Source organism: Bradyrhizobium sp. Mp27, from assembly GCF_029953005.1.
GTDB classification, from domain to species: Bacteria; Pseudomonadota; Alphaproteobacteria; order Rhizobiales; family Xanthobacteraceae; genus Bradyrhizobium; species Bradyrhizobium barranii.
The window spans coordinates 1-55,429 of sequence record NZ_JASAUS010000045.1 but is presented as its reverse complement, the minus strand read 5'-3'; the positions used below and the strand labels follow the sequence as shown (position 1 = coordinate 55,429).

Here is a 55,429-nt window from a genome sequence, read left to right as displayed (position 1 = left end):
AGGTGCTGCCGTCATCGGCATTGTAGATCTGGCCCGACCATTTGTTCGGCCCTGAGGGCTCCATGCCGCTGAACAGCGGTAGGCCGATCATCGCGCGTTTGGCGAGCGCGGGATTGGGATTCTTGCTGTCGGTCGCAGGCTGGCCGGTCGCGGTGTCATAGGGCTCGCGCAGCCAGACGATATGGCCGCAGATGCCGCCGCCGCATTTGCTGATCTTGACGCGCGCATCGCCGGCCTGGGTCAGCCAGGTCCCATCGGCGCTCTGCGCGTGGGCGGCAGTCGCGCCAAACAGCGCAGTCAGGATGACGGAAAGGATGGCGAATCTGCCGAACATAGAGAGCCCCCGAAAATTGAGGCGCCTCCATAGCAGTCCGGCAGGATAGTGCAACGCTGGATGGAATCACATTCCCGCGTTTATCTGCCCGCTTATTTGCCTGCGCTCATTTGCCCCAGCGGGCGAAGGCGACAGAGGCTGCGGTCGAAAGTCCGAACACGACCATGGCGCCGCCGACCAGTGCGAACAAGGTCCAGGCCGGCGCATGCGCCGTCATGAGACCGACGCCGCCGATCGCGACGATCAGGAGCCGCGCCGTGGAGGCCAGCACCGGACCACCGACGCGCGCCGCGCCTTGCGAGGAAAAATACAGCGACACGCCCATGCCGAAGAACACGAAGGCCGGCCCCGCCCAGTGGAAATAGCTGTGCGCCGCCGCGCTGACGCCGGGATCCCCGGTGAAAAGCGATACCCACAATGCCGGATCAAGCGCGATGACGAGGCCGATCAGGCCGACGGTCAATCCCGAGGCCGCGGCTGCGGTCCAGGCGACACGCCGCGCGCGTTTCACATGTCCGGCGCCCATCGCCATGCCGACCATCGGCACCGAGGCGATGCCGAAGGCGAAGGTGATCGGGATCAGCAGGAATTCCAGCCGCGAGCCGATGCCGTAGCCGGCCAGCATCTCGGTGCCGAAGGTCGCGAGGATTTTCGTGAAGATCAGAATCGTGAGCACGGTCTGGAGCGGCGACAGGCAGGCGACCGCGCCGACCTTGAGGATGTCCAGGAACATCGCGCGTTCGAAATGGAAGGCGCGGACCTTCAGCGGCAGCCGGCTGCGGCCGGACAGCAGATACCAGAGAAAGAAGATCGCCGCGCAGGTGAAAGCGATCAACTGGCCGGCGGCGACACCGGGCATGCCGAATTGCTTCACGCCGAACAGGCCGAGCCCCAGCGTGCCGCCGAGCGCGATCTGGAGCGCGCTCGCCCCGATAAGAATCATCGAAGGCAGGCGCATGTCGCCGGTGCCGCGGATCACCGAGGCCAGCGTGTTGACGAGCCAGATCGCGATCGCGCCGGAGAACAGCATTTGCGAATAGCTGCTGGCTTCCTCGAGCACGCGCTCGCGTCCGCCGAGCAGCGTGAAGAAGCTGCGGCCGAAGGCGAGCATCATCACCGTGAAGAACAGTCCGCCGCAGAGGCCGATGATGGCGGCGTGCAGCGCCAGCGTCGCGGCGCGGTCACGATCGCCTGCGCCGAGCGCGCGGCTGATCGCGGACGAAACGCCGCCGCCCATCGCGCCCGCGCTCATCATCTGCGTCAGCATCGCGAACGGAAACACCAGCGCGATCGCCGCCAGCGGAATGGTGCCGAGCCGGCCGATATAGGAGGTCTCGGCAATCGCAACCAGCGTGCTGCCGACCATCGCGATCATGTTGGGGATCGCGAGCCGCAGCAGCGTCGGCAGGATCGGCGCCGTCAGCAGGCTCGCAATGGGGGAGGCGACCGGTGCACGTGGCGGCGCGGCGTCTGCGGAGGCGTCGATCGTCATGTTCACCGGGCGGAATATTGGATGACTATCGACATCTTATCGGGCGCAGCATCTTGGCGCCAGTCCTCCCCTCACGCAGGGCTCACCAGGGCAGGCCGCATAGGTCGATGGTGCCCAGCGTCGGCGCGCGGACGATGTTGAAGACGTACGGCGCCATGTAGTCGAAGCGGATCCGACCCTCCGGCTGCTCGCAATAGACCTCGCCCTTGAAGGGCAGCCAGCTGCGGGCTTCGTAGAACGCAAAATTGTTCGATTCGGAGAACAGCAGCCCGAAACGGACCGCCTCGTTGGCGCGCATGGTGTGGATGGCTGCGTCGATCGCCATGGTCGCGTAGCCGCGGCCGCGCCGGTCCTCGCGGGTGCAGACCCCGCCGATGCCGCCGATGTGAACCTTCTGTCCATTCCAGGTGACGGTACGGAAGTAGATGCCGACGTGGCAGACGAGGCCGTCCTCGGGCGTCTCGATCAGCACGCGAAGGTCGGCATTGGCCCATTTAACGTGGCTCCACGACGGCTTCTCGGCGGCGTCGCGTCCCCAGACCGCACTGAGCAGCGGCTCCGCGATCCGCCACGAGGCGTCGCCGTTCAAAATGTCGATCTCGATGCTCATTGCCTTCTCTTTCGCATCTCCGCGCCGTGGTGCGTTCGTTCTGCCATAAGCGCCTCAAAGGCAATGATATTTTACGGCCTGTCGAAGCCCGCCCCACGATGCGTCGATTTTATGCAATCCGGCCAATCGGCCGCATCACGCAATTTCGCAAATTGGCGGTATTTAACGGCGGTGGAACCTTCTATAAGAGTCCCCGTTAAGCCAGTTCCCCATCAGTCGCGGACAACAACCCATGACCTTTACGCTGCCCCCACTCCCTTACGCCTATGACGCCCTCGGCCAGTTCATGTCGAAGGAGACGCTGGAATTCCACCACGACAAGCATCATCAGGCCTACGTCACCAACGGCAACAACGCGCTTAAGGGCACCGAATGGGAAGGCAAGTCCCTTGAGGAGATCGTCAAGGGCTCGTTCGGCAAGAACCCGGCCGTGTTCAACAATGCCGGCCAGCACTACAACCACATCCACTTCTGGAGCTGGATGAAGCCCAATGGCGGCGGCACCAAGCTGCCGGGCAAGCTCGAGAAGAAAATCAACGAGGACCTCGGCGGCTTCGAGAAGTTCAAGACCGACTTCCAGGCGGCCGGCGTCGGCCAGTTCGGCTCCGGCTGGGCCTGGCTCCAGGTCAAGAACGGCAAGCTCGAGATCTCCAAGACCCCGAACGGCGAGAATCCGCTGGTGCACGGCGCCACTCCGATCCTCGGCGTGGACGTCTGGGAGCACTCCTACTACATCGACTATCGCAACCGCCGTCCGGACTATCTGAAGGCGTTCGTCGAGAACCTCGTGAACTGGGAATACGTCGAGTCCCTGTACGACAAGGCCTGAGCCATCACACTTTCCGGGCGCGGCGTCGCCGCTCCAGGATGACGAACTCGAAAAGGCGGTCGCATGTGCGGCCGCCTTTTTGCTGTGCGGAATTCAGCTGCTGCTTCGCATGGCCCTGCGCGAGGTGCGCATCGCTTCCGGTCATCGTACTGTTTGCATCGCATGAGCGGCGCCCTTAATCAGGATGGGCATCACCCTCGAGCCCACCGAGCCCGTTGTCAGAGCCTTCCCCGAACAATCCGGCGCGTGCCGAGGACGCGGAGTCCGAGCCGCGGCCGGGGCGCGTGCGCAAGCCGATCGGCTGGTCGACCATCATCATCGCGGTGCTGGTGGCGGTGAGCGCGGGCCTGGTCTGGCGGCGTGATGGCACAGACGGTGTCCTGGAGATTCTCACGCACGACCTCTCGCTGTTCGGCGGCATCCTGCCGCGCGTGCTGGCGGGCTGCCTGCTCGGGGCCTTCATCTCCGAGATCCTGCCGCACGAAAAAGTCTCGCGCTCGCTCGGGCCGAAATCCGGCCTGATGGGCCTTTTGATCGGCACCGCCTTCGGCGCGATCCTGCCGGGCGGACCCTTCACCGCCTATCCGGTGGCGAGCGCGCTGCTCGCTGTCGGCGCCGATTTCGGCGCCACCATCGCCATGGTCGTGAGCTGGACCCTGATCGGCTACGGCCGCGCCGTGGCCTGGGAAATCCCGATCATGGGCACCGACTTCACGCTGTGGCGGATCGTCATTTCGCTGCCGCTGCCGGTGCTCGCCGGCGCGCTCGGCCGCTTCGTCTATGTCCGGATCTATCCGCAGCCGGCCGCGAAGGACGACGAGACTTGAGCGCGGCGCTTCTGATCGACATCCTGTTGTGGAGCTCTGTGTTCGGCGTCGGCCTGATCGCCTTTCGCCGCGGCCCACCGGTATTCAAGGCCTCGCTCCGCGAAGGCTCCATGGACTTCATCAACATCGTGCCGCGCATTGCGCTCGGAGTGATCGGCTCTGGCTACATCGCCGCCATTATCCCGCAGGAGGTGATCACCGGCTGGCTCGGGCCGGACAGCGGCTGGCTCGGGGTTGCGACCGCCGTGGTCGCCGGCGCCGCCACGCCCGGCGGACCCGTGATCGGCTTCTCCATCGGCACGGTGGCGCTGAAGTCGGGCGGTGGGGTGCCGCAGGTGGTTGCCTACGTCGTCGCCTGGGCCCTGTTCGCCTTCCAGCGGGTGATTCTGTGGGAAATCCCGTTCATGCCGGCCCGGTTCGTCTGGTTCCGCTGCGCCGTCTCGGTGCCATTCCCCTTCGTGGCGGCTGCCATCGCGATGGTGATCGGCAGGCCCTGAGCCGGCCGTGGACAGGGGTAATGTTATAATATAACGTCGCTGGCATGGTTCCCGCCGCGTCCCACGCCCATCACCACGACCACGTTCATGGCGATTCCCATGACCATTCTCATGGCGACGGGCATTCGCATGGGCACGACCATACCCACGCCCATGTCCATGATGCGGCCTCGCCCCATCCGGCTCAGGACGCGCCCTGGTCGATCCTGCGCATGACCTTGGCCGGCCGCCTCGCGGCCGCGTTTGCCGTCTGTGCCGTGCTCTGGGGCGTGGTCTTCCTGGCGATGAGGTGAGCATGGCGGCGGCACTGCACTTTCACAATGTCACGCTCGGCTATGACCGTCACCCGGCTGTGCATCATCTCAACGGCGAGGTCGCGCGAGGTGCGCTGGTCGCCGTGATCGGCCCGAACGGCGCTGGCAAGTCGACGCTGTTGCGCGGCATCGTCGGCATCCTCCGGCCGCTCGACGGCAGCATCCATCTCGGCGGGCTCGATAGCCGCGATATCGCCTATCTGCCGCAGAGCGCGGAGATCGACCGCAGCTTCCCGATCTCGGTGTTCGACTTCGTCGGCACCGGGCTGTGGCGCGACGCGGGCCTGTTCGGCGGCATCGGCAAGGCTGCGCGCGAGAAGATCCTGCGCGCGATCGCCTCTGTCGGCCTCAACGGCTTCGAGAACCGCCCCATCGGCACGCTCTCGGGCGGGCAGATGCAGCGCATCCTGTTCGCGCGCGTGCTGCTCCAGGACGCGCGCCTGATCGTGCTCGACGAGCCCTTCAACGCCATCGACAGCAAGACCACGGCCGATCTGCTCGCGCTGGTGAAGCACTGGCACGGTGAAGGCCGCACCGTGCTCGCCGCGCTGCACGACATGGAAATGGTGCGCAACCATTTCACCGAAACGCTGGTGCTGGCGCGCGGCCCCGTGGCCTGGGGACCGACGGCGGAGGTGCTGACGCCGGAAAACCTGCTGGTCGCGATGCGGATGTGCGAGGCTTTTGACGATAGTGCCACGGCTTGCGCCGAGGACGGACACTCGCGGGCGGCGTGATCGCAGATGATCTATGACGCGCTGATCGGCCCGTTCACCGAATTCGAGTTCATGCGGCGCGCGCTTGCCGCCGTGATCGCGCTGTCGCTGGCGGGCGCACCGATCGGCGTGTTCCTGATGCTGCGGCGCATGAGCCTCGTCGGCGATGCCATGGCGCATGCGATCCTGCCCGGCGCGGCCGTTGGCTTCCTGCTCTCCGGCCTCAATCTGTTCGCGATGACGGCCGGCGGCCTGGTTGCAGGCTTTGCCGTCGCAATCCTCGCCGGTGTGGTCGCGCGCTCGACCGGGCTCAAGGAGGACGCCTCGCTTGCGACCTTCTATCTGGCCTCGCTGGCGCTGGGCGTCACCATCGTCTCGATCAAGGGCACCAATATCGACCTCCTGCACGTGCTGTTCGGCAACATCCTCGCGATGGACGACCAGACGCTGCTGGTGGTGGCCTTCAACGCCACGGTGACGCTGCTGGTGCTCGCGGTGATCTATCGCCCGCTGGTGATCGAGAGCGTCGATCCCCTGTTCTTGCGCACCGTCAGCCGTGCCGGCGGCCCCGCGCATCTCGCCTTCCTCGCGCTCGTCGTGATCAACCTCGTCAACGGCTTTCAGGCGCTCGGCACGCTGCTCGCGGTGGGCCTGATGATCCTGCCGGCCGGCATTGCCCGGTTCTGGTCGCGCGATCTCACTGTCATGATCTGCATCGCCGTCGTCGCTGCCGCCGTCGCGGGCTATGCGGGCCTCGTGCTGTCGTTCCAGACCCGCGTGCCGTCGGGCCCTGCGATCATTCTGGTGGCGACGGTGCTTTACATCGTCTCGGTGCTGTTCGGCCGCGTCGGTGGCGTTGTCAGGCAGATGTTTCCCGGCCGGCATCTGGAGGCGTGACGATGCGGCGCCTCCTGCTTTGTGTGCTCCTGCTGATCGCCTCGCCGCTGCATGCGGCCGAGCGGCTCAACGTCGTCGCGAGCTTCTCGATCCTCGGCGATTTCGTCCGGAATGTTGGCGGCGATCGGGTCGACGTCACGACGTTGGTCGGCCCCGACAGCGACGTCCACGTCTACACGCCCGCGCCAAGCGATGCGAAGCGGATTGCGGACGCAAAGCTCGTCATCGTCAACGGGCTCGGCCTCGAAGGCTGGCTGCCCCGTCTGGTGCAGTCCGCAGGAAGCAAGGCGCAGGTGGTCACCGTGAGTGCCGGCATCGCACCGCTAAAGCTCGGCTCGGCCGCGGATCCGCATGCCTGGCAGTCCGTTCCCAACGCCAGGATCTATGTGAGCGACATCGCCAATGCGCTGGCCGCGGCCGACCCTGACGACGCCGAGTTCTTCCGCGCCCGGGCAAAGGCCTATCTGGACAAGCTCGAAGCGCTCGACCGCGAGGTGCGGGAGGCCGTGGCGAAAATCCCGCCGGAGCGGCGCAAGGTGATCTCCACTCACGACGCCTTCGGCTATTTCGCCGCCGAATATGGTGTCCAGTTCGTGGCCCCCTTGGGGGTCTCCACGGAGACCGAGCCCAGCGCGCGGGACATCGCCGCCATCATCGGCCAGATCAAGGCCCAAAAGATCCCGGCCGTGTTCCTGGAAAACATCAGTGATGACCGCCTGATCCGGCGGATCGCGGCCGAGACCGGGGCGAAGGTCGGCGGGACCCTGATTTCGGACGGTTTGACCGGCGAAAAGGGGCTTGCACCCACTTACATTGATATGGTCAGGCACAATATAAAGGCCCTGACCAGCGCGCTTGACCACTAGGGCAGGGGGCCACCCCGCCGTGCGTCGCGCGGAAAAGCCCGACCCGGAGTTGTCATGTCTGAAGCGTCCCAAAAAATTCCCGTGACCGTGCTGACCGGCTATCTCGGCGCCGGCAAGACCACACTGCTGAACCGCATCCTGTCGGAAAACCACGGCAAGAAATACGCCGTCATCGTCAACGAATTCGGCGAGATCGGCATCGACAACGACCTCATCATCGGCGCCGATGAGGAAGTGTTCGAGATGAACAACGGCTGCATCTGCTGCACCGTGCGCGGCGACCTCGTGCGCATCATGGACGGCCTGATGAAGCGCAAGGGCAAGTTCGACGCCATCATCGTCGAGACCACCGGCCTTGCCGATCCCGCGCCTGTCGCCCAGACCTTCTTCGTCGACGAGGACGTGCAGAAGAACGCGCGGCTCGACGCCGTCGTCACGGTCGCCGACGCCAAATGGCTGTCCGACCGGCTTAAGGATGCGCCCGAGGCCAAGAACCAGATCGCGTTCGCCGACGTCATCGTGCTGAACAAGACCGATCTCGTCACCAAGCCGGAGCTTGCCGAGGTCGAGGCCCGCATCCGCGCCATCAACCCCTATGCCAAGCTGCATCGCACCGAGCGCTGCTCGGTCGCCCTGGCGGATGTGCTCGACCGCGGCGCCTTCGACCTCGACCGCATCCTCGACATCGAGCCGGATTTCCTGGAGGCCGACGATCATGACCACGATCATGATCATCACCATCACGGCCACGACCACCACCACCATGATCACGGCCACGGCCTGAAGCACTATCACGACGAGGACATGCAGTCGCTGTCGCTCAAGACCGACAAGCCGCTCGATCCGAACGTGTTCATGCCCTGGCTCCAGAACCTGGTGCAGGTCGAGGGCGGCAAGATCCTGCGCTCCAAGGGCATCCTCGCCTTCCATGACGATGATGACCGCTATGTCTTCCAGGGCGTCCACATGATGCTGGAGGGCAACCACCAGCGGAAGTGGAAGGACGGCGAGCCGCGCGAGAGCCGCCTCGTCTTCATCGGCCGCGAATTGCCGGAAAAGGCCATTCGCGAGGGTTTTGAGAGCTGCATCGTCTCGTGATGAAAGAGTTTACGCCGGCCCCCGATTCCGCCTCGATCGTCTCCGTCACCGATCGCGTCAAGCCGGTTGCGCTCGGCATGGGCGTGACCTCGGTGTATTTCCTTGGGCCCCGCGCCGCCTTCGTCGGCGGCGAGGAGAATGTCGCGTTCGTCGACGCCAAGGGCGAGATCACGACGGTCTCCGCGCATAGCGGCGGCATTCTGTCGACCGCCTCCGACGGCAAGCGCCTCATCATGGGCGGCGACGACGGCAAGGTCGTTTCGCTCGACGCCAAGGGTGAGGTGACGCTGCTCGCCACCGACCCCAAGCGGCGCTGGATCGACGCGGTGGCGTTGCATCCCGACGGTGCCTATGCCTGGTCGGCCGGCAAGACGGCCACCGTCAAGAGCGGCAAGACCGAGGAGAAGTCGCTCGAGGTGCCCTCGACCGTCGGCGGTCTCGCCTTCGCGCCGAAGGGCCTGCGGCTCGCGATCGCGCATTACAACGGCGCGACGCTGTGGTTTCCGAACATGGAAGGATCGGCCGAATTCCTGCCATGGGCCGGCTCGCATCTCGGCGTCACCTTCAGCCCGGACAACAAGTTCCTGGTGACCACGATGCACGAGGCGGCGCTGCACGGCTGGCGGCTTGCCGACAACAGGCACATGCGCATGACCGGCTATCCCGGCCGCGTCCGTTCGATGTCCTGGAGCGCGGGCGGCAAGGCGCTCGCGACCTCGGGCGCTGACACCATCATCCTGTGGCCGTTCGCCAGCAAGGACGGCCCGATGGGCAAGGAGCCCGCGATGCTCGCGCCGCTGCAGGCGCGCGTGTCGGTTGTCGCCTGCCATCCGAAGAACGACATCCTCGCCGCCGGCTACAGCGACGGCACCGTGCTGATGGTGCGGCTCGATGACGGCGCCGAGATTCTCGTTCGCCGCAATGGCTCGCCTCCGGTCGCAGCGATTGCCTGGAACGCCAAGGGCACGCTGCTGGCCTTCGCCGACGAAAATGGGGACGGCGGTCTGCTGGAGCTTTAATCTGTCATCGTTCTGACCGTATAGGGGACCATGCGGTTTTTGACGACCTTCCAGATTGCTGACTTCGCGGACACGCTGGTCAGCCTGTTCACGGCCTTCGTGCTGGGCACGCTGATCGGCGCCGAGCGGCAGTATCGCCAGCGCACCGCGGGCCTGCGCACCAACGTGCTGGTCGCGGTCGGTGCCGCCGCCTTCGTCGATCTCGCCATGCATCTGACCGGCGCCGACGGCGCGGTCCGCGTGATCTCCTATGTCGTCTCGGGCATCGGCTTCCTCGGCGCCGGCGTCATCATGAAGCAGGGCATGGACGTCCGCGGGCTCAACACCGCGGCGACGCTGTGGGCCTCGGCCGCGGTCGGCTCCTGTGCCGGCGCCGACATGGTCGCGCAGGCGGCCGCGCTGACCGTGTTCGTGATCGCCGGCAACACCATGCTGCGCCCGCTGGTCAACGCCATCAACCGCATTCCGCTGAACGAGAAGGCCTCGGAGGCGACCTACTATTTCAAGCTCGCCGTTGCGGCCGACGCCCTGCCCGACATGCGCGACCGGCTCGCTGAAAAGCTGGAGGCCGCGAAATATCCGGTGGCCGATATCGACGTGGTTGAGATCGGGGACGATATTCTCGAGGTCGTCGCAAAGCTGGTTGCGACCGCAGTCGATCCGAACGAGCTGAACGCGGTGGCGACCGATCTCCAGCACCTGCCGGGCGTGCGCCACGCCACCTGGGAAGTCAGCACCTCAGACTGAGCTCGGCGTTTTGGCGCGCGAAGGCACGGTTCCCGCCTCGTCCGCCACGGAACCGCAGTCGAGCAAGTTCGTTGATCCCGCGGATAAAGGCGGTGATCGACATGCCCGGCCCAAATGACAAGCGCAGACTAAAACGCGACCTGATGATCGCCTGCTCGCTGTTCGCAGCAGGCGTCGTGGTGTCAGGTCTATCGCTGGCGCAGATCCGGGCCGAGAGCCGGATGCAGACGGCGCAGGCGACGCAACCGCTCCAGGGCACGCCGTCCAACGATCAGGACAAGACGCCCGCGCAGGCCAAGCCCGGTGGCGACCGGCCGACCACGCCGGCCCCCGAGCCCGCGCGCCCCGACCCGCAGACGCAGGGTGCGGCGACCAAGCCGGCACTTCCGGCGGCGCCCGCGGAGAAGATCGCGCCGCCGATCAAGGAGAAGTAGCCCGGCGGCCGGCGTATTGTGACGCGCATTTGATCTCGCCTCGGCAGCCGGCCCGTTCCATAATCTGTCGCGCCAACGACAGATGGGGCCTCCCATGAAGATCGAAGACGTCCGCCGCACCGCTTATTCGATGCCGCTCACCAACCCGTCATTCCCGCCGGGGCCATATCGCTTCTTCGACCGCGAATATTTCGTCATCACCTACAGGACCGATCCCGAAGCCCTCGCGGCCATCGTGCCCGAGCCGCTTGAGGTGGCGGAGCCGGTTGTGAAATACGAATTCATCCGCATGCCAGACTCGACCGGATTCGGCGACTACACCGAAACCGGGCAGGTGATCCCGGTCCGCCTCAAGGGCGAGGAGGGGGCCTACACCCACGCGATGTATCTGGACGACGAGGGACCGATCGCGGGCGGTCGTGAACTGTGGGGCTTTCCGAAGAAGCTGGCGCGGCCGAAGATCGAGGTCGAGAGCGACGTGCTGGTCGGCTCGCTGCATTACGGCTCGGTGCTCTGCGCCTCCGCGACGATGGGCTACAAGCACCGCAAGGTCGACCTCGACGTGGTGCTGCAGTCGATGAAGGCGCCGAACTTCATCCTGAAGATCATCCCGCATGTCGACGGTTCCCCTCGGATCTGCGAGCTGGTGCGCTTCCATCTCGAGGACATCACGCTGAAGGAAGCCTGGACCGGCCCCGCCGCGCTCGGCCTGTTCCCGCACGCACTCTGCGACGTCGCCCGCCTGCCGGTGCGCGAGGTGGTCTCGGCGCTGCATTTCAAAGCGGACCTGACGCTCGGGCTCGGCAGCGTGGCGTTCGATTACTTGGCGAAATAGGTCGGCAAAAAGAAAAGAAATGCCCGGCACAAGGCCGGGCATCGCGATCAACCGGAAGCGCTGAGAGGTCAACGCACCAGGACATTCCGGAACTGCCAGGGATCGCTCGTGTCGATGTCTTCCGGGAACAGTCCCGGACGATCCGTCAGCGGCGTCCAGTCGGTGTAGAAACCCTTCACCGGGCCGAGATACGGCAGCTGGATTTCCAGCAGACGATCGAAATCCATCTCGTCGGCTTCGACGATGCCTTCGTTCGGGTTTTCCAGCGCCCACACCATGCCGCCGAGCACGGCGGAGGTCACCTGCAGGCCGGTGGCGTTCTGGTAGGGCGCGAGTTGGCGGGTCTCTTCGATCGAGAGCTGCGAGCCGTACCAATAGGCATTGTTGTCATGGCCGAACAGCAGCACGCCGAGCTCGTCGATGCCGTCGACGATCTCGTTCTCATCGAGGATGTGGTGCTTTTCCTGCATCTTCGCGGCGCGGCCGAACATTTCGTGCAGCGACAGCACGGCATCGTCGGCCGGATGGTAGGCGTAGTGGCAGGTCGGCCGGTAGACCGCCGTGCCCGATGCGTCGCGCACCGTGAAGTAATCGGAGATCGAGATCGACTCGTTGTGGGTGACGAGGAAGCCATACTGCGCGCCGCGGGTCGGGCACCAGGTGCGCACGCGCGTGTTGGCGCCGGGCTGCATCAGATAGATGGCCGCGCCGCAGCCGGCTTCGTGGGTGCGCGCATTCTCGGGCATCCATTTTTCATGGGTGCCCCAGCCGAGTTCGGACGGCTGCACGCCTTCCGACAGGAAACCTTCCACCGACCAGGTGTTGACGAAGACGTCGGGCTCTTTCGGCGACTTGGAGCGCTGGGTGTCGCGTTCGGCGATGTGGATGCCCTTGATACCGGCCTGCCGCATCAAGTCGGCCCACTCGGCCCTGGTCTTCGGCTTGGGGGCATTGAGCTTCAGATCGGCAGCGACGTTGAGCAGCGCCTGCTTGACGAAAAAGGAGACCATGCCGGGATTGGCGCCACAGCAGGAGACGGCCGTCGTCGAGCCCGCCGGGCGCGCCTCCTTGGCGGCCAGCGTCACTTCGCGAAGCGCGTAGTTGGAACGCGCTTCCGGGCCCTTCGAGGAATCGAAATAGAAGCCGAGCCAGGGCTCGTTGACGGTGTCGATATAGAGCGCGCCGAGCTCATTGCAGAGCTCCATGATGTCGGTGGAGCCGGTATCGACCGAGAGATTGACGCAAAAACCCTGGCCACCGCCTTCGGTGAGCAGTGGGGTCAGCAACTCGCGATAATTGTCTCGGGTCACGGCCTTCTGGATGAAGCGGACGTTCTGCTTCTCGCAATGCGCCTTGCGGCCCTCGTCCTTGGGATCGATCACGGTGACGCGCGACCTGTCGTAGTCGAGATGCCGCTCGATCATCGGCAGCGTGCCTTTGCCGATGGAGCCGAAGCCGACCATGACGATGGGACCAGTGATCTTCGCGTAGATCTGCGAGGGGTGGCTCATGGGATGGTTTCTCCGGAACGTGCTGGCAGACAAAGGGTGGGTGGATCAGGCGCTGCGGCGCTTGGCGGTGACTTCGATCTCGACCTTCATCTCGGGCTTGGCGAGGGCGCTGACGACCAGCAGTGTCGCAGCCGGCCTGATGTCGCCGAGAACCTCGCCGCAGACGGCGAAGTGGGCATCGATGTAGCTGGCGTCGGTGACGTAGTAGGTCGCACGGACGATATCGGCCATCTCGAATCCGCCCTCCTTCAGGGCGGCTTCGATGGTCTTGAAGCAGTTGCGTGACTGGCTCGTGACATCTGATGGCATCGTCATCGTCGTGTAGTCATAGCCGGTGGTTCCGGCGACAAAGGCGAACTCGCCGTCGATCACGGCGCGGCTGTAGCCGACGGTCTTCTCGAGGGGAGAGCCGGTGGAGATCAGGCGACGGGACATGGTCGTGGGCCTCGACTGAAGGGGGTGTTTGGCGGGTTAAAGGGCGTTTCTCAGGCCTGCGCAACCCCAAAGGAACGGGCACGCGCGGGCATCGCCGCGGAACGCGGCTTAAGTCGTCGCCATCATGGCAATCCCTTAGGCCGCGTGCGCCTGGAGGGCGCGAACTACCCTTCGTTTGGGCAGGGCCGCGCCGGTCGGGACGATCATCCCCTCAACGCCATCCAGCGCACCGGCCTGGAATTCGATCGCCAGCAGACGATCGCGCTCGAACGGGCCGGGCAGCATCAATGCGCCGGTCTTTTCGGGCGAGAAGCCGAAGCGGGCGTAATAGGGGGCATCGCCGAGCAGGATCACGGCGGCATGCCCGCGCGCCCGGGCGGCGGCCAGCGCTTGATGCATCAGCGCGGCGCCGATCCCGAGCTCGCGGAAGGCAGGGTCCACCGCCAGCGGTCCGAGGACCAAAGCGGGCCTGCCTCCGGCGCTCACGTGCCACAGCCGCACGGTTCCCACGAGTGTCCCCTCGCGCACAGCCGACCGGGCAAGGCCTGCGGCAGGTGCACGTCCGTCGCGCAGGCGCTGGCAGGTGCGGTCATGGCGGTTCTCGCCAAAGCAGGCATCCAGCAGCGCTTCACGGGCGGCGACGTCGGCAGCACGTTCCGCACGGATCGCGAACGGAGCGGCATTCGAAGTGAGGGCGACTTGTGGCTTCCGAAAAGCAGTCATGGCGCGTCAGTCCCCGCTTGAACCCGCGTGCGAGAAGCACGCCGGCTCAAGACGTCGTCAGAATGGCAATGTCAGGAAGGGAGCCGGCGGACCGGCTCCCGGGTTCGTCAGGCCTCGGAACAGTGAGGCTGCTTAGATGTGGTAGGTCTTCAGCGGCGGGATGCCGTTGAACGCCACCGCCGAGTAGGTCGACGTATACGCCCCGGTGCCTTCGATCAGCAGCTTGTCGCCGATCTCGAGCGTGACGGGAAGCGGATACGGGGTCTTCTCGTACAGCACGTCGGCGCTGTCGCAGGTCGGGCCCGCGAGCACGCACGGCGTCATGTCCGCGCCGTCATGCGGGGTGCGGATGGCGTAACGGATCGACTCGTCCATCGTCTCGGCGAGACCGCCGAACTTGCCGATGTCGAGATAGACCCAGCGCACCTCGTCATCGTCGCTCTTCTTCGAGATGAGCACGACCTCGGATTCGATGATGCCGGCGTTGCCCACCATGCCGCGGCCCGGCTCGATGATGGTCTCCGGAATCTGGTTGCCGAAGTGCTTGCGCAGCGCGCGGAAGATCGAGCGGCCGTAGGTCACGACCGGCGGCACGTCCTTCAGGTACTTGGTCGGGAAGCCGCCGCCCATGTTGACCATGGTCAGGTTGATGCCGCGCTCGGCGCAGTCGCGGAACACCTGCGAGGCCATCGCCAGCGCACGGTCCCACGCCTTCACCTTGCGCTGCTGCGAGCCGACATGGAAGGAGATGCCGCACGGCTCCAGGCCCAGGCGCTTGGCGACGTCGAGCACCTCGACGGCCATCTCCGGGTCGCAGCCGAACTTGCGCGACAGCGGCCACTCGGCGCCGGCGCAGTCATAGAGGATGCGGCAGAACACCTTCGCGCCGGGAGCGGCGCGGGCGACTTTCTCGACCTCGGCGGCACAATCCACGGCGAAAAGCCGGATGCCGAGCGCGAAGGCGCGCGCGATGTCGCGCTCCTTCTTGATCGTGTTGCCGAAGGAGATGCGGTCGGGCGTCGCACCCGCGGCCAGCGCCATCTCGATCTCGGCGACCGTCGCGGTGTCGAAGCAGGAGCCCATGGACGCGAGCAGCGCCAGCACTTCCGGCGCCGGGTTCGCCTTGACGGCGTAGAACACGCGGCTGTCGGGCAGCGCCTTGGCGAAGGTCTGGTAATTGTCGCGCACGACTTCGAGGTCGACCACGAGGCAAGGCTCGGTGTCCCGGCCCTCGCTGCGGCGGTTGCGCAGGAATTCCTGAATACGTTCGGTCATAGCACTCTCCCAAACGGCCCAGCGACGGGGATCCGTTCAAAAAATGTCGTCGGATAAGAGCACTCCGGCCAGATCACGCGATGGAGGCGTGACGAGCCAAAGACTCACATCAGACTGTGCTGCCGTGGATTGGTTGGGAGTTTTCCCGCCCGCACACCTGGCAATGAAGGACAAGCCTTTTCAGTAGCCCGCGCCGGCGTTGGAATGCCGGTAGAGACCAAAAAAGCCCGATCCGTCGTTGCTTTAAGTCGCGTCCCCCGTTGAGAGCGGGGTGCGCCGGTTCGCCTCCGGCTGCCAGTCACGGTTGCAAAAAGTGAAGTCACCTTCGACATGGCATCTCTTTGAGAGAGATGCTGGACGCTCCGGGTTTGCTTCCTCGTCCGACCTTTCGGTCTCGCGACTTCCGCACTTCCGAAGAGCCCCTCGGCTTCTTCACCCCTTGGCGGCTGTCCGGCCTCTTGTCCGGATACCTACCGACTGACACACGACCACAGGCACGTGCGAAATTGGGCAAGAGCGCACATAAGCGTTTTGAGTCAGCTTCGCAAGAATTTTTTTAGGCTGAGGACAGAATTGCCTAACATCTGCTTGCGCAGTGTTGCGCGAGCGGCGCGGAAGATGAACGCGCGTTAAGTTTTTTCAGCCGTGCGCGCGTCTTGCGCGCGCAAGGAAGCGTCAGCGGCGCTTCGTGAACGGCTCGACGCGCTGAGCCGCGCGGATGAAGGCGGTCATCACGAGCACGCCGAGCGCGAACAGCACAGCCTGCAGGATGTGCGTGCCCTGATCGCCGAGCCCGAACAGGATCGCGAGCGCCCAGCCGCCGGCGAACGCGGCGCCGAACACCTCGGCGCCGATCAGGATGGCCGCGCTGATGACAGTGATGACGCTCGGCCAGACGATCTGACGGGAAGAGGAGACAGGCGCGTTCATGAGCTCTGGGGTCCGTGGCTTCGAGGGCCGCAATCTCCCCGAAAAGGCGGCCGGGAGCAAGGGCAAATGGCCCAAAAAAGCCCCATCGCGTGCTATAGCTGACCCCAACAATCGAGCCACAAAAACCGGGACTTGCGATGTCAGACCCCCGCCAAACCACGGACCCCGAGACCAACCCGCTGCTGAAGGCCTGGGTGACGCCGTTTGCGACCCCGCCCTTCGACGAGCTCAAGCCCGAGCACTTTCTGCCGGCCTTCGAGCAGGCCTTCGCCGATCACTCCGCGGAGATCGCGGCGATCACCAACGATCCGGCGGCCGCCGACTTCGCCAACACCATCACGGCGCAGGAGCGCTCCGGCAAGCTCCTCACCAAGGTCGCGGCGGTCTTCTACGACCTCGTCTCGGCGCATTCCAACCCGGCCATCCTGGAGATCGACAAGGAGGTCTCCTTGCGGATGGCGCGGCACTGGAATCCGATCATGATGAACGCCGTGCTGTTTGGTCGCATCGCCCATCTGCACGAGAACCGCGCCGGTCTTGGTCTTTCGCCCGAGCAGCTCCGCCTGCTGGAGCGCACCTACACCCGCTTCCACCGTTCCGGCGCCGGCCTCTCCGAAGAGGCCAAGGCGCGGATGGCGGAGATCAACGAGAAGCTCGCCCAACTCGGCACCAGCTTCAGCCACCACCTGCTCGGCGACGAGCAGGAGTGGTTCATGGAGCTGGGGGAGGCCGACCGCCAGGGCCTGCCGGAGAGCTTCGTCGCCGCCGCCAAGGCTGCGGCGGAAGAGCGCGGCATGGACGGCAAGGCCATCGTCACGCTGTCGCGCTCCTCGACCGAGCCGTTCCTGAAGAGCTCGGACCGCCGTGACCTGCGCGAGAAGGTCTACAAGGCTTTCACGGCGCGCGGCGACAACGGCAATGCCAACGACAACAACGGCACCATCGTCGAGATCCTGAAGCTGCGCGAGGAGAGCGCCAAGCTTCTGGGCTATCCGACCTTCGCCGCCTACCGGCTCGAGGATTCCATGGCCAAGACGCCGGATGCGGTGCGCGGCCTGCTGGAGCGGGTCTGGAAGCCGGCGCGGGCGCGCGCGCTCGCCGACCGCGACGAGATGCAGGCGCTGATCACGGAAGAGGGCGGCAATTTCAAGCTCGCGCCCTGGGACTGGCGCTTCTATGCCGAAAAACTCCGCCTCCAGCGCGCCAATTTCGACGACGCCGCGATCAAGCCGTATCTCACGCTCGATCACATGATCGCCGCCGCCTTCGACTGCGCCACCCGCCTGTTCGGCATCACCTTCGAGGAGCGCAAGGACGTGCCGGCCTGGCACCCGGATGTCCGGGTCTGGGAGGTGAAGGGGCCGGACGGCAAGCACAAGGCGCTGTTCTATGGCGACTACTATGCCCGGCCGTCGAAGCGCTCCGGCGCCTGGATGACCTCGCTGCGCGACCAGCAGAAGCTCGACGGCGAGATCGCGCCGCTCGTCATCAATGTCTGCAACTTCGCCAAGGGCGCGAACGGCGAGCCCTCGCTGCTCTCGCCCGACGATGCCCGGACCCTGTTCCACGAGTTCGGCCACGGCCTGCACGGCATGCTCTCCAATGTGACCTATCCGTCACTCTCGGGTACCGCGGTGTTCACCGACTTCGTCGAGCTGCCCTCCCAGCTCTATGAGCACTGGCAGGAGCGGCCGGAGGTGCTGCAGCAGTTCGCCCGCCACTACCAGACCGGCGAGCCGCTGCCGGACGATCTGCTCCAGCGCTTCCTCGCCGCGCGAAAGTTCAACCAGGGCTTTGCCACGGTCGAGTTCGTCTCCTCGGCGCTGGTCGATCTCGAATTCCACACCCAGCCGGCTTCCGCCGCGCAGGATGTCCGCGCCTTCGAGAAGAAGGAGCTGGAGAAGATCGGAATGCCCGAAGAGATCTCGCTGCGCCACCGGCCCACGCAGTTTGGCCACATCTTCTCCGGCGACCATTATGCCTCCGGTTACTACAGCTACATGTGGTCGGAGGTGATGGACGCCGACGCCTTCGGCGCCTTCGAGGAGGCCGGCGACATCTTCGATCCTGCGGTGGCAAAACGCCTGCACGATGACATCTACTCCTCGGGCGGATCGGTCGATCCGGAAGCCGCCTATGAGGCCTTCCGCGGCCGTCCGCCGGAGCCCGACGCGCTGCTGCGCCGCCGCGGCCTGCTCGACGACGCCGAGGCGGCCTGATGGGCATGCGTGCCCTGTTCGGCCTGTTGCTCGCCGCTGCGATGACGCTCGCAGCGGGCGCGGCGCAGGCGCACCCGCATGTCTGGATCACCGCGACCAGCGAGCTGCTCTACGCCGCCGACGGCTCGATCACCGGCGTCCGCCACGCCTGGACCTTTGACGACATGTTCTCGGCCTATGCGGTGCAGGGGCTCGAGAGCAAGACGAAGGGCGCCTACACCCGTGAAGAGCTGGGGCCGCTGGCACAGACCAATGTCGAGTCGCTGAAGGAATACGCCTACTTCACCTTCGCGCGAGCCGACGGCAAGAAGGAGCGTTTTAACGAGCCGGTCGACTACTTCCTCGACTACAAGGATACCGTGCTGACCCTGCACTTCACGCTGCCGCTGAAGAACCCGGTCAAGCCCAAGCAACTGGTGCTCGAAGTGTTCGACCGTTCCTATTTCATCGACTTCCAGATGGCCAAGGACAATCCGGTCAAGCTGGTCGGCGCGCCCGCCGGCTGCCAGATGAAGCTCGATCGGCCCAGCGACGGCTCCGCCACCGCGCAGAAGCTCAACGAGCAGACCTTCCTGAATGGTGAGAACTCGAATTTCGGCATGATGTTCGCCAACAAGATCACGGTGGATTGCCCTTGATCGGTCGTCTTCGTTCCCCGCTTGTGCGCGGGCTTCTGGCCTGCGCGGCCGTGCTCCTTGTTGTGAGCGTGGCGGACGCCGCGCTTCACGATCTCCTCGCGCAAAATCCGTTCGGCGCACCGCGCACGGCGCAGGCGACCGAGCCGGAGGCCAGCGGCGTCATCGGCTGGCTGTTGGCAAAGCAGTCGGAGTTCTATCGCCAGATGTCGGCGACCATCCGCGCCGCCAAGTCCGACGGCTCGGCGGTGTGGACGCTGCTCTTCATCTCCTTTGCCTATGGCATTTTCCACGCCGCTGGCCCCGGCCACGGCAAGGCGGTGATCGCCTCCTATCTCGTCGCCAACCGCGAGACCGTGCGGCGCGGCATCGCGCTGTCGTTTGCCTCGGCGCTGATGCAGTCGCTGGTGGCGATCCTGATCGTCGGCATCTCGGCCTGGGTGCTGAACGCCACCGCCAAGACCATGTGCAAGGCGGAAGGCGCAATCGAGATCGCGAGCTACGGCCTGATCGCGCTGTTCGGCCTGCGGCTGGTCTGGGTCAAGGGCCGCACCTTTATCCGCGCGCTGCAGGCGGTCCAGCCGGTGCCGGCCATTGCCGGCGTGCCGCATGACCATCATGATCACGGCCATCACCATCATCATCATGATGCCCATGATCACCACGACCACGATCACGGTCATGATCACCATCATCACGACCATGGTCACGCCCACGCCCATCACCACCATGCGCACGACCACGTCCATGACGAGCATTGCGGCCATTCCCACGGTCCGACGCCGAGCGAGCTCGCCGGTCCCGGCGGCTGGCGGCGCGGGTTCGCTGCGATCCTGACCGTCGGCATCCGGCCCTGCTCGGGCGCGATCCTGGTACTGGTGTTCGCGCTCGCGCAGGGCCTGTTCTGGGCCGGCATCGCCGCGACCTTGCTGATGGGGCTCGGCACCGCCATTACGGTCGCGGCCATCGCCGTCGTCGCCGTCTCCGCCAAGGACATCGCCGCCCGCCTCAGCGCCGGGCGCGACGGCGGCGGTGCGCTGTTCATGCGCGGCATCGAATTCGGCGCCGCCGCTCTCGTGCTGCTGTTCGGCGCGGGCCTGCTGTTCGGCTACATCGCCGCTGAGCGAACGACGTGTTTTTGAGCGGGGATCCTTCGTAGCCCGGATGGAGCGAAGCGTAATCCGGGGCCGCTGTGACCGCGTGGATGGAATCCCGGATTACGCTTCGCTCCATCCGGGCTACGGCCCGCCTTTGCGAACTCGCTCCGGTCGGCTATTCAGTCTGTCAAACCAATAAGAACGGTCGGGGGGATTCAATGTCGCGCGAAAATTTCTGGTTCTTTCATCCGTTTCGGGTGCGCTATTCGGAGATCGATGGCCAGGGCGTTGTCTTCAACGCGCATTATCTCACCTATTTCGACACCACCATCACCGAATATTTCCGCGCGCTGGGCTTTGACCAATATGCGGACGCGCAGGCGAGCGGCATCGATTTCCACGTCGTCAAATCGCTGATCGAATACAAGGCACCTGTCCGCTTCGACTGGGAGCTCGACGTCGGCGCGCGCGTCGCGCGGATCGGCAATTCGAGCCTCGTCTTCGAGCTCGCCATCTTCCTGAAGGATGGCACCGATGCGCTGGTGACCGGCGAGATCGTGTGGGTCTACACCCATCAGGAAACCCATCGTCCGGTCACGATCCCGGCATCGATGCGGGCGATGATCGCGACGCGGGAGCGTCATCTGTCGGAGTGAGGCCGCCTCAAACCGGCAAGAACCCCTTCAGCGCCGGCATGAAGAAGATCCCGAGATTGATCGCAAAGCCGATGCTCCAGAGGATCGAGCGCAGTGTCGGGCGGTTGCCGAGATAGGTCAGCACGTAGGCGATCCGCACGATCAGGAACAGCACGGCGAGCTCGTCAATCAGCCGCTGCGGCGAATCCCGGAATTCGGCAAGCAGCACCGCGAAGGCGAAGAACGGAAAGGTCTCGATGCCGTTCTGGTGGGCACCGAGCGCGCGCTGCGCCAGCGCATCCTCGAAGAAAGCGGGGTCGCGCGGCCGGGAATTGTCGAAGGTGCGAAACCGCGTCCATTTGATCGAGACGATCGTCGCCAGATAAAGCAGCAGCGCTCCCAATACGCAGAATTCCGCGAGTGTCATCAGCCCCTCCCCGCTTGGGCGCGACCCTAGCGAAATCGACCTCATCTTGACAAGTTCGGAGCAACGCGCGACGCAACTGATCATGACGACAATTGACCCCATCGCAGCGCAAAAGCCCGCCGTCCGGTCCGGCCTGCGGCGCGTCGGCGTGCTTCTGGTCAATCTTGGCACGCCCGATACGGCCGATGCGCCCGGCGTGCGGGTCTATCTCAAGGAGTTCCTCTCGGACGCCCGCGTCATCGAGGACCAGGGGCTGGTCTGGCAGTTCGTGCTCAACGGCATCATCCTGCGCAGCCGTCCCCGCACCAAGGCGCTGGACTATCAGAAGATCTGGAACAAGGAGCGGAACGAGTCGCCGCTGAAGACCATCACGCGCTCGCAAGCCGACAAGCTTGCGGCTGCACTGTCTGACAGCGACCACGTCGTCGTGGACTGGGCGATGCGCTACGGCAATCCCTCGATCAAGTCGGGCATCGATGCGCTGATCGCTAAGGGGTGCGACCGTATACTCGCCGTGCCGCTCTATCCGCAATATTCCGCCTCGACCTCGGCGACGGTCTGCGACGAAGTGTTCCGCGTGCTCGCGCGCTTGCGTAACCAGCCGACGCTGCGGGTGACGCCGCCTTATTACGAGGACGAGGCCTATATCGAGGCGCTCGCGATCTCGATCGAGGCGCATCTGGCGACGCTGCCGTTCACGCCGGAGCTGATCGTGGCGTCCTTCCACGGCATGCCGAAATCCTATGTCGACAAGGGCGATCCCTATCAGTCCCACTGCGTCGCCACGACGGAGGCGCTGCGCCGCCGGCTCGGCATGGACGAGACGAAACTGCTGCTGACCTTCCAGTCGCGCTTCGGCAATGACGAGTGGCTCCAGCCCTACACCGACAAGACCATGGAGCGGCTGGCCAAGGAAGGCGTGCGCCGCATCGCGGTGGTGACGCCCGGCTTCGCCGCCGATTGCCTGGAGACGCTGGAGGAGATCGCGCAGGAGAATGCCGAGATCTTCAAGCATAATGGCGGCGAGCAGTTTTCCGCGATCCCCTGTCTTAACGACAGTGATCCCGGCATGGACGTGATCCGCACCCTGGTGCTGCGCGAGCTTCAGGGCTGGATCTGATGGCGTGTCCCATGAACCGCCGCGAGACCTTGGCGCTTCTTGGGACGATCGCCGCGCTGCCGGCCTCGGTGCTGGCGCAACAGCCGAACGCGCCGCGGCGGCTCGGCGTGCTCTCGGTCACGGCCGCGGATGACGCGATCGGGCAGGCCCGCAGCACGATCCTGGTCGAGACGCTCGCCGCCCATGGCTGGAAGGAGCACGACAACCTCAGGATCGATTGGCGCAGCGGCGCCGGTGACCGGGCACGCATCGCGCGCCTCGCCGACGAACTCGTGGCGCTCAAGCCGGACATCCTGCTCGCGGTCGGCACGCCCTCGGTCGAGGAGCTGCGTCAGCGCACCACGGCGATTCCGATCGTGTTCGCCGTCGTCACCGATCCCGTCAGCCAGGGCTTTGTCAAAAACCTCGCCCATCCCGGCGGCAACATCACCGGCTTCACCGATTACGACGGCCCGCTCGCCGGCAAATGGCTGGAGATGCTGACGCAGGTCTCGCCAAAAGTGTCCCGCGTCTTCGTCGTCTACAATCCTTCCACCGCGCCGTTCGCGCCCCTGATGCTGCGCACGATCGAGGACGCCGCACGGACGCTTCATGTGACGGTCGAGGCCGCACCAGTTCACGACTCTGGCTCGATCGCCGCGCTGGCTTCGCGGAAGGACGGCGGCCTGCTGGTGCTGCCTGACTTCTTCACCATGGCCAATCGCGCCCAGCTCCTGGCTGCAATCGGTGAAGCCCGCGTGCCGGCGGTGTTCTGGAGCCGCACCTTCGTCGACGAGGGCGGGCTGATGTCCTACAGCACCGACAGCGCCGAGCAGCTCCGCCGCGCCGCCAACTACATCGATCGCATCCTGAAGGGCGCGCAGGCAGCCGACCTGCCGGTCCAGAATCCCACCAAGTTCGAGCTGGCGATCAACCTCAAGACCGCCAAGGCGCTTGGCGTCACGCTTCCTCCGGGCCTGCTCGCAACCGCGAACGACGTCATCGAATGAAGTTGTCCGTGGCGGACGAGATGTCCGGATTTGTTAACTTTCGCTGCTAGGTCTGCGCCTGCGCGCTTTCAAGAGCCTTTCGGAAATACATATCGTGACCGTTCCGTCGCGGCGCGTCTTGTGCAGAATCGCGCCAATGCCGACGTGAATGGTGACCGCTGAACCGGTAAGGTCGCGTTCCCGACCAATGACAGCGCGGGAAAGGGCTTTCCCGCCTTGGAGGATATATGAGCGGTTTCGATGTTTTCGCGATTGTTCTGGTTTTGCTCGTCATCGTCACGCTCGTCGCCGGCGTCAAGACGGTGCCGCAGGGCTATGACTGGACCATCGAGCGGTTCGGCAAATACACCCAGACGCTGAGCCCCGGGCTCAATCTGATCGTGCCCTATTTCGATCGCGTTGGACGCAAGATCAACATGATGGAGCAGGTGATCGACATTCCCGAGCAGGAGGTCATCACCAAGGACAACGCCACCGTGACGGTCGACGGCGTCGCCTTCTTCCAGGTGTTCGATGCCGCCAAGGCGAGCTACGAGGTCTCCAACCTGACGCAGGCCATCACGGTCCTGACCATGACCAACATCCGCTCGGTGATGGGCGCGATGGATCTCGACCAGGTGCTGTCGCATCGCGACGAGATCAACGAGCGCCTGCTCCGCGTCGTCGACGCCGCGGTCTCGCCCTGGGGGCTGAAGGTCAACCGCATCGAGATCAAGGACATCGTGCCGCCCGCCGACCTCGTCGAAGCCATGGGCCGGCAGATGAAGGCCGAGCGCGTCAAGCGCGCCGACATTCTGGCCGCCGAAGGCCAGCGCCAGTCCGAGATCCTGCGCGCCGAGGGCGCCAAGCAGGGGCAGATCCTCCAGGCCGAAGGCCGCAAGGAAGCTGCGTTCCGCGACGCCGAGGCTCGCGAACGTTCCGCGGAGGCCGAGGCCAAGGCGACGCAGATGGTCAGTGAGGCCATCTCCAAGGGAGACGTCGCCGCGCTGAACTATTTCATCGCCGACAAGTATATCAAGGCGTTCGGGCAACTGGCCGACTCGCCGAACCAGAAGGTCATCATGCTTCCGGTCGAGGCGATGAGCATGCTGGGCTCGCTCGCCGGCATCGGCGAGATCGCCAAGGCAACGTTCGGCGAAAGCGCGGCGTCCGCGGCCGCTGCCGCCCGCCGCGGCGGCTCGGTGCCGACGACCGGCCCCACGCCGCCGGCGGTGCCGCCACGGCAAGGGTAATCAAAGCGCATGCACTTTCGAAAAGTGCATGCGGCAATTTAAAGCGCATGCCCCGAAAAAGTGGGGACCGGTTTTCCGATCAGGGCATACGCCAGCATAAAGAGGTCGTGTCATGACCGACATGTTCGTATCGCTCGGCACCTGGAACTGGCTGATCTTCGGCTTCATCCTGATGGCGCTGGAGGTGCTGGCGCCAGGCGTATTCCTGTTCTGGCTCGGGCTCGCCGCGTTGCTGGTCGGCCTGATCTCCTTTGCTGTCGCCGTGTCGTGGCAGATCCAGCTCGTGATGTTCGCAATCTTCGCTGCCGCCGCCGTGCCGGTGTGGCGCCGCCTCGCGCGGCCGAAGCTGGACGCAAGCACCAGCCCCTTCCTGAACAAGCGCAGCGAAGCATTGCTCGGCCGCGAGTTCACGCTGGAGAAGCCGATCATCGACGGCAACGGCACCGTGCGCCTCGGCGACACGGTGTGGCGCGTGGCCGGGCCCGATACGCCGGCCGGGACGCGGGTGAAGGTGGTGCAGGTGGACGGTGCGAATCTCACTGTGGCGGCGGCGTGATTCTTTCTTCCCCTCTCCCCTTGTGGGAGAGGGTGGCTCGCCGCGTAGCGGCGAGACGGGTGAGGGGTCTCTCTCGCCGAACGCGATACTGAGTTTGTGGAGAGATACCCCTCATCCGGCGCCATAGCCGAAGCTTTGCTTCGGCGACCTTAAGAACGGCGCCCGTAGGCCGCCTATGCCACCTTCTCCCACAAGGGGAGAAGGGAAGGCAGCGTGCTTGGCTGCGCTACCTCTTCCATCTGTCCGCAAACCGGTGCAACGGCATGAATGTCTCGCACAGCTCGCGCCCAAGCGCCGTCAGCCCGTAACCGCCACCGTCGCCCAGCTCCACGAACCCCGCGTCGCGCAGCTCCGTCAGCCGCGCCTGCAGCACCGTCGGCGAGGCCTCGTCGCAGGCGGTGCGCAACGCGCGGGAGGTGAGGGCTTGGTCGCGCAATTCCCACAGGATCCGCAGGCTCCAGCGTCGGCCGAGCAGGTCGAGCAGCGCCATGATCGGCCGGCCGGTGCGCGAGCCGCGGACGTTGCGGCTCCCTGGTGCTGCCTGTTTCGTCATCCCGGCCCCTCTTGCGCGGTGCTACAAATAATGTAGCGTATTGCTACGATAATTGTAGCAACGGAGACAGCTGATGTCCCAGGCCGCGCCGCGGATCGCGCCGCTCGTCCCGCCTTATCCCCCGGAGATCCAGGCGCAATTCGACCGCATCATGCGCGGCGCCCCGCCATTGGCGCTGTTCCGGGTGATGGCGGGCCACGCCCGCGCCTGGGACAAGTTCCGCGCCGGCGGTCTGCTCGATCCCGGTCCGCTGTCCCTGCGCCAGCGCGAGATCGTGATCGACCGCACCTGCGCGCTGACCGGATGCGAATATGAATGGGGCGTGCATGTCGCGATCTTCGCCGGGCCGGCGCGGCTCAGCGAGGAGGAGGTGCACGCGACCGCGCGGGGCGATGCGACGTCACCGTGCTGGTCGCCGGCCGAGCAGGCGTTGATCGCCGCCGTCGACGCGCTGCATCACCGCGCGACGTTGGACGACGAGGAATTCGCCGCGCTGTCGGCGCATTACGACGAGGCCCAGATCCTGGAGATCATGCTGCTGTGCGGCTTCTACCGCACGGTGTCGTACCTGGCGAACGGGCTGAAGCTGCCGCTGGAGGAGAAGGCTGCGCGGTTTCCGCAGTAGACTCCCTCTCCCCGCAAGCGGGGAGAGGCGAAGACAAACTACGCCACGCCCGCCCGCAGCAGATCGTGCAGGTGCACGATGCCCACCACCTTGTCCGCTTCGGTCACGACCAGCGTCGTGATCTTCCGCGTGTTCAGCACTTCGATCATCTCGGTGGCGAGCATCGAGGGCGGCACGGTCTTCGGCTGCGTGGTCATGATGTCGTCGACGGACGCCGTCAGCAGATCAGGCCGCATGTGGCGGCGCAGATCGCCGTCGGTGATGATGCCCGCGATTCCGCCGGCATCGTCGACGATGCAGACGCAGCCCAGGCCCTTGGCCGACATCTCCATCACCGCGTCCGACATCTTGGTGCCGAGCGGCTTGAGCGGGATCTCCGCGCCCGTGCGCATGTAGTCGCGGACGAATTTCAGCATCGCGCCGAGCTTGCCGCCCGGGTGGAAATGCGCGAACTCCAGCGCGGTGAAGCCGCGGCCCTCGAGCAGCGCGATCGCGATGGCATCGCCGATTGCGACCTGCATCATCGTCGAGGTGGTCGGCGCCAGATTGTGCGGGCAGGCTTCGCGCGCCTTCGGCAGCTCGATCACGATGTCGGCGGCCTGTCCCAGCGAGGACGCCGCGTTCGACGTCACCGCGATCATGGGAATCGCGAAGCGCGCCGAATAGTTCACCAGCGTCTTCATCTCCGGCTGCTCGCCGGACCAGGACAGCGCCATGATGACGTCGTCGGCGGTGATCATGCCGAGGTCGCCATGGGCGGCTTCCGCGGTGTGGACGAAGAAGGCCGGCGTGCCGGTCGAGGCCAGCGTCGCCGCGATCTTGCGCGCCATGTGGCCGGACTTGCCGAGGCCGGTGACGATGACGCGGCCCTTGGCGTTGCGGATCAGGTCGACCGCCTTGGCGAAGGTCGCGCCCAGCGGACCGCGCAGGGCGGCGGCGAGCGCATTGATGCCGCCGCTCTCCGTCTCCAGTGTGCGGAGCGCGGATTCGACGCTATCGGGGATGGGGCCGGATGATGGGGTCATCAGCGGTTTCGAGCTCGACATGTTCAGGTCCAGGGAGGAGGGGCGCTCGCCCGTTGGCGCCTGCTTAGCATGCCCGAGCGGGAGAGGCGACGCGGCCGCCAAAGCCCTCAACCGGTCATTAACCATAATTGTTTTAACTCCATTAACGATGGTTCCCGCCAACCGGTGGAGGTCATCATGGAAGTCTTTGATTTCGTTGGAGTTCTTACATCGTGGGGGCGCCTCCAGGCACGAGCCGGAGCAAACGCGGGCATTTCCTGCGCGCGGCTTTGCCGTGCCTTGCGCTGACCGCCCTGCAAAGCGCGCCGGCGGCCGCCCAGAGCCTCACGCCCGACCTGTTCAATCCCAACCGCGGCGGCTTCGTCGCGCCCGACACGCTGCCGACGCGCCGCACGGCGGGCGTGCCGCAGGCGCCGTTGGATGCGCTCCCGGCGCTGCCCGATCCCAATGCCGATCCGCGCAAGCGCCAGCAGGCGCCGGCGACCTCGCGCGTCGGCCAGGTCCCGACTTACGGCCTGCCGGCCGCCAACGGCGCCAGCGGCTCCGGCTACGACTCGCTCAACCGCAAGCGGCAGCAGCCCAAGCTCTATCCCGGGCAGCCGAAGCCGAAGCGCCCGGTCGGACCCGGCTCGCCGGTGCCGCCGGCAACGCCGGACCGGACGCTCGGGCCGCCGCGCATCGCGCCGCCGCCGTCCGAGACTGCACACAAGGTGCCGGTGCCGCCGGCGTTGGCCGGTAACGTGCCGGGCCAGCCGCTGCGCCGTCGCCTCAAGCTCGATGACGACGCGTTCGGCGCGGTCGGCGACTACGCCGGCAGCTTCCTGATCAAGGGCGGGCTCGAGCTCTCCGCCGGCTACGACACCAATCCGGCGCGCCTGAACAAGCCGGTCGGCTCGCCGGCCTTTGTCGTCGCGCCCGATCTTCTCGTGATGTCCGACTGGGAGCGCCACGCGCTGGTCGCCGATCTGCGCGGCTCGTTCTCCGGCTACACCAACAACATGCCGGCGACGATCGACGGCTTCGCCTCGCCGTCGCCGGTCGAGATCGACCGCCCCGATTTCACCGGCCATGTCGACGGCCGCCTCGACGTCGACCGCGATTTCAAGCTGACCTCGCAGCTCCGCCTGCGGCTCGCCACCGACAATCCCGGCAGCCCGAACGTGCAGGCCGGCCTGCAGAAATATCCGGTCTACGCCGCCTACGGCACCACTCTCGGCTTCGACCAGACTTTTAATCGCTTCCAGGTCGCAGCCGGCGCCACGGTGGATCGCACCGCCTACACCGATTCCAAGCTCACCGATGGCTCGACCTTCAGCAATGGCGATCGCGACTTCAACCAGTATGGCGGCATCGGCCGCTTCTCCTACGACCTGAAGCCGGGCCTGAAACCGTTCGTCGAGATCGAGGGCGACACCCGCGTGCACGACCAGGCCGCCGACCGCAACGGCTACTTCCGCGATTCGAACGGCGGCTACGCCAAAGTTGGCTCGTCGTTCGAATTCTCGCGCATCCTCATCGGCGAGATCTCGGTCGGCTATACCGCGCGCAACTATGTCGACCCGCACCTCAGCCAGCTCGCGGGCTTCCTCACCGCGGGCTCGCTGATCTGGAATGCGAGCGGCCTGACCACGGTGAAATTCGCCACCGACACGCAGATCGCGGAGTCCACGGTCCCCGGCTCCTCCGGCGTGCTGGTGCACACCTACGGGATCGAGGTCGATCACGACTTCCGCCGCTGGCTCACCGCCGTCGGCAAGTTCACCTACGGCACCTACGACTACCAGAACCAGAATCGCAACGACCAAACCTACTCGCTCGAAGGCAATCTGATCTACAAGCTCAACCGCAACATCTGGATCAAGGGCACGCTGCGCCACGACATCCTGAACTCGAACCAGCCGGGTTCGAGCTCGCAAGGGACGGTGATGTTGGTGGGGGTGAGGTTGCAGAATTAGCGGGCATGGCGGAGCGCGTTTGAGCGTATGCGCATGCGGCTGAGTTGGCTCCGTTCTCGCCACCTACTCTGCTGTCATGCCCCGGCTTGACCGGGGCATCCAGTACGCCGCGGCTTATCCGTATACGTTTGACGTCTCTGGAATACTGGATCGCCCGGTCAAGCCGGGCGATGACATCGTTTGCTGATTTGTCGGCCGAGCAAAAAACTCAGCGCGGCAGATCCGTCTTCCCCATCAGGAACGTGTCGATCGACCGCGCACACAGCCGGCCCTCGCGGATCGCCCACACCACCAGTGACTGGCCACGGCGCATGTCGCCGGCGGTGAACACGTTCGGGCGCGAGGTCTGGTAGTCCAGCGTGTTGGCCTTGACGTTGCCGCGCGGGTCGAGGTCGACTGAGAGCAGCTTCAAGAGGCCCTCGTGCACGGGATGCACGAAGCCCATCGCGAGCAGGACGAGCTCGGCGTCGAGCTCGAACTCGGTGCCGGCAATCGGCTTGAACTTGTCGTCGACGCGCACGCAGTGCAGCTTCTTGACCTTGCCGTTCTCGCCGGAAAACTTCTGTGTCAGCACCGCGTATTCGCGGATCGCGCCTTCGGCCTGGCTGGAGGAGGTGCGCATCTTGAGCGGCCAGTTCGGCCAGGTCAGGCCCTTGTTCTCGCGCTCGGGCGGGGCGGCCATGATCTCGAGCTGGGTCACCGAGAGCGCGCCCTGGCGCAGCGAGGTGCCGATGCAGTCAGAGCCGGTGTCGCCGCCGCCGATGACGACGACGTGCTTGCCGCCGGCCAGGATCTCCTGGACGCCGCCGAGCGGCTCCTCGGAGACGCGGCGGTTCTGCTGCGGCAGGAAGTCCATGGCGTAGTGGATGCCCTGAAGGTCGCGGCCGGGGATCGGCAGGTCGCGCGGGGCTTCCGCGCCGCCGGTCAGCGCGACCGCGTCGTACTCGTTGAGCATCTCGCGCGGGTCGACATTGCCCTCGGCGCCGACATGGCTGTTGTAGTGGAAGGTGACGCCTTCGCCTTCCATCTGCTTGACGCGGCGGTCGATGACGCCCTTCTCCATCTTGAAGTCGGGGATGCCGTAGCGCAGCAGGCCGCCGGCCTTGGCGAACTTCTCGAACAGATGCACATCGTGGCCGGCGCGCGCGAGCTGCTGTGCGCAGGCCATCCCGGCCGGACCGGAGCCGATCACGGCGACCTTCTTGCCCGTCTTGACGGTCGCCACTTCCGGCTTCAGCCAGCCATTGTCCCAGGCGCGGTCGACGATCGCGCATTCGATGGTCTTGATGGTGACGGGGTTGTCGTCGATGTTGAGCGTGCAGGACGCTTCGCACGGCGCCGGGCAGATGCGCCCCGTGAACTCCGGAAAATTGTTGGTCGAGTGCAGGTTGCGCGAGGCCTCTTCCCAATTGCCCTGATAGACGAGGTCGTTGAAGTCGGGGATCTGGTTGTTGACCGGGCAGCCGGGCGTGCCGGGCGCGACCGAGCCGGTGCCGTGGCAATAGGGAATGCCGCAATTCATGCAGCGCGCGGCCTGGTCGCGCGTTTCCTTCTCGGTCAAGGGAACGACGAACTCGTTGTAATGCTTCACGCGCTCGGCGACCGGGGTGTACTTGCGGTCATGCCGTTCGATTTCGAGAAAACCCGTGATCTTGCCCATTAAACCCGAAGTCCCTGCCGCTTAAATTCGTCTTCTCTCTAGCCAGACCCTCATCCCGAGGAGCGGCGCACTTCGCGCCGCGTCTCGAAGGATGAAAGGCCCCGCTGGTGACCTCATGGTTCGAGACGCAGCTATCGCGCTCCTCACCATGAGGGCTTATTGGCCTACGCGCCGATCGCGATTTTCGGCTCGGCGTCCGCGTTGGCGGCCATTTCGCGCAGCGCGCGCCGGTATTCGACCGGCATCACCTTGCGGAATTTGGGCAGCCAGTCCTTCCAGTTGGCAAGGATGTCGGCGGCGCGCTTGGAGCCGGTCGCTTTCGCATGGCGCGAGATCAGGACGTGCAGGCGCTCGACATCGGAGTCGAGCAGGTTCTTGAACACGTCGACCCGGCCGTGCGCCTCGAGGTCACCCGAGTGGTTATAGGTGCCGGCGTTGATCAGCTCTTCCGACAGCACCGGCTCGAGCTCGACCATCGACATGTTGCAAAGCTTGTCGAAGTCGCCGCTCTCGTCGAGCACGTAGGCGATGCCGCCGGACATGCCGGCCGCGAAGTTGCGCCCGGTCTTGCCGAGCACGACCACGATGCCGCCGGTCATGTATTCACAGCAATGATCGCCGGCGCCTTCGACGACCGCCACCGCACCCGAGTTGCGCACGGCGAAACGCTCGCCGGCGACGCCGCGGAAGTAGCACTCGCCCTGGATGGCGCCATACATCACCGTGTTGCCGACGATGATGCTCTCTTCCGGCACGATGCCGCTGTTGGCGGGGGGCTTGACGATGATCTTGCCGCCCGAGAGGCCCTTGCCGACATAGTCGTTGGCTTCGCCTTCGAGTTCGAAGGTGACGCCTTGCGCCAGCCACGCGCCGAACGCCTGGCCGGCGGTGCCCTTGAGGCCGACATGGATCGTGTCGTGCGGCAGGCCGGCATGACCGTAGATCTTGGCGACCGCGCCCGACAGCATCGCGCCCGCGGAGCGGTTGGTGCTGTTGATCCTGGCCTCGATCTTCACCGGCGCGCCGCGGTCGAGCGCAGGCGTCGCCTTCTCGATCAACGTGCGGTCGAGCACCGCTTCCAGATGATGGTTCTGGCGCTCGGAGTGATAGATCTTCTGGCCTTTCTCTTCCTTCTGTTTGACGAACAGCTTCGAGAAATCGAGGCCCTTGGCCTTCCAGTGCGCGACCAGCCTGGTCTGATCAAGCAGCTGAACCTGGCCGATCATCTCGTTGAAGGTGCGGAAGCCGAGCGATGCCATGATCTCGCGGACTTCCTCGGCGACGAAGAAGAAGTAGTTGATCACGTGCTCGGGCTGGCCGGTGAAGCGCTTGCGCAGGACGGGGTCCTGGGTCGCGACGCCGACCGGGCAGGTGTTGAGATGGCACTTGCGCATCATGATGCAGCCGGCCGCGATCAGCGGCGCGGTGGCGAAGCCGAACTCGTCGGCACCGAGCAGCGCGCCGATCACGACGTCACGGCCGGTGCGGAAGCCGCCGTCGACCTGGACCACGATGCGGCTGCGCAGCCGCTCGCGCACCAGGGTCTGGTGGGTTTCGGCAAGGCCGATTTCCCACGGCGAGCCGGCGTGCTTGATCGAGGTCAGCGGCGAAGCGCCGGTGCCGCCCTCGAAGCCCGCGATGGTGACATGGTCGGCGCGCGCCTTGGCAACGCCGGCGGCGACCGTGCCGACGCCGATCTCGGAGACGAGCTTGACCGAGACGTCGCCCGTCGGATTGACGTTCTTGAGATCGTAGATGAGCTGCGCCAGATCCTCGATCGAATAGATGTCGTGGTGCGGGGGCGGCGAGATCAGGCCGACGCCCGGCGTCGAGTGACGAACCTTGGCGATGGTCGCGTCGACCTTGTGGCCGGGCAGCTGGCCGCCTTCGCCGGGCTTGGCACCCTGCGCCATTTTGATCTGCATCATGTCGGAGTTGACGAGATACTCCGTGGTGACGCCGAAGCGGCCCGAGGCGACCTGCTTGATCGCCGAGCGCATGGAATCGCCGTTCGGCATCGGCTTGAAGCGGTCGGCTTCCTCGCCGCCTTCGCCGGTGTTCGACTTGCCGCCGATCCGGTTCATGGCGATCGCGAGCGTGGTGTGCGCCTCGCGCGAGATCGAGCCGAAGCTCATCGCACCGGTGGCGAAGCGCTTGACGATGTCCTTGGCCGGCTCGACCTGGTCGATCGGGATCGGCTTGCGCTTCTCCTCGTCCGCGTTCTTGATCCGGAACAGGCCGCGCAGCGTCAACAGCCGCTCCGACTGCTCGTTCAGGATCTTGGCGAAGGCGCGGTAGCGCTCCAGCGAATTGCCGCGGGCGGCGTGCTGCAGCAGCCCGACCGACTCCGCGGTCCAGGCATGGTCTTCGCCGCGGCTGCGATAGGCATATTCGCCGCCGACATCGAGCGCGGTCTTGTAGACCTGCGCCTCGCCGAACGCGTCGGCATGACGGCGCACCGCTTCTTCCGCGATCTCGGCAAGGCCGACGCCCTCGACGCGGGTATGCGTGCCGGCGAAGAACTTGGAGACGAAGTCGGCCTTGAGGCCGACCGCATCGAAGATCTGCGCGCCGCAATAGGACTGGTAGGTCGAGATGCCCATCTTGGACATCACCTTGAGTAGGCCCTTGCCGATCGACTTGATGTAGCGTTTGACGATCTCGTAATCGTCGAGCGAGCCGGGCAGGCGGTCCTTCATCGCGACGATGGTTTCGAACGCGAGATAGGGATTGATCGCTTCGGCACCGTAGCCGGCCAGGCAGGCGAAGTGATGCACTTCGCGCGGCTCGCCGGATTCGACGACGAGACCGACCGACGTGCGCAGTCCGACGCGGATCAGATGATGATGCACGGCGGCGCAGGCCAGCAGTGCCGGGATCGGCACCCGATCGGTGCCGACCATGCGGTCGGACAGGATGATGATGTTGACGCCCTCGCGGACGGCGGCTTCCGCGCGCGCGCAAAGCTCGTCGAGCACCTGGTCCATGCCGGCAGCACCAAGACCGGCGTGGAAGGTGGTGTCGAGCGTGCGCGACTTAAAGTGCGACTCGGCCACATCGGAGATCGAGCGGATCTTTTCGAGATCCGCATCGGTCAGGATCGGCTGGCGCGCTTCGAGACGCTTGGTGGTGGCGAGGCCCTGCAGGTCGAACAGGTTCGGCCGCGGTCCGATGATGGAGACGAGGCTCATCACCAGCTCCTCGCGGATCGGGTCGATCGGCGGGTTGGTGACCTGCGCGAAGTTCTGCTTGAAGTAGGTGAACAGCGGCTTGGCCTTGTCCGACAGCGCCGAGATCGGCGTGTCGTTGCCCATCGAGCCCGCGGCTTCCTCGCCGGTGGAGGCCATCGGCGTCATCAGGATGGAGATGTCTTCCTGGCTGTAGCCGAACGCCTGCTGGCGATCGAGCAGCGACAGGTTGGAGCGCACGCCGGTGGTCGGCACCTTCGGCAGCTCTTCCAGCACGATCTGGGTCCGCTCCAGCCACTCCTTGTAGGGATGGCTTCGGGCGAGCTCGGCCTTGATCTCGTCGTCCGGAATCAGGCGGCCCTGCTCGAGGTCGACCAGCAGCATCTTGCCGGGCTGCAAGCGCCACTTGGTGATGATCTGGTCCTCGGGGATCGTCAGCACGCCCATCTCGGACGCCATCACGATGCGGTCGTCCTTGGTCACGAGATAGCGCGCCGGCCGCAATCCGTTGCGGTCGAGCGTGGCGCCGATCTGGCGGCCGTCGGTGAAGGCGATCGCGGCGGGGCCGTCCCACGGCTCCATCAGCGCGGCATGATATTCGTAGAAGGCGCGGCGCTTCTCATCCATCAGGGGATTGCCGGCCCACGCCTCCGGAATCATCATCATGACGGCGTGCGGCAGCGAGTAGCCGCCCTGCACCAGGAATTCGAGCGCGTTGTCGAAGCAGGCGGTGTCCGACTGGCCTTCATAAGAGATGGGCCAGAGCCGGTTGATGTCCTTGCCGTAGAGCTCGGAGCTGACCGAAGCCTGCCGCGCCGCCATCCAGTTGGTGTTGCCGCGCAGCGTGTTGATCTCGCCGTTGTGCGCGATCATGCGGTAGGGATGCGCCAGCGACCACGCCGGGAAGGTGTTGGTCGAGAAGCGCTGATGCACCAGCGCGAGCGCGCTCTCGAAGTCCGCCTCGTGCAGATCGGGATAGTACTTGCCGAGCTGGTCGGCGAGGAACATGCCCTTGTAGATCACGGTGCGGCACGACATCGAGCAGGGGTAATAGCCCGCAAGGCCGCGGTCGCGGCGCTGGTAGATCGCCTGCGAGATCGACTTGCGCAGGATGTAGAGCCGGCGCTCGAAATCGTCCTCGGTCTTGGCGGTGCCGTTGCGGCCGATGAACACCTGGATGCAGGCGGGCTCGGTCGGCTTCACGGTGACGCCGAGCGAGGAATTGTCGGTCGGCACGTCGCGCCAGCCGAGCAGGGTCAGGCCCTCTTCCTTGATCTGGTCGGCGATGATGCTCTTGATGACGTTGCGCCAGGCGGTGTCGCGCGGCATGAACAGCGCGCCGATGGCGTATTCGCCCGGAGCCGGCAATGCGAAGCCGAGCTCCTTGGCCTTGCGGCTGAAGAAGGCGTGCGGGATCTGCACCAGGATGCCGGCGCCGTCACCGGCGCGCGGATCGGCGCCGACGGCGCCGCGATGCTCGAGGTTGCAGAGGATGCTGAGCGCGTCCGCGACGATCTCGTGGGACTTCTTGCCCTTGATGTTGGCGATGAAGCCGACGCCGCAGGAATCCTTCTCCAGGCTCGGATCGTACAGACCTACGGCCGGCGGGCGCGAATTGTGTTCCTGAATCGGATCAGTCGTTTTCGAGGCGACCGTCGCCGACAGTTCTTCTGCCACGATGTTTGCGCGCTCGAATTGCGACCCGTTCATTGTTCCAATCCTCTCCATGCGGCAAGCTGCCTCACCGCTATCTTCGGCGCACCTTGGGCGTTCCGCGGCACCCGCCTCTGGGTCACCGCTCGTCCGCAGCGAGCCGCATTTTCTTAAATTCAGGCCAAGGCGTTCTTCGTCCCCGAGAACGGCTTTGCCTGTTGCCTTCCTGGCGCTCGAAAGCACCGACTTTCGTTGCAATCCGTATGCCGGAACTGCAAGCAAAATTGAGACAGTCTTCCTGTCCTAACCATCACCTTGCCAAATTTTTGTCTATCACACAAGCGCGCGGAAGTCCCGATTCCCAGAGTGTCAATCAGCGGTTTCCGCATGGCACGCGGCCCCGGTTTTGAAGCAAACGCGCCCTGATCCGGCCCTGCCGACGCCGAAATCCCGAATGAAGCTTCGGATTAGCCCTTCGAAAGGTGCGCCACGCCACAAGAAGCGAAAGAGCGCGAGGCATTCGGGGGCCTGACAGGAGCGTGTCGACCATGAAGTTTTTCACAGGATGTGTGGCCGCTGCCACGCTGGCGCTGGTGGCAACGGCCGCCGAGGCACAAGTTCCAGCCAACGGCGCTGCGCGGGGCGCCTATATCGCGGTCTCGGATTTCGACGGACCCTATGGGCCGCCGGAAGCCGCGCCACCACCGCCGCCGCGTTACGGCTACGGCTATGGCTATGAGGAGCGCGGCCCGGCGCCGGCGCTGTTGCCGTCGATCGAGGTCTACGCGGTGCTGCGCGACAACGGCTTCTCGCCGCTCGGCATCCCGCGCCTGCGCGGCAGCGTCTACACCATCGCGGTGATCGACCGCCGCGGCGACGACGGCCGGCTGGTGATCGATGCCCGTGACGGGCGAATTCTGCGCTTCATGCCGGCCGCCGACGCCTTCGGCATGGCGCCCAGCGATGAAGTGCCGATGGTTGCACCTTACCGTCCGCAAAGCGCGCTGCCGCCGCCGACCATGGTCCGCAGCGGTCCGCCGCGTCCGCCGGCCTCGATCCCGCATGTCGCCAGCCGTACCGTGCCGCTGCCGAAGGCTGCCCCGCGCCGCGGCGAGGCGCCTGTCGCCGCCGCCAAGCCGGCCGCGCCAGCTGCGCAGCAGGCAGAAGCGCCGCAGGCGCAGCCCGCACAACAGACCGCTGCGGTGCAGGCAAAGCCCACTGAAGCCGCACCTCAAACCGCCGCGCCAACCGTCGGTCAGGCCAAGCCGGCCCCGACGATCATGCCGACCCAGGAGATGCCGGCGGCACAGGGGCTGGACTAGCGCGTTGCTGATTTGACGCGACGGTGCGGGTTACAGATTCGGTGTCGTCCCTGCGAACGCAGGGACCCATACCGCGTGATCTATCGACGGGGATGAGGTGCGAGTCCCGAACGACGAGTCTTCGCCAAACTTCTCCCTGGGGGGTTATGGGTCCCTGCGTTCGCAGGGACGACATCGGGGAGAGGCCTGAGCAAAACAAAAGCGCCCGAAGACCTCGGGCGCTTTTTCATTGCGGCGATCGCTTGCTCAGCTGCGCGGATACCCCGCGGCTTCCAGGATCAGATTGGCCACGTCCTTCGGATGCGACACCAGCGAGAGGTGGCCGGCATCGAGCTCGATCGTGGTCGCGTTCATGCGCTTGGCGAGGAAGCGTTCGAAATCGGGATTGATGGTACCGTCGTTCTTCGACACCGCGTACCAGCTCGGCTTCATGTGCCATGCAGCTTCCGTGGTGCGGCCGGCGAAGATCGAGGCGGCCGTCGGCCATTGCACGGCGTACAGCTCCCTCGCCTGCTCCGGCTTCACGCCATTGGCAAAATACTTCAGGAAGGCGTCTTCCGAGAGCTTTGTGTAGCCGTCGCGCTCGACGATGCCGGCGCGGGCCGGGCCTGCCGGAAACTGCTTCGACAGTGCGACGAAGTCTTCGTTCGCATCGGGCGCGCGCGCGGCGACGTAGACGAGGCCGGTGACCTTCGGGTCGTTGCCGACCTGGCTGATCACGGTGCCGCCCCAGGAATGCGCGACCAGCACGGTCGGACCATCCTGTTCGGCCAGCGCACGCTTGGTCGCCTCGACGGAGTCCGCAAGCGACGACAGCGGATTTTGCACGGCAGTGACGTGCAGGCCCGCGGCCTGGAGGATCGGGATCACCTCCGACCAGCTCGATCCGTCGGCCCAGGCGCCGTGCACCAGCACGACGTTCTTGGCTTTCACCGTCTGCGGCGTCTGCGCGTGGGCAAGGCTGATGGGCGCCGCCAGCAGGCTCGCGGCGACGAAAAGGCTGCGCCAAAGTGACATGATCGTGCTCCGTATTGTTTTTACTGCGATGTCCAAAGGACGGAGCGCGTGGTCGCGGCGTTACGTGTCCTCACCGTTCTGTGATGCGATGCAAAACGAAAAAACGCCCCGGGGCACCGGGGCGTTTTCGCAACTTGGCGGTTGCCGCCGTGCTTTAGGCGGCCACCGAGCTCTCGATCACCTGCGCCTTCGGCGCGGCCGCGTTGATGGCGATCTGGCGCGGCTTCTTGGCTTCGGGAATCTCGCGCACGAGGTCGACGTGAAGCAGCCCGTTCTCGAGCGAGGCGTCCTTCACCTGCACGAAGTCGGCAAGCTGGAAGGCGCGCTCGAAGGCACGCGCGGCGATGCCGCGGTAGAGCACTTCGGACTTCGAGTTCTCGTTGGCGACTTTCTCGCCCTTGATCGTCAGCGTGTTTTCCTTCGCGACGATGGAGAGCTCGTCCTTGGCAAAGCCCGAGACCGCAACCGTGATACGGTAGGCGTTCTCGCCGGTACGCTCGATGTTGTAGGGGGGATAACCGGGGCTGCCGTCCGAACCGGCCTGGTCGAGCAGGCTGAAGAGGCGGTCGAAGCCGACGGTGGAACGGTAAAACGGAGTCAGGTCGTAGCTACGCATGGTCTAGTCCTCCATTGAGCGACTGTTGGTAACCCGCCCGCCAATCGGGCCGGGCTTTGGTCTGTGTGCAGCCTGATGTTCCGGTTCCGAAACACTGGTAGCGGCCTGCACCATGGTGATATGGGTTCAGGGGAACGGCGTTCAAGAGGGCGGCAAGTTGCGCCTTTTCGGCGCTCCAGCCCCTTGATTTGCAGCATTTCTCGCCCAATGACGCTGATCTCGATTCCGTCCAATCCCGTTCCCGAAGACGTCGTCAGCGGCACCATCAAGACACCCGATGGCGCCGAGCTGCGCTTTGCGCGCTGGGCGCCGCCGGCGAACCGCAAGGGCACGGTCTGCGTCTTCACCGGACGCAGCGAGCAGATCGAGAAATATTTCGAGACCGTGCGCGACCTGCGCGACCGCGGCTTCGCGGTGGCGATGATCGACTGGCGCGGGCAGGGCCACTCCTCGCGCCGCCTGCGCGATCCGCGCAAGGGCTATGTGCGCGACTTCTCCGATTTCGAGATCGACGTCGAGACCTTCGTGCAGCAGGTGGTGCTGCCGGATTGCCCGCCGCCCTTCTTCGCGCTGGCCCATTCCATGGGCGGCACGGTGATGCTGCGGGTAGCGCATGCCGGCAAGCGCTGGTTCGACCGCATGGTGCTGTCGGCGCCGATGATCGACCTGCCCGGCCGCGCCACCTCGTTTCCGGCGCGGGCGCTGCTGAAGACGATGCGCCTGATGGGGATGGGCGGTCGCTATGTCCCCGGCGGCAGCGACCACATCACCGGGCTCAATCCCTTCATTAACAATCCGCTGACCAGCGATCCCGTGCGCTATGCGCGCAATGCCGCGATCCTGGAGGAGGATCCGACGCTCGGGCTCGCGTCACCGACGGTCGCCTGGGCCGATACCGCCTTCCACGCCATGAACACCTTCAAGGGCAAGAACTACCCGTCCCAAATCCGCCAGCCGATCCTGATGCTGGCGGCCTCCAGCGACACCGTGGTCTCGACCGCGGCGATCGAGGAGTTCGCCTATCATTTGCGGGCCGGCTCCCATCTCGTGATCGCCGGTGCCAAGCACGAGATCCTCCAGGAGCAGGACCGCTACCGCTCCCAGTTCTGGGCCGCCTTCGACGCCTTCGTGCCGGGCACGCCGCTGTTCAAGTGAAGTGACGGAAACTTCCTGAGGACGGCTGATCGTTCCACAATCTCCGTCATGCCCGGGCTTGTCCCGGGCATCCACGCCTTGCTGCGCGATCAAAGAACGTGGATGGCCGGGACAAGCCCGGCCATGACGATGAACCTTCTCAGCCTCACAGCGTCTTCAGATACTCGATCAGGTCGTAGCGCTCTTGCTCCTTGAGCACGCGGCCGATGGTGCCGTCCTTGCCGGGGCCCGGCGTGCCATCGAACGAATGGCCGGCATTGCTGTTGCCGAAGGTCTCGGTGCCATCAGACGCTCGGGTCGAGAAGCGCGACTGCCCGGTCTTGCAGCTCTCGCCGTCGACGACCGCGAAGCCGACCTGCTTCGGATCGTAGTCGCGACCACCACCCATGCAGAACGATTTGGGGCGCTCGGCCGCGGGGCTCAGCATCCAGTAGAGCGAGGGCACCGATCCGTTGTGAAGGTAAGGCGCGGTGGCCCAGACGCCGTTGAGCGGGCGCGCGCGATACCAGGGCCGCGGCTCCTTCGCCTCGGGCGGCTGCGGACCGGGATTCGGGCAGTTCTTGCGCTCACCCCACCAGGCCTGCTGAACCTTCGGGTCGATCTTCGCATCGTCCATCGCCTTGCGGCTGACGATGTCGACGAGCACCATCAGCCCGAGCGAGTACGGCATGTCGGTCGACGAGACATCCGGCAGGTTGCAGCTCCACCAGGCATTGAGATTCTGCGTGGGATCGAGCTTGAGAAAGCCCGGGACCTGAACCGTCCGCGTCTCCAGCACGCTGGCCTGAGCGGGATCGGTGCCCATGCCTTTGACGCTTTTCTGGACCTCGTTCAGGAATTTGTCTTTGCCGATGGTCTCCCAGCGCGACGAGGACCAGATGCTCTGGTCCGGAAACTCGGCGTCGAACACGGGATCATTGACCGGCCCGAGATGGCATTCGACGCAGATCTGCGCGTAGAGCTTGCGGCCGTTCTTGACGCGCTCGCCATCGATCTTCCAGGCATTGTCGCCGAAGATGTCCGACGGCCATTTCGGCGATGTCAGTCCGGAGAGCTGCTTTTTCGGATAGGGCGCCGACCCCTTCAGCAGATCCTCGATCCAGTTCAGATTCTTGATGTCCATCGACGAGCGGAACAGCGTGTCCTTGGGGGTATTGTCGGACAGATTGAGCAGCGCCGTCACGCCCAGCGCTTCGCCGGCGTTGCGGATCAGCGGTTGTTCGATGGACGCGTCATACTGCGCGAATTTGAGCCAGGGCACGGTCCAGATCGGCGGGAAGCTGACCGGCGCGTCCTTGGCATGCAGATTCTTTTCGAAGCCGCTGAGGCCGCTGAGCGTCATGTCCTGGGCGAAGACCTGATTGCCGATGCGGTTGAGCGCGTCGAGACGGCCGTATCCTTCCTCGGTGTCCTGCTGCTTCTCTTCCCGCTTCGTCTTCTCGTTGAACCTCGTCTTGCCGTCGATGGTTTTCGCGTAGGTTTTCTCCCAGTCGATCAGGAATGTGCTGATCGCACGCAGCTTCTGCTTCAGCGCATCGCGATCCGCATCGCTGGCGGAGGGGCCGAGCACGCGGTCGGCGAAGCGCGTAAAGCGACCCGGCACGAGAAGCGTGTAGGCGATCGACAGACCCGTCGTGACCTCGAGCTTCCTTAGGTCGGTCATCGCCGGGCCGCCGTCGAAACGGATGTCGATGCCTTTGTAGTGAATCTGGCCGGTGTGACAGGCGGCGCAGGTCAGGCCGATCCGGTCCTCGCCGACCTGGCCGGTCGCAGGATCGGGTACGCCGGTCATGCGCGCGAAGCCGACGGGCACGCCGTCGACGTTTTCAGCCTGGGCGCCCCAGTTGACCGGCGGATCCCAAAGCCGCGCCGGCACCGGATTGGTCTTGTCGTAGACGTTGGCGTAGCCGAACCGGCGCAGCGTGGCGTCGTCGGTGTTGATCGTCTGCGGGCTCGGGATGAAGCCGAAGCGCTGCAGATGGTCGCTGTCATGCAGCATCCCGGGCTTTGCGAAGAAGTGAAGCCGCGGCTGCTCGAGCGCCATGAACCAGCTGTAGGGCACCGGGAAGGTCGCGGTGCCCTGGCTGGCGTGATGAAACCAGTGCCGGTCCTCCAGCGCCCAGTTTTGCTCGAGCCAGTACGCGGCCCGGGGTTCGACAAGCTTCGGCAATGGCGGCGCCACGAGGTCACCGAGGATGCCGGGCAGCATCGGCTGGAATTGATCCGGAAAGCGCAGCGCCACGACGCCAAAGACGAGGAGCGCGGCGACTAACCCGCCGGCAACGCGCAATATGAGTGAGGGCGGTTTGACCGGCTGGCTGACGACCCGCTGCGTGATCCTGTCGGGGAATTTACGCTCGTTGAACAGCGTACGCACGTCGGCGATGGCGAGATAGCGGTTCTCGCCTTCGCCCTTGCCCATGATCTTCAGCAGGATGGGCCATTCGAATTGCATCAAGATCCGGTAATACCAGCGCGCAGCGCTCCCGGCGCGCTTGAGATTGTCGCGCATGTAGGATTGTATTTCCGACGCGTTGATGCCGGGCTCGGTGCCGCCGCCGTTCGGATCGGTATAGTCCCTGCCGAAGCTGGCCAGGCGGGCGATCTGATCCTCGTTGACCTTGCCGTCGACGCCGAGGATGCGCGAACCGGCACCGCGCTTGTCCAGGGGGCCGCCGCGCAGCGCATCGAGCTGTGCGCCCGAAAAGATGCTCTTCAGGATGTGACCGAAGCCGTTGGCGATCAGCGCGATGCCGCGGGTCTCGACGCGGGCCACCGTCTTCATCAGCCCCTTGTCGCCGCTCGCATTCGCGATCGTCTGCGATAGCTTGCCGATCGGGACGGTCCCGCCGTCGACGAAACCTTCGCCGACGAGGCCACGCAGGAAGGGGCAGGGATTGTCTGGCGAGACCTGGATCGAGGGATCGAAGGGAGGCTTCGAGGCGGGGTCGTTCATGGCCCAAAATCCTGAAAACGGCGAATCGTGAAATGAAGACGCGCCGATAGAGCGCGGAAAGTCCTAACAAACCGACAGCAGCTTATACTACTTCAGCGTGTAAGGAAGTGTGGCTGAATTCACTGTCCCGTCAATAAAAGCCGGCCCGCGGTTTGCGAAGGGACTGGATCGGGACCGAGAAGGCCCGCCTGTCAGGACTCGGCCGCGCGTTTGACGTCGCTTTGCACCAGGGTCAGCTTGCTGAGCGGCACGCCCGCGTTCAGAAGCCCCTCGCGGTAATGGGCAAGGTCCTCGGGCCGCTTCCAGTGGAAATTGCGCAAGTGACGATCGACATTCAGCGTCGGGTAGTTGCGCATCAGCACGCCGACGGCCTCGCCCGCCTCATCGTCCCGGCCCAACTGTGCCAGCGCCGCGGCACGGATCGCCAGCGCCTGCATGTGGTTCGGGTTGATGTAGAGCTGCTCGCGGGCCCAGGACAGGGTCGCGTCGTATTGCCCCAGCAGATAATGGCTGAAGGCGTTCAGCGCGGCCCATTGGTAGCGCGGGTCGCTGTTGTCGCGCTGCGCGGCCATCGAGAACAGCTCGATCGCCTCGCGGTGCTCGCCGATGACGAAATGGCAGATGCCGAGCACACCGCGTGCGCCGTTGTCGTAGGGGTTCAGCGCGACCGCGCGCTTGGCGGCGTCCATCGCGGCCTCGTAGTGCCCCTCCATGGCATGCGCCCAGGACAGGATCGAGAACGCGAAGGAGGAGCGCGGATCGAGCCGGACGCTGGTCTCGGCGAGGGCCATCGCCTCAGCCCACATCTCGCGCGTGCCCTTGACCCACCCGAACTGGATGCTCTGGATCTGGATCGTGGCGAGATAGGCGTGCGCGATCGACAGTTTGGGGTCGAGGCTGATGGCCTCGCGGAACAGGCCGACGGCGGTCGCCAGGTCCTCCTTGGTCTGCCGGTAGTAGTGCGACAGTCCCTTGAGGAAGCGGTCCCAGGCGGTCACGTCGGTGGAGAGCCGCGCCGGCGCCGAGGCCTCCGCACGGACGATCTCGGTGGCGATGGCGGCGGACAGATTGGTGGTGATCTCGTCCTGCATCGCGAACAGGTCGCCAATGTCGCGGTCGTAGCGGCCGGTCCAGAGTTGCTCGCCGGTCTCCGGCGCGACCAGCTCGGCGGTGACGCGGATCTTGGCTCCGGCGCGCCGCACCGAGCCCTGGATCAGATAGGTGGCATCGATCTCGCGCGCGATCAGGCGGGTGTTGGTGTTCTTGCCCTTGAACGCGAAGGTCGAGTTGCGGCTCAGTACGCGATAGAAGGATTGCAGCGACAGCGCGTGGATCAGATCCTCAGTGAGGCCGTCGGAGAAATATTCGTCCTGGGCGTCGCTGAGATTGGCGAAGGGCAGCACACCGACGATCGCTGTGCGGTACTGCTGCGACAGCACCGACGCCTCCCGGAGCTCGGGCGCGAGCGCCGGCGCACCCTCGGGCATCCAGGTCCAGACCCCGATCGGGTCCTTGATGTTCTTGAAGCGATGGTTGCCGGCATCGACCAGCAGCGCGGTCAGGTGCTTGCTCGCCTCCCGGTAGGCCTTGGCCGAGATGGCGAAGCCGCCGGGGCTCGCCACCGCTTCGAGGCGGACGGCAATATTGACGTCGTCACCGAATACCTCGTCCTCGTCGGCGATGACGTCGCCCATGTGGATGCCGAGGCGAAACTGCATGGCGCGCTCGGCCGGCAGGTGATGGTTGCGCTCCGCCATCAGCGTCTGCATCGCGATCGCGGCCTCGACGGCGCCGACGATGCTCGGGAACTCCAGCAGGAAGCCGTCGCCGGTGTTTTTGACGACGCGGCCGCCATGGTTGAGGATGATGGGATGGATCGCGCTGCGATGGGCCTTGAAGGCGGCATGGGTGCCGGCCTCGTCGCTGCCCATCATGCGCGAATAGCCGGCGACATCGGCGCAGACGATGGCGGCCAGACGTCTTTCCATAATCCGGAGCTCCAAGGGATCGATGACCGGCCCCCGCGTGGCAGTCGCCTCGAATCCCGCATTTCCAAGACCCCTGCCTTTATAGAGCAGATAAGGCCGAGCGAAAGCATGATCCGCATTGCAAATTTGAGGTAAATTCTCCGCAATCCTGGCGGTGGACGGCGGCGGCCGAACCGAATAAGCCCGCCTGTCAAGGCTGACGGGGGCACCTCACATGCTGGGCATTCACGAGATCTGGCTCTTTATCCTGTCGGGCATATTGCTCAACATCACGCCCGGCCCGGACTCGGTCTACGTGATCGGCCGCAGCATGCAGATGGGCTGGCGGGGCGGCGCCGCGGCCGCGCTCGGCATCAGTTTTGGCTGCTTTTTCCACGTCGCGGGCGCGGCAATCGGCCTTTCGGCCCTGCTGATGGCCTCATCGACCGCCTTCTCGATCCTGAAGCTGGTCGGCGCGGCCTATCTCGTCGTGACGGGACTTCAGATGCTGTGGTCGCGCCCGGCGCTGGCCGCAGCCATCGACGAGCCGGATCGGAGCCCGCTGCGGCGGGTCTTCCTCCAGGGCGTCTTCACCAACGCGCTCAATCCCAAGGTCGCGCTGTTCTTCCTGGCCTTCCTGCCGCAATTCGTCGCAGCCGATTCCCCGCAGAAGCCGCTCGCCTTCCTGGCGCTCGGCCTGATCTTCATCTTTACGGGAACGTTGTGGTGCCTCGTGCTGGCGGCGTTCGCGGCGAGGGCGGCCCACCGGCTGCGCAAGTCTGAGGGCGCGATCGCCTGGGTCAACCGCGCCCTCGGCGGTCTCTTCATCTATCTCGGCATCCGCGTCGCCATGCTGGAGACGCGGTAACTCATTCGAACGGATGACTGGTCCGGCATGCAGTCGGCCCGATAGAGGCCGCGCGGGGAGGTTTCGATGGTTCGTGGAAGCTGCCTATGCGGCGTCGTGCGTTTCGAGATCGATCAGGTGCGTGCGCTCACGCATTGTCATTGCGCCAATTGCCGCAAGCTGACCGGTGCCGCCTTCGCCACCTACGCCCATGTCGATGCCGATAAGTTTCGCTTCGTTGCCGGCGAGGACATGATGGTGGCTTACGAATCCGCACCGGGGAGCTTCCGCCATCGCTGCAAGACCTGCGGCTGCCTGACGCCGGGTAAGGCGAGTTATCTGCCGACCGTCAGCATTCCCGCCGGCCTGCTCGATGACGATCCCGATGTCAGGCCCCGCCTCCACGTCTTCACCTCGTCGCGCGCACCGTGGTGGACGATCCAGGACGATCTGCTCCAGCACGAAAAATGGGTGCCGGGCTACGAACCCAAATCGTAGGCCTCAGGCGAACTCCTTCAGGAGCGCGCTGCCGGCGAGATAAACGCCGAGCAGGATCATCGCGATCAGGAACCAGCGGCGGAACGCTTCCGCCGGCATCCGCGCCCGCACCGACTGGCCGACGAACATGCCGGCAAAGGCCATGGCCATGCCCACGGCGCCCGGCACGGCGTTTGCCGGCGTCAGCAATCCGCCGGCGGTGAGATTGAAGGCGAGCGCCAGCGTCGCCGTCGTGAAGAACACGCCGAGTGCCTGCACCAGCTCGTCCTTCTCCATGCCGATCGCCTGCATGAACGGCATCGAGGGGATCACCTGCACGCCGGTCGAGGCCGAGATCACGCCGGTGATCACGCCGACCACGCCGCCGACCCATTTCTCGTTCTGCGGCGCGACGTGGAACTTGAATTTGCTGAGCCCGATGATCGCGTAGATCACGAGCAGGATTCCGAGCACGATCGTGCCGTAACGGGCATGCGGGCCGGTCAGCGCGCCGGCATTGAGCCAGCATCCGATCACGGTGCCGATCATCAGCGGCCACAGCCGCCTCAGGATGTCGCGCAGATAGGGGCCGGCGAAGGTCTGCCAGATATTGGTGACGATGGCGGGCACGATCACGATGGCGATCGCGCGGCTCGGCGCCATGTTCACCGCGAGCAGGCCCATGGACACGGTCGGCAGGCCGAGCCCGACCACGCCCTTGACGAATCCAGCGATCAGGAAGACGGCGGCGATGAGGATGAGGAGCGGGTCGATGATCATATCTTGCACATTGACCGAAGCCGCGCGCCGGCACAATCTGGAGGTTACGGAGACAGCCTTCGTTTCTGGCGGAGGCTGAGGAGAATCCAGCCATGCGCTTCGACCTCGTCGACCTCCAGCTCTTCATCGCGGTCGCCGACCAGCGCAGCATCACCCGCGGCGCCGAGCGATCGAATCTCGCCTTGGCCTCTGCCAGCGCGCGCATAAAAGGGCTCGAGGACGCGCTCGGCGTCGCGCTGCTCAAGCGCGGGCGGCGCGGTGTCGAGCTGACTGCGGCGGGCGAGAGCCTGCTCGATCATGCGCGGGTCGTGATGCACCAGGTCGACGCCATGCGCGGCGATCTCGCCGGCTTTGCCAGCGGTGTGCGCGCGAGCGTGCATTTTCTCGTCAACACCTCGGGGCTGTCGGAGCATCTGCCGAAGGCGCTGGCGGGCTTCCTGCGCGAGCATCGTGACGTCGCCATCGACATCGAGGAGCGCGAGAGCACCGATATCGCGGCAGCGATCACCGCCGGTGCCGCCGATCTCGGCTTTGCCGCCGAGCACGCGCTGCCCGACCATATCGAGCGCTTCGTCTTCAGCGAGGACCACCTGACATTGGTGACGTCGCGGCGCGGCCCGTTCGCGGGCCGTCGCCAGATCGATTTTCAGGAGACGGCCGCTTGTGATTTTGTCGGGCTCACCAGCGCCACTGCGCTCCAGATGCACATTTCGAAGCACGCCGCCCGGCTCGGCATGCGTCCGCATTACCGTGCGCGTCTGCGCGATTTCGACGCGATCTGTCAGATGGTCGCCGCCGACGTCGGCATCGCCCTGGTGCCGATATCCGCCGCCCGCCGCTGCGCCAAGCTGATGCCGCTGGCCATGGTCCGCCTGCGCGATGCCTTCGCCAACCGCAAGCTCGTGATCTGCGCACGCAGCTTCAAGGCGCTGCCAAGGCCGGCCAAAATGCTGGTGGAGCATTTGCGGGCGGCGGCGGTGTGAACTTCGCGCTTACCCTCCCCTGGAGGGGGACGGTCGGCTCACATTGAGCGCAGCGAAATGTGAGACGGGGTGGGGTGACGGTCTCTCCGCGTCGAACACTGTCTGAGTGGAGAGATCACCCCACCCCGCTCGCGCTTCGCGCGATCGACCCTCCCCCTCCAGGAGAGGGTAAGACAGCGCTATTTCGCCGTCTCGACGCCGGCGTCCTTGATCACCTTCGCCCATTTCGCGGTCTCGTCCGCGATGAAGCTGCGAAAACGCTCCGGCTCGCCGCCGACGTCGGGGTTGCCGTTGTTCCGGAAACCGCGGCAAGGCGCTGCGCGAGATCGATGCCGATCGTGGCCATCCGGATCCGCGACGGCTGGGCCAATCGAAGATTGACGATCTGCGCCCGCAGCTTCAAATCATTGCCGCGCCCCGCCAAGCAATTGGTGGACTATTTGCGCGCCGAAGTTCAGAGGTGAGACACGATCTTGAAGGTCTGGGGACGACGCAGCTCGCCAAGGCTCGAAAAGGCCACCCAAAAGGTGGCCCTTTCTGTCTACTTTTTGAGGTCGGCGGCGAAAAACTTGGTCGCCTCGGCCTTGGCTTCCTGATCCGCCTTGGCGTCGTATCTGAGTGGCAGGTTGAACTTCGTGCCGAGCTCGGTCGCTTCGGGGTTCGTGAAGGCGTGCACAGCGCCCGGATATTCGACGATCCGATAATCGGCCTTGGCGGCGTCGAAATCCTTCTTGAGCGCATCGTATTGCTCGCGCTTCACGAAGGGGTCGTCCGCGCCGTTCAGGATCAGGATTTTTGCCTTGACGGTTCCCGGCCCTGGCGCAGGCGTATTGAGACCAAGCGATGCATGAAAGCCCGCAACGGCGGCGAGGTCGGCGCCGGCACGCGCCATGTTCAAAACCACCGCGCCGCCGAAGCAGTAACCAACGGCGCCGATCTGCTGGGGATTGACCGAAGCCTGTTTGGCAAGCTGGTCCCGCGCGGCCTTGAAGCGCGACTCCATGACCGCTGGGTTCTTCATCACCGCGCCCGAGAGCGCGCCGGCGTCCTTCGGGTTGTCGGCGGTCTTGGCGTCGCCATACATGTCGGCAATGAAGGCCGTGTAGCCCTGCTGCGCGAACTTCCGCGCCTCGTTATGGATGTGATTGGTGATGCCCCACCATTCATGCACCATCACGATTCCGGGGCGCTTGGCTTGGCTGGCGTCGTCGTACACGACGAAGCCCTTCATTGTGGTCTCGCCGTCGGTATAGGTGACCGGCTCCTCCTTGATCGCGGCGTTTGCGCTGGTGATCATTGCGATGGCGCAAAATGCTCCCAGTATCATTGTCCGCATGCTGACCTCCCGCGGGTTTGGCGCCAATTACATTGGCATGCCAGCATTGCAGCGCCAGACTGCGAAAGCGGCGGTGTGCGACACGGGGCCGTGATTGCGTGGTTAGGCCGACCCGCGGCAATTCCTTGTGTTACCCCTCGGGCAAAACAGGCGAGATCCAGGTCAATTCACTTCGGGAACAAGTCTGCCGCTACTTCGCCGTTTCGACGCCGGCGTCCTTGATCACCTTCGCCCACTTCTTCGTCTCATCCGCGATGAACTGCCGAAAATGCTCCGGCTCGTCGCCAACCAGCGTCGCGCCTTGGGCGGCGAGCTTTTCCTTTACGGCCGGATCCGCCATCGCCTTCGTCGCCAGGTCATGCAGCGCGGTGACGATCTCCTTCGGCGTGCCCTTCGGCGCCACCATGCCGTACCAGTTCTCGATGCGAAGATCGGCAAAGCCCGCTTCCGCGGTGGTCGGCACGTCGGGCGCGGTCGCGGAGCGCTCGGCCGAGCCGACCGCGATCGGCTTCAACGCGCCCGCCTTGACCTGCGGCAGCAGCACCGGAAGATCCAGGAAGGTCATCTGCACCTGCTGGCCCAGGAGATCGTTCACCGCGGGAGCAGCGCCACGATAGGGCACGTGGACGATGTCGATCTTGGCCGTCAGCTTGAACAACTCGCCGGCGAGGTGCGGCAGGCTGCCGGGGCCGGAGGAGGCGAAATTGAGTTTTCCGGGCTGGGCCTTGGCGAGCGCGATCAGCTCGCCGATGTCCTTTGCGGGCACGTTGGTGGCGACGACAAGCATTTCCGGCACGGTCGCAACCAGCGTCACCGGCGTGAAGTCGCTCGCGGTGTCGTAGGCGACCCGCTCCATGCTCGGGCTGATCGCGAGCGCGCCGGCTGAGGAGATGGCGATGGTGTAGCCGTCGGGCGCGGCCTTGGAGACCGCGTCGGTGCCGAGCACGCCGCCCTGGCCGCCGCGATTGTCGATCAGCACCGGCTGCCCTGACAGCTCCGACATGCGCTGGCCGATCACGCGGGCAATGATGTCGTTGGGCCCGCCGGCCGGGAACGGCACGATCAGCTTGATCGGTTTTGCGGGGAAATTCTGCGCGGAGGCGAGGGCGGGAAACAGGAGCAGGAATGCGAGGAGGAGCTTAGGCCAGTTGTTCATGCAGGCTCTTTTCATGCACGCTCCTTGGGGCGTTTATCCGTTGAGCAGTTTCAGTGCTTCTTCGTGAACTCTTGCGTCGCCGGCCGCGATGATGCGGCCGCCGCCCTGGGCCGGCTTGCCTTCCCAGGTGGTAACGACGCCGCCGGCGCCGGTCACGATCGGGATCAGGGCCGCGATGTCGTAAGGCTTCAGTTCGGTCTCGACCACGAGATCGACGTGACCCGCCGCCAGCATGCAATAGGAGTAGCAGTCGCCGCCATAGCGCGACAGCCGCGCGCCCTGCTCAATGCGGCTGAAAATGGCGCGGTCGCGTTCGTTCATCAGCAGCGGGCTGGTGGTGTAGCTCGTCGCTTCCGACAGCGAGGCGCAGCGGCGGACCTGGAGCCGGCGTTCGCCGGACGGGCCTTTATAAGTGGCCGAGCCGTTGTCGCCGGAGAAGCGCTCGCCGATGAAGGGCTGGTGCATCATGCCGTACACCGGCGCGCCCTTGTGCAGCAGCGCGATCAGCGTGCCCCAGATCGGAAAGCCGCCGATGAAGGATTTCGTGCCGTCGATGGGGTCGAGCACCCAGACATAATCGGCGTCCTCGCGCTCATTGCCGAATTCCTCGCCGACGATGCCGTGCTGGGGGAAGCTCGCCTTGATCAGCCGGCGCATCACCGCCTCCGCGGCGCGGTCGGCCTCCGTCACGGGGTCGAAATCCTTGGTCTTGCTCTTGTCGTCGATCGACAGCGAGGTGCGGAAGAACGGCAGGATGGTTTCGCCGGAGGCGGTGGCGAGCCGTCCGATGAAGGCTGAGAAGTCGATCACCGTCACGGTGCATCCTCAAAACGAAAGTCGGGTGAAGCTCGCTCCTGCCTAGCTCAATTCGCTTCTCGCGTGCAGCGCTGAGTTGGTTTGCTCCCTGGTATTTTGGATGCCGCAACCGGCTGCCCCATCCCAGTCATATGCCGACCAAATATCGATCACAGAGTTGAAAACTTAGTTCCGAGTATGCCTTGTTCGTATGCAAACGGTTATCAACCCATTGAATTTCCTTATCAAAGAAACTGAATCTGGGTTTCGCTATAAGCAAATGAGCCATGTGCATATTGCATGGGAAACGGCTCGAAAGTCCTTGCACTTTGTGCGTCGCGGCCGCATATTGTTGCGGTGCGGTAGCGCTCTGCGTTACCGCTGCCCTCCTTGGGCGTTTCCTCCCTAGACTTGGGCCGCTTCTTCATCAGAAGCGGCCCTTTTTTCTTTGAGCCTCGATCTTCACTTCGAGCGCGCGAAAACGCGAAGCGAAGATTCTGCGCACGATACGCTGGCAGCTTGATCTGATGTTTGATCGGCGATGCGATCGCGCGGCGACGGCTCGCTATTATTCCGCCGCGGCCTGGAACGGGCCGAGATCGCCGAACGGGATCGTCGTCGCCAGCACGTCGGCGAGCACGCCGAAGTCGCTTGCCACTTGCGCAAAGCGCGGACTGCGCTCGCGCCGCCGCTCGTCCATGTAGATCGCGCGGTTGAGTTCGAGCTGCACCGCGTGCAGGCCGCTTGCGGGGTTGCCGTAATGCTCGGTGATGAAGCCGCCGGCATAGGGCTTGTTGCGGCCGATCGAATAGCCGAGCCCGCCCATGGTCTCCTCGACCCTGTCCGGAAGCAGCGGCGTGCAGCTCGTGCCGTAGCGGTCGCCGATCACGATGTCGGGCCGCCGCGGCTCGTCCCTGCTAACGCCGACCGAGGGCATCGAGTGGCAGTCGACCAGCACCACGGTGCCGAACATCTGGTGCACCTTGTTGATCAGCCGGCGCAGCGCGCGATGATAGGGCTTGTAGAGCGTCTCGATCCGCGCCAGCGCATCATCGACCAGGATGCGTTCGCGGTAGATCTCCTGGCCGTCGCCGACCACGCGCGGGATGGTGCCTAACCCTCCGGCGACCCGCATCGAGCGGGTATTGGCAAAGCTCGGCAGCCGTCCGGTGAACATGCGGGGATCGAGCTCATAGGGCTCGCGATTGACGTCGACATAGGAGCGGGGAAAGTTGACCCGCACGGTCGGAAAGCCGCGCTCGCTCAAATGGCCGATCAGCTCGTCCATGAAGGAATCTTCGGACCGCCGCAGCGTCGTCAGGTCGATCCTGGAGGCGCTGAGGAATTCGTCCGGATAGGTCGAGCCGGAATGGGGCGAATTGAAGATGACAGGCGCGCGCCATTGCGCGGGCTCCACGATCTCGAAGGCGGGCGACACGTCGCCGTCAAACCGGGTCATCTTCTCAGGCTTCGTCCCTTCGCGCCGCAGGATCCGAGTCTCGGATCGAATTGATTCGGCCGGTGGAGCGGCTCTTATGTGTCGTCATTGTCTGGAATCGCAACCATTCTGCCAAGCGAAAAGATGTGATTGGCGGTGGAACATGTCTTAACCGTGTGGGCGGGGAAGCGGGGATGCGCCGGCGCGGCTCGATTGATTCGTGCCGCATTCGGGTTCACAAGGGACCGGCAGCGCAGCCAGCCCAGGGTAAAGATTTTCACCCCAAATTTACCCTCTGTCGGGCTTAGTAACCTCTGCTGATATCCTCTGGGGATTTGACGTTTCCTGCCATGCCCAAAATCCTGCTCGCCGAAGACGACAACGACATGCGCCGTTTCCTGGTCAAGGCGCTGGAAAACGCTGGTTTTCAGGTCTCGTCCCATGACAACGGCATGGCCGCCTATCAGCGGCTCCGGGAAGAGCCGTTCGAGATGCTGCTGACCGACATCGTGATGCCGGAGATGGACGGTATCGAGCTCGCCCGCCGGGCCTCGGAACTCGACCCCGACATCAAGATCATGTTCATCACCGGCTTCGCCGCGGTCGCCCTGAACTCGGATTCGGACGCCCCCAAGAACGCCAAGGTGCTGTCCAAGCCCGTGCATCTGCGCGAATTGGTCAGCGAAGTGAACAAGATGCTGGCGGCCTAAATCGGCCCCCTTCGGTCCTTGCACCGGCTCCCCTGAGCCGTTATAGGGACCCGACCCGATCTAGAGACATCTAGGGCGCGTAGCTCAGCGGGAGAGCACTACCTTGACATGGTAGGGGTCACAGGTTCGATCCCTGTCGCGCCCACCACCCACTCTCTGTAGTTGTATAGAGAGTGGGGCGCTCGCAGTGGCGCCGCAATTTCAAAGACATGTCTGCCGAAATCTCTGGTTAGCAAAGTCTCTGCTCATGCAATCGAGCCGAATGAGCCCATTTCGCGGGCCTGTCTCCGCAGCAAAAAATTCCGTTCCTGGCCCGAGTTTCGGAGACTGGTTCGATGAATGCGCGGGATCATGCAGTTTGGTCCAGATAGTCTCCATTATAGTATCCTCGCCGAACCGGACGGCTTTGACCGGACGAAAAGCGTTGCGTTCTTGTGGGCTTTCCGAGGGACCGGTTCTGGAATTCCGGTCTCTGTCGCGTAGCTCACCCGTCGCGGCGCGGTATCCGACCTCCGGTCTATGCACCAAAAAATTCCGTTCCTGGCGGGTTTGGATTGGGATGGAGGCGGCCGGTCGGACTCGGATGCCGATTCCTGATTTCCCGGCGGTTATTGCGGATTGAGCCCGAGCGCTTGGAACTGGCCGCGCCACTCCGCGGGCGCCTCGCGCAACCGTTCAACGCCGATGCCGCGGGGCAAGCGACCCTCGACGGCGGCCTTGACCAGATCCGGGGCAAGGAAGGCGAGCGAGATCGTCATGTTGACCTGACGGACGCTGCAGCGTTCACGCGACGCGATCTGGTCGACGCAAGTGACCGAACCGGAGACAATTTCGGCGAGCCAGCGCCGGCCGCGCGCAATCGCGGTCACAAGCCGGGCGCGGCGCTCGGCGCGTTCCGGCCGCACTGCATTGCGTGAGACGCCCTGCGGCAGCAGATCTGTCGCGACCTTTTGAATGGCGGCTTCTCCCATGGGATCGAGAGATGAGGCCCATCGCGGGAGCTGGCGGCGTCGGCAAGGTCTGCTGGATGATCGGATTTGAGCCGCACCACCAGTCGATCGCGGTGGACATCGATGCGCTCGACCCATTCGAGGATCGTTTGGCGATCAAAGTCGTGCGCAACATCGGGTGCGAAGGCCACATTCTCTGTGGCCCGATGTTCCTTTAGCGATTTGACCACAAGTTCTTCAATATTGGCCGCTGGAACGCGAGAGACCGATCCGAGCGCTGCCGACTTGGATTCGCCAAGAAGATGCGGCGACGAGACATAGTAGCGATAGCGAATGCTAGCTTTGGTCGCGTGGGTGGACACCATGCGGTAGCCGGCATCGTCGAATAACAGGCCGGCCAGCAGAGGATCGGAAGCGTTGCGGATCGTCGAGCGGGTCGACCATTGATCGGTCAGCTTCTGCTGGACGGCATCGAACGTGCCGCGGTCCATGATCGGCGGCTGCTCCCCCGGCAGGATCTCGCCCTTGTATTTGACCTCCCCGATGTAGAAGTGGTTCCGCAGGAGGTAGAACAGCGTCCCGCGCCCAAACGGAATGCCGCCCCTGGTAGCACCGGTGGCGAGCGGTCTGGCCTTGGTCCGGATATCCCGCTGCCTGAGATCCCGAACAAGGGCGTTGACGCCGCTGAGCTCGAGATAGCGTTTGAAGATAAACCTGACCTGTTCGGCTTCCTCCTCAACGACGATGACCTTGCCGTCCTTCATCTCGTAGCCGAGCGGCAGCGGGCCACCAACCCACAGCCCCTTCCGCTTGGAGGCGGCAATCTTGTCTCGAATCCGCTCCGAGGTGACCTCGTGTGTTTCGGCATGGAATAAGGACCCCGTTTTCGGGGTGATCGGCATCCAATCGGGACCCCGGGATAAGGGTCCACAGTGGCTTCCATCGAGTCATGGAAGCCGAGGTTGG

At 64.9% G+C, this 55,429-nt stretch carries 53 protein-coding genes, 1 tRNA gene and 1 pseudogene (1 of these 55 cut by a window edge); 30 read left to right on the top strand and 25 right to left on the bottom strand.

Going from position 1 to position 55,429, the window contains the following annotated elements:
• The 3 genes from QJT78_RS22935 to QJT78_RS22925 all read right to left on the bottom strand — a co-directional run.
• A protein-coding gene (locus QJT78_RS22935) for a DUF2147 domain-containing protein (RefSeq protein ID WP_028148128.1) crosses the window boundary here: on the bottom strand, positions 1-334 show its 5' portion. It extends 101 nt beyond the left edge of the window; only the first 334 of its 435 coding nucleotides appear in the window; it begins with the start codon at positions 332-334; the stop codon falls past the left edge of the window.
• Between the two features lie 106 nt (positions 335-440).
• A complete protein-coding gene (locus QJT78_RS22930) occupies positions 441-1,826 on the bottom strand; it encodes an MATE family efflux transporter (RefSeq protein ID WP_028148127.1) in 1,386 nt (461 codons plus the stop codon).
• An 82-nt stretch (positions 1,827-1,908) separates the two neighbouring features.
• Entirely contained in the window at positions 1,909-2,436 is a 528-nt protein-coding gene (locus tag QJT78_RS22925; protein ID WP_028148126.1) for a GNAT family N-acetyltransferase, read from the bottom strand.
• A gap of 232 nt (positions 2,437-2,668) precedes the next feature.
• Between QJT78_RS22925 and QJT78_RS22920 the strand changes: the two genes are divergently transcribed.
• Entirely contained in the window at positions 2,669-3,265 is a 597-nt protein-coding gene (locus QJT78_RS22920; RefSeq protein ID WP_028148125.1) for a superoxide dismutase, read from the top strand.
• 4 nt (positions 3,266-3,269) lie between these two features.
• Here the strand turns inward: QJT78_RS22920 and QJT78_RS22915 are convergent, their stop codons facing one another.
• Positions 3,270-3,410 carry a hypothetical protein gene (locus QJT78_RS22915; RefSeq protein WP_155257741.1) on the bottom strand — a complete coding sequence of 47 codons (141 nt, stop codon included), beginning with the start codon at positions 3,408-3,410 and terminating at the stop codon, positions 3,270-3,272.
• Between the two features lie 70 nt (positions 3,411-3,480).
• On the opposite strand from QJT78_RS22915, the gene QJT78_RS22910 reads away from it, so the two are divergent.
• The 11 genes from QJT78_RS22910 to QJT78_RS22860 all read left to right on the top strand — a co-directional run bounded on the left by QJT78_RS22910 (position 3,481) and on the right by QJT78_RS22860 (position 11,515).
• Positions 3,481-4,092 (top strand): permease, encoded by a 612-nt coding sequence (locus QJT78_RS22910; protein ID WP_028148124.1) that lies wholly within the window; start codon positions 3,481-3,483, stop codon positions 4,090-4,092.
• Positions 4,089-4,589: a hypothetical protein gene (locus tag QJT78_RS22905; RefSeq protein WP_028148123.1), complete on the top strand. Its 501-nt coding sequence runs from the start codon at positions 4,089-4,091 to the stop codon at positions 4,587-4,589. The genes QJT78_RS22910 and QJT78_RS22905 overlap by 4 nt, the downstream gene beginning before the upstream one ends.
• Positions 4,590-4,633: 44 nt before the next feature.
• On the top strand, positions 4,634-4,882 hold the full coding sequence (locus QJT78_RS22900) for a hypothetical protein (protein WP_038942646.1): 249 nt from the start codon (positions 4,634-4,636) through the stop codon (positions 4,880-4,882).
• 2 nt (positions 4,883-4,884) lie between these two features.
• On the top strand, positions 4,885-5,640 hold the full coding sequence (locus QJT78_RS22895) for an ABC transporter ATP-binding protein (RefSeq protein WP_028148122.1): 756 nt from the start codon (positions 4,885-4,887) through the stop codon (positions 5,638-5,640).
• A gap of 6 nt (positions 5,641-5,646) precedes the next feature.
• Complete coding sequence (locus QJT78_RS22890; RefSeq protein WP_028148121.1) at positions 5,647-6,516, top strand: metal ABC transporter permease; 870 nt, start codon at positions 5,647-5,649, stop codon at positions 6,514-6,516.
• Positions 6,517-6,518: 2 nt separating this feature from the next.
• Positions 6,519-7,382, top strand: coding sequence for a zinc ABC transporter substrate-binding protein (locus QJT78_RS22885; RefSeq protein ID WP_028148120.1), 864 nt, complete (start codon positions 6,519-6,521; stop codon positions 7,380-7,382).
• 54 nt (positions 7,383-7,436) lie between these two features.
• On the top strand, positions 7,437-8,480 hold the full coding sequence (locus QJT78_RS22880) for a GTP-binding protein (protein WP_014491771.1): 1,044 nt from the start codon (positions 7,437-7,439) through the stop codon (positions 8,478-8,480).
• The gene (locus QJT78_RS22875) at positions 8,480-9,499 is read left to right on the top strand and encodes a WD40 repeat domain-containing protein (RefSeq protein WP_028148119.1); all 1,020 of its coding nucleotides are present in this window, start codon (positions 8,480-8,482) and stop codon (positions 9,497-9,499) included. Before QJT78_RS22880 ends, QJT78_RS22875 begins: the two co-directional genes overlap by 1 nt.
• Before the next feature lie 30 nt (positions 9,500-9,529).
• On the top strand, positions 9,530-10,246 hold the full coding sequence (locus QJT78_RS22870; protein ID WP_028148118.1) for an MgtC/SapB family protein: 717 nt from the start codon (positions 9,530-9,532) through the stop codon (positions 10,244-10,246).
• A gap of 101 nt (positions 10,247-10,347) precedes the next feature.
• The gene (locus QJT78_RS22865; RefSeq protein ID WP_028148117.1) at positions 10,348-10,680 is read left to right on the top strand and encodes a hypothetical protein; all 333 of its coding nucleotides are present in this window, start codon (positions 10,348-10,350) and stop codon (positions 10,678-10,680) included.
• Between the two features lie 94 nt (positions 10,681-10,774).
• Entirely contained in the window at positions 10,775-11,515 is a 741-nt protein-coding gene (locus QJT78_RS22860; protein WP_028148116.1) for an acetoacetate decarboxylase, read from the top strand.
• 68 nt (positions 11,516-11,583) lie between these two features.
• Here QJT78_RS22860 and QJT78_RS22855 read toward each other — a convergent pair whose 3' ends face one another.
• From QJT78_RS22855 to QJT78_RS22835, 5 genes are all read right to left on the bottom strand, one after another.
• The gene (locus tag QJT78_RS22855; RefSeq protein WP_038942648.1) at positions 11,584-13,026 is read right to left on the bottom strand and encodes a homospermidine synthase; all 1,443 of its coding nucleotides are present in this window, start codon (positions 13,024-13,026) and stop codon (positions 11,584-11,586) included.
• A gap of 45 nt (positions 13,027-13,071) precedes the next feature.
• Positions 13,072-13,461, bottom strand: coding sequence for a RidA family protein (locus tag QJT78_RS22850; RefSeq protein ID WP_028148114.1), 390 nt, complete (start codon positions 13,459-13,461; stop codon positions 13,072-13,074).
• A gap of 135 nt (positions 13,462-13,596) precedes the next feature.
• A complete protein-coding gene (locus tag QJT78_RS22845; RefSeq protein WP_038942651.1) occupies positions 13,597-14,184 on the bottom strand; it encodes an N-acetyltransferase in 588 nt (195 codons plus the stop codon).
• A gap of 132 nt (positions 14,185-14,316) precedes the next feature.
• On the bottom strand, positions 14,317-15,459 hold the full coding sequence (locus tag QJT78_RS22840) for a type III PLP-dependent enzyme (RefSeq protein ID WP_028148112.1): 1,143 nt from the start codon (positions 15,457-15,459) through the stop codon (positions 14,317-14,319).
• 675 nt (positions 15,460-16,134) lie between these two features.
• Positions 16,135-16,389, bottom strand: coding sequence for a hypothetical protein (locus tag QJT78_RS22835; protein WP_028148111.1), 255 nt, complete (start codon positions 16,387-16,389; stop codon positions 16,135-16,137).
• A 137-nt stretch (positions 16,390-16,526) separates the two neighbouring features.
• Here QJT78_RS22835 and QJT78_RS22830 point away from each other — a divergent pair, with 137 nt between their 5' ends.
• From QJT78_RS22830 to QJT78_RS22815, 4 genes are all read left to right on the top strand, one after another.
• Positions 16,527-18,608 (top strand): M3 family metallopeptidase, encoded by a 2,082-nt coding sequence (locus QJT78_RS22830; RefSeq protein ID WP_028148110.1) that lies wholly within the window; start codon positions 16,527-16,529, stop codon positions 18,606-18,608.
• Positions 18,608-19,246 carry a DUF1007 family protein gene (locus QJT78_RS22825; RefSeq protein ID WP_028148109.1) on the top strand — a complete coding sequence of 213 codons (639 nt, stop codon included), beginning with the start codon at positions 18,608-18,610 and terminating at the stop codon, positions 19,244-19,246. The genes QJT78_RS22830 and QJT78_RS22825 overlap by 1 nt, the downstream gene beginning before the upstream one ends.
• Positions 19,237-20,385: a nickel/cobalt transporter gene (locus tag QJT78_RS22820; RefSeq protein WP_028148108.1), complete on the top strand. Its 1,149-nt coding sequence runs from the start codon at positions 19,237-19,239 to the stop codon at positions 20,383-20,385. The genes QJT78_RS22825 and QJT78_RS22820 overlap by 10 nt, the downstream gene beginning before the upstream one ends.
• A gap of 173 nt (positions 20,386-20,558) precedes the next feature.
• On the top strand, positions 20,559-20,996 hold the full coding sequence (locus tag QJT78_RS22815) for a thioesterase family protein (RefSeq protein WP_038942654.1): 438 nt from the start codon (positions 20,559-20,561) through the stop codon (positions 20,994-20,996).
• A gap of 7 nt (positions 20,997-21,003) precedes the next feature.
• Here the strand turns inward: QJT78_RS22815 and QJT78_RS22810 are convergent, their stop codons facing one another.
• Positions 21,004-21,402: an MAPEG family protein gene (locus QJT78_RS22810; RefSeq protein ID WP_028148106.1), complete on the bottom strand. Its 399-nt coding sequence runs from the start codon at positions 21,400-21,402 to the stop codon at positions 21,004-21,006.
• An 82-nt stretch (positions 21,403-21,484) separates the two neighbouring features.
• On the opposite strand from QJT78_RS22810, the gene hemH reads away from it, so the two are divergent.
• From hemH to QJT78_RS22790, 4 genes are all read left to right on the top strand, one after another.
• Positions 21,485-22,522 carry a ferrochelatase gene (gene hemH / locus QJT78_RS22805; protein ID WP_028148105.1) on the top strand — a complete coding sequence of 346 codons (1,038 nt, stop codon included), beginning with the start codon at positions 21,485-21,487 and terminating at the stop codon, positions 22,520-22,522.
• Positions 22,523-22,533: 11 nt separating this feature from the next.
• Positions 22,534-23,511: an ABC transporter substrate-binding protein gene (locus tag QJT78_RS22800; protein WP_028148104.1), complete on the top strand. Its 978-nt coding sequence runs from the start codon at positions 22,534-22,536 to the stop codon at positions 23,509-23,511.
• A 227-nt stretch (positions 23,512-23,738) separates the two neighbouring features.
• Positions 23,739-24,743, top strand: coding sequence for an SPFH domain-containing protein (locus QJT78_RS22795; RefSeq protein ID WP_028148103.1), 1,005 nt, complete (start codon positions 23,739-23,741; stop codon positions 24,741-24,743).
• A gap of 112 nt (positions 24,744-24,855) precedes the next feature.
• Entirely contained in the window at positions 24,856-25,299 is a 444-nt protein-coding gene (locus QJT78_RS22790) for an NfeD family protein (RefSeq protein ID WP_028148102.1), read from the top strand.
• Between the two features lie 226 nt (positions 25,300-25,525).
• Here QJT78_RS22790 and QJT78_RS22785 read toward each other — a convergent pair whose 3' ends face one another.
• On the bottom strand, positions 25,526-25,852 hold the full coding sequence (locus QJT78_RS22785; protein ID WP_028148101.1) for a helix-turn-helix domain-containing protein: 327 nt from the start codon (positions 25,850-25,852) through the stop codon (positions 25,526-25,528).
• Between the two features lie 73 nt (positions 25,853-25,925).
• On the opposite strand from QJT78_RS22785, the gene QJT78_RS22780 reads away from it, so the two are divergent.
• Complete coding sequence (locus QJT78_RS22780; protein WP_028148100.1) at positions 25,926-26,477, top strand: carboxymuconolactone decarboxylase family protein; 552 nt, start codon at positions 25,926-25,928, stop codon at positions 26,475-26,477.
• A 38-nt stretch (positions 26,478-26,515) separates the two neighbouring features.
• Here QJT78_RS22780 and QJT78_RS22775 read toward each other — a convergent pair whose 3' ends face one another.
• Positions 26,516-27,523 carry a KpsF/GutQ family sugar-phosphate isomerase gene (locus tag QJT78_RS22775; RefSeq protein ID WP_028148099.1) on the bottom strand — a complete coding sequence of 336 codons (1,008 nt, stop codon included), beginning with the start codon at positions 27,521-27,523 and terminating at the stop codon, positions 26,516-26,518.
• A gap of 191 nt (positions 27,524-27,714) precedes the next feature.
• On the opposite strand from QJT78_RS22775, the gene QJT78_RS22770 reads away from it, so the two are divergent.
• Positions 27,715-29,457, top strand: a complete 1,743-nt coding sequence (locus QJT78_RS22770; RefSeq protein ID WP_212490633.1) for an outer membrane beta-barrel protein — start codon at positions 27,715-27,717, stop codon at positions 29,455-29,457.
• A 208-nt stretch (positions 29,458-29,665) separates the two neighbouring features.
• On the opposite strand, the gene QJT78_RS22765 is transcribed toward QJT78_RS22770, so the two are convergent.
• Together QJT78_RS22765 and gltB are read right to left on the bottom strand one after the other, a co-directional pair.
• Positions 29,666-31,117, bottom strand: a complete 1,452-nt coding sequence (locus tag QJT78_RS22765) for a glutamate synthase subunit beta (RefSeq protein WP_028148097.1) — start codon at positions 31,115-31,117, stop codon at positions 29,666-29,668.
• 164 nt (positions 31,118-31,281) lie between these two features.
• Complete coding sequence (gltB, locus tag QJT78_RS22760; protein ID WP_028148096.1) at positions 31,282-36,015, bottom strand: glutamate synthase large subunit; 4,734 nt, start codon at positions 36,013-36,015, stop codon at positions 31,282-31,284.
• Positions 36,016-36,506: 491 nt separating this feature from the next.
• Here gltB and QJT78_RS22755 point away from each other — a divergent pair, with 491 nt between their 5' ends.
• The gene (locus QJT78_RS22755) at positions 36,507-37,280 is read left to right on the top strand and encodes a hypothetical protein (RefSeq protein WP_028148095.1); all 774 of its coding nucleotides are present in this window, start codon (positions 36,507-36,509) and stop codon (positions 37,278-37,280) included.
• A 246-nt stretch (positions 37,281-37,526) separates the two neighbouring features.
• Here the strand turns inward: QJT78_RS22755 and QJT78_RS22750 are convergent, their stop codons facing one another.
• Positions 37,527-38,297 (bottom strand): alpha/beta hydrolase, encoded by a 771-nt coding sequence (locus QJT78_RS22750; protein ID WP_028148094.1) that lies wholly within the window; start codon positions 38,295-38,297, stop codon positions 37,527-37,529.
• 154 nt (positions 38,298-38,451) lie between these two features.
• Positions 38,452-38,913 carry an Hsp20 family protein gene (locus QJT78_RS22745; protein ID WP_028148093.1) on the bottom strand — a complete coding sequence of 154 codons (462 nt, stop codon included), beginning with the start codon at positions 38,911-38,913 and terminating at the stop codon, positions 38,452-38,454.
• Positions 38,914-39,120: 207 nt separating this feature from the next.
• Here QJT78_RS22745 and QJT78_RS22740 point away from each other — a divergent pair, with 207 nt between their 5' ends.
• Complete coding sequence (locus QJT78_RS22740; RefSeq protein WP_028148092.1) at positions 39,121-40,068, top strand: alpha/beta hydrolase; 948 nt, start codon at positions 39,121-39,123, stop codon at positions 40,066-40,068.
• A gap of 145 nt (positions 40,069-40,213) precedes the next feature.
• Here the strand turns inward: QJT78_RS22740 and QJT78_RS22735 are convergent, their stop codons facing one another.
• Positions 40,214-43,024, bottom strand: a complete 2,811-nt coding sequence (locus QJT78_RS22735; protein ID WP_038942659.1) for a di-heme-cytochrome C peroxidase — start codon at positions 43,022-43,024, stop codon at positions 40,214-40,216.
• A gap of 191 nt (positions 43,025-43,215) precedes the next feature.
• A complete protein-coding gene (locus tag QJT78_RS22730) occupies positions 43,216-45,012 on the bottom strand; it encodes a tetratricopeptide repeat protein (protein ID WP_028148090.1) in 1,797 nt (598 codons plus the stop codon).
• A gap of 214 nt (positions 45,013-45,226) precedes the next feature.
• Between QJT78_RS22730 and QJT78_RS22725 the strand changes: the two genes are divergently transcribed.
• The gene (locus tag QJT78_RS22725) at positions 45,227-45,859 is read left to right on the top strand and encodes a LysE family translocator (RefSeq protein WP_028148089.1); all 633 of its coding nucleotides are present in this window, start codon (positions 45,227-45,229) and stop codon (positions 45,857-45,859) included.
• A gap of 66 nt (positions 45,860-45,925) precedes the next feature.
• Positions 45,926-46,336: a GFA family protein gene (locus QJT78_RS22720; RefSeq protein WP_028148088.1), complete on the top strand. Its 411-nt coding sequence runs from the start codon at positions 45,926-45,928 to the stop codon at positions 46,334-46,336.
• 3 nt (positions 46,337-46,339) lie between these two features.
• Here QJT78_RS22720 and QJT78_RS22715 read toward each other — a convergent pair whose 3' ends face one another.
• Positions 46,340-47,092, bottom strand: a complete 753-nt coding sequence (locus QJT78_RS22715) for a sulfite exporter TauE/SafE family protein (protein ID WP_028148087.1) — start codon at positions 47,090-47,092, stop codon at positions 46,340-46,342.
• Between the two features lie 95 nt (positions 47,093-47,187).
• On the opposite strand from QJT78_RS22715, the gene QJT78_RS22710 reads away from it, so the two are divergent.
• The gene (locus tag QJT78_RS22710; protein WP_028148086.1) at positions 47,188-48,078 is read left to right on the top strand and encodes a LysR substrate-binding domain-containing protein; all 891 of its coding nucleotides are present in this window, start codon (positions 47,188-47,190) and stop codon (positions 48,076-48,078) included.
• A gap of 266 nt (positions 48,079-48,344) precedes the next feature.
• A pseudogene (locus QJT78_RS22705) lies at positions 48,345-48,542 on the top strand (LysR family transcriptional regulator); the annotation flags it as partial.
• Positions 48,543-48,619: 77 nt separating this feature from the next.
• Here the strand turns inward: QJT78_RS22705 and QJT78_RS22700 are convergent.
• The 4 genes from QJT78_RS22700 to QJT78_RS22685 all read right to left on the bottom strand — a co-directional run bounded on the left by QJT78_RS22700 (position 48,620) and on the right by QJT78_RS22685 (position 52,824).
• Positions 48,620-49,414, bottom strand: a complete 795-nt coding sequence (locus tag QJT78_RS22700; protein WP_028148085.1) for a dienelactone hydrolase family protein — start codon at positions 49,412-49,414, stop codon at positions 48,620-48,622.
• Between the two features lie 190 nt (positions 49,415-49,604).
• Entirely contained in the window at positions 49,605-50,570 is a 966-nt protein-coding gene (locus QJT78_RS22695; protein WP_028148084.1) for a tripartite tricarboxylate transporter substrate binding protein, read from the bottom strand.
• Between the two features lie 33 nt (positions 50,571-50,603).
• Positions 50,604-51,386 (bottom strand): histidinol-phosphatase, encoded by a 783-nt coding sequence (gene hisN / locus QJT78_RS22690; protein ID WP_014491808.1) that lies wholly within the window; start codon positions 51,384-51,386, stop codon positions 50,604-50,606.
• A 547-nt stretch (positions 51,387-51,933) separates the two neighbouring features.
• Complete coding sequence (locus tag QJT78_RS22685; protein ID WP_014491809.1) at positions 51,934-52,824, bottom strand: N-formylglutamate amidohydrolase; 891 nt, start codon at positions 52,822-52,824, stop codon at positions 51,934-51,936.
• 329 nt (positions 52,825-53,153) lie between these two features.
• Here QJT78_RS22685 and QJT78_RS22680 point away from each other — a divergent pair, with 329 nt between their 5' ends.
• Positions 53,154-53,513, top strand: coding sequence for a response regulator (locus tag QJT78_RS22680; protein WP_007597092.1), 360 nt, complete (start codon positions 53,154-53,156; stop codon positions 53,511-53,513).
• A gap of 73 nt (positions 53,514-53,586) precedes the next feature.
• A tRNA-Val gene (locus QJT78_RS22675) sits at positions 53,587-53,661 on the top strand.
• Positions 53,662-54,121: 460 nt separating this feature from the next.
• On the opposite strand, the gene QJT78_RS22670 is transcribed toward QJT78_RS22675, so the two are convergent.
• Both QJT78_RS22670 and QJT78_RS22665 read right to left on the bottom strand, forming a co-directional pair.
• Positions 54,122-54,382, bottom strand: coding sequence for a hypothetical protein (locus QJT78_RS22670; protein ID WP_240537542.1), 261 nt, complete (start codon positions 54,380-54,382; stop codon positions 54,122-54,124).
• The gene (locus tag QJT78_RS22665) at positions 54,379-55,365 is read right to left on the bottom strand and encodes a recombinase family protein (protein ID WP_249169717.1); all 987 of its coding nucleotides are present in this window, start codon (positions 55,363-55,365) and stop codon (positions 54,379-54,381) included. Before QJT78_RS22665 ends, QJT78_RS22670 begins: the two co-directional genes overlap by 4 nt.
• Between the last annotated feature and the right edge of the window lie 64 nt (positions 55,366-55,429).

Bases quoted from the DNA above. Each gene is read 5' to 3' on its own strand.
- QJT78_RS22745 (WP_028148093.1), bottom strand. From the start codon at position 38,913: ATGCGTAGCTACGACCTGACTCCGTTTTACCGTTCCACCGTCGGCTTC.
- QJT78_RS22865 (WP_028148117.1), top strand. From the start codon at position 10,348: ATGCCCGGCCCAAATGACAAGCGCAGACTAAAACGCGACCTGATGATC.
- QJT78_RS22860 (WP_028148116.1), top strand. From the start codon at position 10,775: ATGAAGATCGAAGACGTCCGCCGCACCGCTTATTCGATGCCGCTCACC.
- QJT78_RS22755 (WP_028148095.1), top strand. From the start codon at position 36,507: ATGAAGTTTTTCACAGGATGTGTGGCCGCTGCCACGCTGGCGCTGGTG.
- QJT78_RS22720 (WP_028148088.1), top strand. From the start codon at position 45,926: ATGGTTCGTGGAAGCTGCCTATGCGGCGTCGTGCGTTTCGAGATCGAT.
- QJT78_RS22810 (WP_028148106.1), bottom strand. From the start codon at position 21,402: ATGACACTCGCGGAATTCTGCGTATTGGGAGCGCTGCTGCTTTATCTG.
- gltB (WP_028148096.1), bottom strand. From the start codon at position 36,015: ATGAACGGGTCGCAATTCGAGCGCGCAAACATCGTGGCAGAAGAACTG.
- QJT78_RS22735 (WP_038942659.1), bottom strand. From the start codon at position 43,024: ATGAACGACCCCGCCTCGAAGCCTCCCTTCGATCCCTCGATCCAGGTC.
- QJT78_RS22840 (WP_028148112.1), bottom strand. From the start codon at position 15,459: ATGACCGAACGTATTCAGGAATTCCTGCGCAACCGCCGCAGCGAGGGC.
- QJT78_RS22895 (WP_028148122.1), top strand. From the start codon at position 4,885: ATGGCGGCGGCACTGCACTTTCACAATGTCACGCTCGGCTATGACCGT.
- QJT78_RS22870 (WP_028148118.1), top strand. From the start codon at position 9,530: ATGCGGTTTTTGACGACCTTCCAGATTGCTGACTTCGCGGACACGCTG.
- QJT78_RS22750 (WP_028148094.1), bottom strand. From the start codon at position 38,297: ATGTCACTTTGGCGCAGCCTTTTCGTCGCCGCGAGCCTGCTGGCGGCG.
- QJT78_RS22780 (WP_028148100.1), top strand. From the start codon at position 25,926: ATGTCCCAGGCCGCGCCGCGGATCGCGCCGCTCGTCCCGCCTTATCCC.
- QJT78_RS22775 (WP_028148099.1), bottom strand. From the start codon at position 27,523: ATGTCGAGCTCGAAACCGCTGATGACCCCATCATCCGGCCCCATCCCC.
- QJT78_RS22880 (WP_014491771.1), top strand. From the start codon at position 7,437: ATGTCTGAAGCGTCCCAAAAAATTCCCGTGACCGTGCTGACCGGCTAT.
- QJT78_RS22680 (WP_007597092.1), top strand. From the start codon at position 53,154: ATGCCCAAAATCCTGCTCGCCGAAGACGACAACGACATGCGCCGTTTC.
- QJT78_RS22785 (WP_028148101.1), bottom strand. From the start codon at position 25,852: ATGACGAAACAGGCAGCACCAGGGAGCCGCAACGTCCGCGGCTCGCGC.
- QJT78_RS22685 (WP_014491809.1), bottom strand. From the start codon at position 52,824: ATGACCCGGTTTGACGGCGACGTGTCGCCCGCCTTCGAGATCGTGGAG.
- QJT78_RS22930 (WP_028148127.1), bottom strand. From the start codon at position 1,826: ATGACGATCGACGCCTCCGCAGACGCCGCGCCGCCACGTGCACCGGTC.
- QJT78_RS22740 (WP_028148092.1), top strand. From the start codon at position 39,121: ATGACGCTGATCTCGATTCCGTCCAATCCCGTTCCCGAAGACGTCGTC.
- QJT78_RS22665 (WP_249169717.1), bottom strand. From the start codon at position 55,365: ATGCCGATCACCCCGAAAACGGGGTCCTTATTCCATGCCGAAACACAC.
- QJT78_RS22695 (WP_028148084.1), bottom strand. From the start codon at position 50,570: ATGAACAACTGGCCTAAGCTCCTCCTCGCATTCCTGCTCCTGTTTCCC.
- QJT78_RS22845 (WP_038942651.1), bottom strand. From the start codon at position 14,184: ATGACTGCTTTTCGGAAGCCACAAGTCGCCCTCACTTCGAATGCCGCT.
- QJT78_RS22795 (WP_028148103.1), top strand. From the start codon at position 23,739: ATGAGCGGTTTCGATGTTTTCGCGATTGTTCTGGTTTTGCTCGTCATC.
- QJT78_RS22850 (WP_028148114.1), bottom strand. From the start codon at position 13,461: ATGTCCCGTCGCCTGATCTCCACCGGCTCTCCCCTCGAGAAGACCGTC.
- QJT78_RS22730 (WP_028148090.1), bottom strand. From the start codon at position 45,012: ATGGAAAGACGTCTGGCCGCCATCGTCTGCGCCGATGTCGCCGGCTAT.
- QJT78_RS22825 (WP_028148109.1), top strand. From the start codon at position 18,608: ATGGGCATGCGTGCCCTGTTCGGCCTGTTGCTCGCCGCTGCGATGACG.
- QJT78_RS22815 (WP_038942654.1), top strand. From the start codon at position 20,559: ATGTCGCGCGAAAATTTCTGGTTCTTTCATCCGTTTCGGGTGCGCTAT.
- QJT78_RS22835 (WP_028148111.1), bottom strand. From the start codon at position 16,389: ATGAACGCGCCTGTCTCCTCTTCCCGTCAGATCGTCTGGCCGAGCGTC.
- QJT78_RS22915 (WP_155257741.1), bottom strand. From the start codon at position 3,410: ATGACCGGAAGCGATGCGCACCTCGCGCAGGGCCATGCGAAGCAGCAG.
- QJT78_RS22765 (WP_028148097.1), bottom strand. From the start codon at position 31,117: ATGGGCAAGATCACGGGTTTTCTCGAAATCGAACGGCATGACCGCAAG.
- QJT78_RS22725 (WP_028148089.1), top strand. From the start codon at position 45,227: ATGCTGGGCATTCACGAGATCTGGCTCTTTATCCTGTCGGGCATATTG.
- QJT78_RS22800 (WP_028148104.1), top strand. From the start codon at position 22,534: ATGAACCGCCGCGAGACCTTGGCGCTTCTTGGGACGATCGCCGCGCTG.
- hemH (WP_028148105.1), top strand. From the start codon at position 21,485: ATGACGACAATTGACCCCATCGCAGCGCAAAAGCCCGCCGTCCGGTCC.
- QJT78_RS22710 (WP_028148086.1), top strand. From the start codon at position 47,188: ATGCGCTTCGACCTCGTCGACCTCCAGCTCTTCATCGCGGTCGCCGAC.
- QJT78_RS22875 (WP_028148119.1), top strand. From the start codon at position 8,480: ATGAAAGAGTTTACGCCGGCCCCCGATTCCGCCTCGATCGTCTCCGTC.
- QJT78_RS22925 (WP_028148126.1), bottom strand. From the start codon at position 2,436: ATGAGCATCGAGATCGACATTTTGAACGGCGACGCCTCGTGGCGGATC.
- QJT78_RS22830 (WP_028148110.1), top strand. From the start codon at position 16,527: ATGTCAGACCCCCGCCAAACCACGGACCCCGAGACCAACCCGCTGCTG.
- QJT78_RS22855 (WP_038942648.1), bottom strand. From the start codon at position 13,026: ATGAGCCACCCCTCGCAGATCTACGCGAAGATCACTGGTCCCATCGTC.
- QJT78_RS22790 (WP_028148102.1), top strand. From the start codon at position 24,856: ATGACCGACATGTTCGTATCGCTCGGCACCTGGAACTGGCTGATCTTC.
- QJT78_RS22920 (WP_028148125.1), top strand. From the start codon at position 2,669: ATGACCTTTACGCTGCCCCCACTCCCTTACGCCTATGACGCCCTCGGC.
- QJT78_RS22885 (WP_028148120.1), top strand. From the start codon at position 6,519: ATGCGGCGCCTCCTGCTTTGTGTGCTCCTGCTGATCGCCTCGCCGCTG.
- QJT78_RS22890 (WP_028148121.1), top strand. From the start codon at position 5,647: ATGATCTATGACGCGCTGATCGGCCCGTTCACCGAATTCGAGTTCATG.
- QJT78_RS22700 (WP_028148085.1), bottom strand. From the start codon at position 49,414: ATGCGGACAATGATACTGGGAGCATTTTGCGCCATCGCAATGATCACC.
- QJT78_RS22900 (WP_038942646.1), top strand. From the start codon at position 4,634: ATGGTTCCCGCCGCGTCCCACGCCCATCACCACGACCACGTTCATGGC.